This is a genomic window from Martelella sp. (assembly GCF_984369615.1).
In genome coordinates this window covers 1-46,065 of record NZ_CFHTCS010000004.1, presented here as the reverse complement: position 1 = coordinate 46,065, position 46,065 = coordinate 1, and the positions used below count along the sequence as shown (strand labels likewise).

Sequence of the window (46,065 nt, the reverse complement as noted above, 5' to 3'; positions counted from 1 at the left end):
CATGCCCGCCTACGGCCTGAACCGGATCTTCGCCGAGATTCCGATTTTCGGCCCGCTGCTCGGCAATGGCAACGACAAGGGCCTGTTCGGCATCACCTTCAAGCTGACGGGCAAGACGACGGACCCCGACCTGGTGGTCAACCCGCTGTCCGCCATCGCGCCCGGCGTCTTCCGCAAGATTTTCGAGTTTCAGTAGCGGCAGGCCTCACCGGGGCGGCGGGGAACGGCGCATGCCGACCCCTTTTTACGGGCTCAGCCGTTCTTCTTGCTGTTCAGCCGTTCGGCGGCGCGCTCGCTGGCGGAACGGCGGCTGGAAAGGAACATGTGCAGGCGGGCGCGTACGCTGTCGAGGATTTCCGGCGGCGCGGTCTTCGGCGTGCCGCAGCGATAGGGCGGCTCGGGGTCGTATTCCATCTGCAGCTGGATCTGCTGGGCCGTGGTCCTGTCCATCAGGTTTTCCACCACCCGCAGCGCGAAATCGATGCCCGAGGTCACGCCGGCGCCGGTGATCCGGTTGCGGTCCATGACGACGCGCTCCTCCACCGGTATCGCGCCGAACAGCGACAGTTGGTCGATCGACGACCAGTGCGAGGTGGCCCTGTAGCCCTTCAGAAGCCCGGCGGCTCCAAGCACCAGAGAGCCGGTGCAGACCGATGTGACCAGCTTGCAGCCGGGCGCGATGCGGCGCAGGAAGTTCAGCGTTTCGTCGTCATCCATCAGGGCGATCTGGCCGGGCCCGCCCGGAACGCAGATGATGTCGAGCTTCTGGCATTGCCCGAAGGTCGTGTTCGGCAGGATGCGCATGCCCCGGTCAACGATCACGGGATCGAGGTTCTTCCACAGGAACTTGATCTCGGTGCCCGGCATCCGGTTCAGGACGTCTGCGGGCCCGAAAAGATCAAGCTGCGTGAGGCCCGGAAACATGATGAAGCCCACGGTAAGCGAGTCGGAACTGGAAGGCATGTTGTCCTCGTTCAGTGGTGAAGCCGCAAGGCCAAATCGATTGAAATTTCAAACAAGAATAGGCCGTCCGGGTCGTTCGACAAGCGCTATCTTAAGGCCGGCTCATGTCTCTTTTATTGCCAGTCCTCGCGGGCGGAAAGATCGGCCGCGCGCGCCTCGACCCAGCCATTGTCGCCGCCGCCCTTCAGATGCTCCTTTTTCCAGAAGGGAGCGTCGGTCTTCAGGAAGTCCATGACGAAGGCGGCGCCGTCGAAGGCGGCCTGCCGGTGGGGGGCGGCCGCAATCACCAGCACGATGTTTTCCCCGGGGCTGATCCGGCCGTAGCGGTGGATCGCGGTCAGGCCGAGAAGTCCGAAGCGGGCGATGGCGGTCTTGGCGATGCGGGTGATCTCGCTTTCGGCCATGCCGGGATAATGCTCGAGTTCAAGCGCGTCCAGCCGTCCGTTCTCGTCGCGGCAAAGCCCGGTGAAGCTGACGAGCGCGCCGATATCCGCGCGGCCCCTGCCAAGCGCAGCCTGTTCGGCGGCGATGTCGAAATCTTCCGCCTGGATGCGGATATCGGGGGCGACGGCCATGGCCTCTGTCATGGCCTCAGCCCCCGGTCATCGGCGGGAAAAGGGCGATCTCGCGGACGCCTTCAAGCGGAGCGTCGTGCTCGGCATGCACCCGGTCGAGCGCCACGCGGATAACGTCGGGTTCCACAAGAGCGCTCTCGTAGCCTTCGCCGCGGCCCTTCAGAAAGGTCAGCAGGCCGGCGACGTCCGTGACCGCTTCCGGCAGGGAAATCTCTTCCTCAGCCACGCCGATCCGTTCGCGTACCCAGGCGAAATAGATGAGTCTTGTCATTTTTCAGCCTCTACAACATGTTTCAGCCCGGCCCGGAAATAGTCGTAGCCGGTGTACATCGTCAGAATCGCCGCGATCCACAACAGCACGATGCCGAGATTGGTGGTGTAGGGGAAGATCGTGTCACCGGCAGGGCCGGCAAGCAGAAGCCCGATCGCGATCATCTGGAAGGTCGTCTTCCATTTGGCGATCCGCGTCACCGGCACCGAAACCTTGAGGCCGGCCAGATATTCTCTGAGGCCGGAGACCAGCACCTCGCGGCACAGGATGATGATCGCCGCCCAGAGCGACCATCCGGCTATCGTCCGCTCGACATCGGCGGCGAGGAGAAGCAGGCAGGTGGAGACCAGAAGCTTGTCGGCGATCGGGTCCAGCATGCGCCCGATATTGGACTGCTGGTTCCAGGCCCGCGCCAGATAGCCGTCGAAGAAATCGGTGATCGAGGCAATGGCGAAGATTGTCAGCGCGGCCCAGCGGGCCGGATCCGAACTGGAGAGCTTGCCCTCCAGAAAGAAGCACAGGACGATCAGGGGCACTGCGAGAATGCGGCCATAGGTCAGGAGGTTGGGGATGTTATACGCTTTTGATGCCATGGCTTCATTCCGTGTACTCGGCCTGCCCGTGCCGGCAGTCCGCTCTATGTAGGCGCAAATTGCTTCCATTGCACGGTCAAGGTCAATGCCGGCCCGGATTAATCATGAGTCATATCGCCCTTGCCCGGCGAGGCGTCACCTATTTGCCGCCTCCGTCATGGAAGTGATCGTAGATCTGCCGGGCCATCGCTTCCGAAATGCCCTCGACGCCGCTGAGATCGGTCAGCCCCGCGCGCGAGACGGCCTTGGCCGAGCCGAAATGCTGGAGCAGCGCCCGCTTGCGAGACGGGCCGATGCCGGCGATCTCGTCGAGCGGGTTCTTCACCATTTCCTTCTTGCGCCGGGCGCGATGCGAGCCGATGGCGAAACGATGCGCCTCGTCGCGCAGGCGCTGGATGAAATAGAGCACCGGGTCGCGCGGCGGCAGCGAGAAGTCGGGCTTGCCCTCCATGAAGAAGCGCTCGCGCCCGGCCTCGCGATCCGCGCCCTTGGCCACGCCGATCGCGGTCACCGCCTCATTGACGCCGAGCTCTTCCAGAATGGCGCGCACCGCCGACATCTGTCCCTGGCCGCCATCGATGAGGATGACATCCGGCCAGGCCGGGAAGGGGGCATCCTCGTCGGTTTCGACAGGCTGGCTGCGGTCTGGAATGCCGTGCTCCTTCACCAGCCGGGAAAAGCGGCGGGTCATCACCTCGCGCATCATGCCGAAATCGTCGCCCGGGGTGATCTCCGTCGATTTGATGTTGAACTTGCGGTACTGCGCCTTCACGAAGCCTTCCGGTCCGGCGACGATCATGCCGCCGACCGCATTGGTGCCCATGATGTGGGAGTTGTCATAGACCTCGATCCGGCGCGGCGGCGCGGCGAGGCCGAAGGTCTCGGCAAAGCCCTGCAACAGGCGGGACTGGGTGGCGGTCTCGGAAAGCTTGCGGCCATGCGCCTCGCGCGCATTGGCAGTAACATGGTCGACGGTCTCGCGCTTTTCGCCGCGCTTGGGCACGGCGATATTCACCTTGCGGCCGGCGCGCTCGGAAAGCGCCAGTTCGAGCAGCGCCCGTTCCTCGATCTCCTCCGACAGGAAGATGTCGCGCGGGATCGGCTTGTCGTCGTAGAATTGCGCCAGAAAGGCATTGAGGATTTCTGCGGCGGGAAGCGAGGGATCGGTCTTGGGGAAATAGGCGCGGTTGCCCCAGTTCTGGCCGGTCCGGTAAAAGAACACCTGAATGCAGCAGAGCCCGCCTTCGTTATGAATGGCGAAGACATCGGCCTCTTCAATGCCTGCCGGATTGACGCCCTGATGGCCGAGCACATGGGAAAGCGCCGAGAGCCGGTCGCGATAGATCGCGGCGCGCTCGAAATCGAGCTCTTCGGAGGCCTGGTTCATGGCGTCGGCGAGTTCGGCGTGGACCTGCTTGCTCTTGCCCGAAAGAAAGGCCTTCGCCTCGTTGACCAGCGCGGCATAGTCCTCGGTGGATATCTCGCCGGTGCAGGGACCGGCGCAGCGCTTGATCTGGTAGAGCAGGCAGGGCCGGGTCCGGCTCTCATAGACGCTGTCGGTGCAGGAGCGGATCAGGAAGGCCCGCTGCATGGCGTTGATCGTGCGACCGACCGCGCCGGCGGAGGCGAAGGGCCCGAAATAGTCGCCCTTGCGGGCGCGCGCGCCGCGATGCTTGAACAGCGCCGGGGCCTCGTGGTCGCCGGTGATCAGGATATAGGGAAAGGACTTGTCGTCGCGCAGGAGAACGTTGAAGCGCGGCCTCAGCCGCTTGATCAGGTTCGCTTCCAAAAGCAGCGCCTCGGTCTCCGTCCGGGTGGTGACGAATTCCATATGCGCCGTCTGGGTGATCATCCGGGTGATGCGGTTCGAGTGTCCGCGCCCCTGGGCGTAATTGGTGACGCGCTTTTTCAGCGAGCGCGCCTTGCCGACATAGAGCACATCGCCCTTGGCGTTGAACATGCGGTAGACGCCGGGGCTGTTGGGCAGATGCTTGACGAACTCGCCGATCAGGGCGGCTCCCTTCAGCGCATGCTTTTCGCGCGCGGCGTCGTTCCAGACGATCTCGCTCGCTTCCAGCGAAGCGCCCGTCTCGGCCACGTCCGGCAGATCGCTGTCGTCTTCGTCGTAGATTATGCCGCCATCGGGCGGCGTCTGTCGCGTCATTCGTTGATCCCTGCTACGTCCGGCGTTTCCCAGGCCAGGTGCTGCCCGCCATCGAGCGCAATCATCTGACCCGTGATCGAGGGCGTTTCGAGGAGATAGCGAATCGTCCTTCCGAATTCGCCAAGCTCCGGCCCTTTCCCTAAGATAAGGGCCGCGACCTGGCTTTCAAAATCCTCATCGCTCTGCCGGCTGTTTTTCAGCGTCGGCCCCGGGCCGATGGCGTTCACGCGGATGCGCGGCGCAAGCGCCTGCGCCAGCATCTGCGTCGCCGCCCACAGGGCGCTCTTGGACAGCCCGTAGGTGAGGAAGTTCGGAACCGGCGCCCAGACCCGCTGGTCGATCATGTTGACGATCAGCCCGTTCTCTCCCTCGGGCAATTGCCGGGCGAAATGTTCCGCCAGTATGAGCGGCGCCTTTACGTGGATGGCAAAATGCTGGTCGAACTGCGCCTCGTCGAAGTGTGCGGCGCTGTCGGCGCGAAACAGCGAGGCATTGTTGACGAGCAGGGAAACCGGCCCCATCGCGGCATTGACCGCGCCGAAAAGCCTGCCGGTCGCGTTCGAATCGAGAAGATCGGCGCCGAAAGCTTCGACCCTAACGCCTGCCCGGCTGAGCGAATGCGCCAGTTCGCGGGCCTCGGGAAGGGAGGAGTGGGCATGGATTGCCACATTGATGCCGCAATTGGCCAGGTCCTCGACGATCGCGCGGCCAAGTCTTTTCGCACCGCCCGTTACGAGCGCGGTTTCTGTCGGCGTCTTCTGCTGCATCGTGATGTCCCCTCGTTCCGGCGGCAAGCTTATATCGCCCGACAGGCAGAACCGCCAAATGGAAATTGGCAGTTCTGCTCCCTCCTGGCGACGTTCTTGGTGAACCCTCTATAGTTTAAATACATATAAATTCCGATTAAATTGAATATTAACCTAAATATAAATGCCTTACTGGGGCGTAAATATATCGTTAACCAAGGAAAATACATGTATTTTTTGAGTATTGAAAAGGTGTGTTCCTCGTTCTAATTCATCTTTTAAGCGCATACGGCGCGGCGATCGCTCCTCGCGGGGCATCCGGCAGCCGGTATCGACTGAAGGAGAGACAAGATGCGGACCATGAACAAGACACTTGCTGCCGCAACCGCGGTATTGATGGGCGCCGGCGCGGCTCAGGCCGCCGATGCCATCGTTTCCCAGCCTTATGAACCGAGCCCGGCCACCTATGCGGCTCCGGCGCCGATCTCCAACTGGAGCGGCTTCTACCTCGGCGGCGCGGCCAACTGGGACTGGGGCACGTTCGATGAGGGCGACTTCAAGGCAGACGGCTGGGGCGGCACGCTGTTCGGCGGCTACAACATGCAGTCGGGCAATATCGTCTACGGTGTTGAAGGCGACCTCGCCACGTCCAACCAGAGCCAGAATATCAATCCCGGCCTGAAGATGGAGCAGGGCTTCAACGGCTCGCTGCGCGGTCGCGTCGGCTACGCCATGGATCCCGTCCTGCTTTACGGCACGGCCGGTCTCGCCGGGTCCAAGCTGGTCGCCAAGCAGGCCGGCGACAAGGACACGCAGATGGGCTGGGGCTGGACCGTCGGCGCCGGTGTGGAAGCCATGGTCACCGAGAATATCTCGGCGCGCGTGGAATACCGCTACACCGACTACGGCAAGCAGGACTTCAAGCTCAACGGCAACACCTATGAGCGTGGCTTCCAGGAAAACACCGTCAAGGTCGGTCTCGGCGTACACTTCTGATCGCCGGAACCCCGCAGTGACCTTGAAAACCCGCCCCTGTGGCGGGTTTTCGCGTTCGGCCGGCACCAGATGGCTCAGGCGTGTGACTTCAGCGTTCTGAATGCCGGAAATGCTTCCTCGAAAGCCGATGGCCAGCGGGCGAGCCGGACCCGGTGTTCTTCCCACTCCCCCGGAAATCTGAGCATCAGATAGCCGAGAAGCCCGCCAAGGGCGAAATGGCCCGCATTCAGCTTCTTCCTGAACTCCGGCGGGTTCTCGTCGAGATAGTCGAGGCCGCGGCGGATCCTGTCCCACTGGCGGTCGACCCAGGGCTGGTGCCAGGTTTCGGGCGTGCGATAGCGTTTCTCATAGACGACCAGCACCACGGCATCGCAGATGCCGTCGCAGAGCGCTTCCATGCGCTCGACCACGGCCCGCTTCTCCGGCTTGCGCGGATAAAGGCGCTTTTCCTCCGCGAGGCTGTCGAGATAGTGCATGATCGTGCGGCTGTCATAAAGCGTCAGTCCGTCATCAGTGAGAAGCGTCGGGATCTTGCCCAGCGGATTGGCGGCAAGCAGCGCCTCGGGCGGGGCGACCGTATCGACCGGCTCGAGTTCGAGGTCGATCTCGAGATAGCGAGCGGCCATGACCACCTTGGCGGAAAACGGCGAGGCAGGCGAATAGAGCAGTTTCACAAGTCACTCCCTCAAGCGCACGTCGCAGTCGGGCGGAGTGCCTGACATTCGCGACGATGCGTGCTGAGAGATCGATAACCCGGAACCGCGTTTTCGTGAAGCGTTGTTCCGTTTCGCCTCAGCCGTCGAAGCCCTGTTCGCCGGCGATCCAGAACGAGCGTTCTTTGGCGAAACGGTCCTGGGCCAGGCGATCCTTCAGAAAGGGGAGCATGATGGCGAGCTCCTCTTTCAGCGTGTAGGGCGGGTTGACGATGATGAGGCCCGAACCGGTCAGGCCGTCGGTCTCCCGGTCGCTTCTGACAACGAGTTCCGCGCACAGGATCTTTGGAATGGAGAGCCCCTCGAGCGCCGCGTGGAAGGCCTTGACGTTGGCGCCCTTCTTGATCGGGTACCAGAGGCAGTAGATCCCGGCGGCAAAGCGGCGGTGGGCCTTGGCAAGGCCGTCGACAAGCCGTTCGAACTCGCCCTCCTTCTCGAAGGGCGGATCGACCAGAACGAGCCCGCGCCGTTCCTTCGGCGGCAGATGGCCGGCGAGCGAGAGCCAGCCGTCGAGCTTCGTTGCCCGCACCTGGTGGTCGCCGGTGAAGCGCGCCTGCAGCGTGGCGAAGTCCGCCTCGTGCAGCTCCATCAGCGACAGCCGGTCCTGCCTGCGCATCAGCATGCGGGCAAGTTTCGGCGAGCCGGGATAGGTCGCAATCTCCGGCGTGGCATTGAGCGCGCGCACGGCATCGAGATAAGGGGCAAGCAGCGCCTCCGCATCTTCCGGAATTTCCGCGGAAAGAAGCCGGCCGATGCCCGTCTGCCACTCGCCGGTCTTCTGCGCTTCCTCGCTGGAAAGGTCGTATTGCCCGGTGCCGGCATGGGTGTCGAGAATGCGGAAGGCGGCGTCCTTCTTCTGCAGATAGGCGATCAGCCGCGCAAACACCGCATGCTTGAGCACATCCGCGAAATTTCCGGCGTGGTAGATGTGGCGATAGTTCATTGCGGCTCCGCATTGTGTTTGCCGGAGAAGTTATTATGAGTCTCGATCATGTTTTACAACTGGCCGCCTCGACGCAGGCCGGGATATTTCAAGGGATTTTCGATGACGAACGATCAGGGCGACCGCATTTCCAACCTCGCAAAGACCACGCTTCACGACGGCTGGAGCCGGCTGGTCGATTATTCCTTCGATTATCGGTTCAGCGACGGCACGGTGATCGAGCGCTCCTGGGAGGTCTGCGAGCGGCCGGCGGCGTCTTCGGTACTGGTGTTCGACCGCTCTGCCGGAAAATTCGTGCTCGTTCGCCAGTTCCGCGTGCCGGTCTACGCCATGGGCGAGGGGGACGGCTTTTTCGTGGAGGCGGCCGCCGGGCTGATCGACGAGGGCGAAACGCCGGAGGAGGCCGCCATCCGCGAGGCGCGCGAGGAAACCGGCTATCACGTCGAAGAGTTGCTGCCGTTGCGCTCCATCATCTCCGCCCCCGGCCTGATGACCGAAAAGGTCCACTGCTATGCCGCAATCGTCGACGAGACGATGCGCGTCGGCTCCGGCGGCGGGCTTGACGAGGAGCATGAGGATATCGAACTCGTCTTCCTCTCCTTCGACGAGGCCATGGCGATGGTCGAGAACGGCGCGCTGTCGGACGCCAAGACGGTGGTGATGCTGCAATGGGCGGCGCTGAACCGCCATGTATTCGGACTCTGAGCCGCGCAGGCCCTACGGCCTTTCATAGAGGAGGCGGTAGCGCGGGACCTGAAGCGTGTCAAAGCCGATGGCATCCAGTTTTCCGTGTTCCTGCAGGAGCGCGTCGAGGAAGGCTATGTCCTCGGCTTCGAGGACGACCGCATCCGGATTGACGGGCATTGCCGAAATCCGCGCCATGATGGCGTCGCGGCGACCCCAATTGCCCATGGTCTGCGTGGTTGCCTCGAGCCAAAGGCGCAGGCGGACCAGAAGATCGACCGTATCACGAACGACCGGCGCGCGGGGATAGTAGATTGCCAGCGGCGTGGCGGTGAAATCCTCGGTCGGCGCCTCGGCATAGAAGCGGATGGAGATGAGATCATCCGCTTTGCTCAACTTCGAGATCGCATTCTCGTCCAATGTCTCGGCCGCAAGAACACCGAGAGGCCGGATCGTCTCCTCCGGGGTTCCCCAGAGGGCCGCCTGCCGCTCCGCCGACAGTTCTCCCGCATAGTCGAGCATGCCGGCGGCCTCGCTGGTGCCGTCCAGATCGGCATGGGCGGCGTTCGGATAGAGCGAGAAAGCGCCTTCATCGGGCAGATAAAAGAGCGCGAAGCGTGTCGTGATGAAGTGCTCGAGCAGGCCCTGCACCGCCTCCCTTTCCGCCGGTGTCGCGTTCTTCCAGACATATTTCGTCAGGAAGCGAAAGCCGCGATCCTGATCGATGATCCAGCGATGCTGCCGGTCGGGGGCCTCCGGCATCGGCTTTGAGAGGCCGGCGATCACCGATGCGAAGATGCGGTCGGAATACCGCAGCGGCATGCCGGGGCGAATATTGTCGCCGTTGGCATCGACAAACATCTTGATGATCTTGCCGCTGTCGCCGATATCGCCGCCCTCCAGCATTTCGCCGGTTCTTCGGTCCCTCGGACCCCACAGGCCTGTCTCGGAATTCTGATTGTCATAGAACCACCGGTAGTAGGATTGTTTCCACTCTTCCGGGAACCCGTAAATTCCGAGTCGTTCGTCCTGTTCGATCAGGTCCTGCAGCTCGACGGCGCTGACGAAGGCCGGCTTGATCATGGTGCCGATCCAGCCGACGCGGGCGGCATCGTCCAGCATGGCCGTCAGTTCCTCCTCGGTGGCAATCCTGTCCAGAAAGGAAAGCGGGTAATCGAGCGCGAAAGGCTCCCCTGCCTCGGCGCTCAAGGCCTCGATCAGATTGATCATGTTGGCCGTCACCCCGATCTTGGTGACCACCGGATCGTCATCATTGGGGTAGAAGGCGCCTGTGTCCGGGTTCTGGAGGCTCTTGAAGAAGGCAAGCTCGTCATGCGCGTCGGAAAACTCGGGAATCCGGACCAGCCCTTCGCGCGTCGTCATCTGCTTGTGGATCTGGTTGAGGCGGGAGACGCCCGTCAGATATTGCCCGTGGTCGAGGTAATAGGAGACGCTCAGAAGTTCGAACTCGAAGGGCGAGAGGTAGTAACCTTCCTCCTTCAGCGCCGCATTGGCGGCAAAGATCTGTTTGACCCGGTTGGCCTCGAAGGCAACGAAGGCCGACGCGGCCAGAACGGCCGCGACGCCGACAAGGCCCAGCACAATGATCAGTTTCCTTCCTCTCGACATTCGTTCCTCCCGCACTTCATCTGCCATGATGCCGGGCTCGAATAGTGCCTGAATTCGAGGTTGTGTCCTTGATGTCCCGCAAACTTTGCGGGCATTCGCGGTTCAATCCGAAAACTGTTCGGCGAGGATCCGTTCAGACCAGGAGCGGTTCGGGTCCGACAGCACCTTGGCGCGGGCTTCCGGGTCCTGCTCGATGCGCACATGGAGCACGTGCTTGACCTCGGTGTGGTCCGCGAAGGCGTTGACGAGGCGCTTTTCCGGCTCCAGCACCTCGATATCGACAACCGAGCGGTTCGGCAAAAGCGCCCCGCGCCACCGGCGCGGGCGAAAGGCGCTGACCGGGGTGATGGCCAGAAGCGGGGCCTCGAGCGGAATGATCGGCCCGTGAACGGAGAGGTTATAGGCCGTGGAGCCTGCGGGCGTTGCCACCAGAATGCCGTCGCAGGCGAGTTCCGGCAGCCGGACCCGGTCATCGACGCGGACCTTCAGCTTTGCCGCCTGGTGCGACTGGCGCAGCATGGAGACTTCATTGATCGCGAGCGCGATGGACGACGTCCCGTCGGCATTGCGGGTCGTCATCCTGAGCGGCCTCAATTCGTTCATGTCGGCGGCCTGAAGGCGTTCATGCAGGTTCTCGGTCGAATATTCGTTCATCAGGAAGCCGACGGATCCGCGGTTCATGCCGTAGACCGGGGTTTCGGAATTCATCGTTTCGTGCAGGGTCTGCAGCATGAAGCCGTCGCCGCCAAGCGCGACGATATAGTCGGCGTCCCCGGCCGGCACGTTGCCGTAACGCCCGACCAGCTCCGCCTTGGCTTTCTTGGCATCGTCCGCTTCCGAGGACAGGAAGCAAAGTGAGGGCGCTTTCTCGGGCATTGCATAATTCCGTTTGCGGGACGAGGTCTTTCGCCGCGCCAGATCACCCGAGAGGGCCGTCATTTGCAAGCCCAAAGCCGCGATGAACGTGTGATAGCTTGCGAAAATACAGGCCATAGTGTTGATTTTTTCGTTTTACAGCGAGGGCAAATCTGCTAGTGGGCATGCCCAATGCCCTTGTAGCTCAGTTGGTAGAGCATCTGATTTGTAATCAGAGGGTCGCGGGTTCGAATCCTGCCGGGGGCACCAAGTCGCTTTCAGGGTAATCGCTGCCGGGCGTTTCGAGAACGTCTTTTCCGCACGCTTACCCTGGCGCCGTTTTGCTCAAGCCCTGAAAAGCTTGTCAAAATGCCGAGGATATTGCATGAAGTCGCGCCCGGCGATGCCGGCCTGTTGTGCGCATGAAACCCAACGGCTTTTAGAGCCGAGATGAAATGAAGGTATGGATATGCAGGTAACCGAAACGCTCGCCGAAGGGCTGAAGCGCGAAATCAAGATCACAGTTCCTGCGGACGATCTGAAGGCGCGGATGAACGAGCGCCTGGCTGAGGCCAAGGACAAGGTTCGCATCAATGGCTTCCGTCCCGGCAAGGTGCCGATCGCGCATCTGAAGAAGATGTACGGCAAGTCGATCATGGCCGAGCTGATCAACGAGACCCTGCAGGAAAAGCCGCAGGCCGTGATCGCCGAGCGCGGCGAGCGCGCAGCCGGCCAGCCGAAGATCGACATGACCGAGGATGAAGGCGAGGCGAACCGCGTCCTGAACGGCGAGATCGACTTCGAATTCACCGTCGCCTACGAAATCCTGCCGAAATTCGAACTGCAGCCGACCGACGGCCTGAAGGTCGAGCGTCCGGTGGTTTCGATTTCCGACGAGGAGGTCGAGGAACAGGTCAAGGCGGTTGCCGAGAACGCCCGCGAATACGAGACCAAGGACGGCGCCGCCGAAGACGGCGACCGCGTCACCATCGACTATGTCGGCAAGATCGACGGCGAAGCCTTCGACGGCGGAACCGATACCGATTCGCAGCTCGTGCTCGGCTCCGACCGCTTCATTCCCGGCTTCGAGGACCAGCTTGTCGGCGTCAAGGCCGGCGATGAAAAGCAGGTCAAGGTTACCTTCCCGGAAGACTATCCGGCTGAACATCTTGCCGGCAAGGAAGCCGTCTTCGAGGTCACCGTCAAGGAAGTCGCCAGCGCCGGCGAACTGGAGATCAACGACGAACTGGCAGAGAAGCTGGGTCTGGAATCGGCCGAGCGCCTGCGCGGTCTTGTCCGCGAGCAGATCGAGGGCCAGTACAACCAGTTCACCCGCCAGAAGGTCAAGCGCCAGATCCTTGACCAGCTCGACGAACAGTATTCCTTCGAAGCCCCGGCTTCGCTCGTCGATGCCGAGTTCGAGAACATTTGGCGTCAGGTGAATGCCGATCTGGAGCGCAGCGGCAAAACCTTCGAGGATGAGGAAACGACCGAGGAAGACGCGCGCGCGGAATACCGCAAGCTCGCCGAACGCCGCGTCCGCCTGGGCCTCGTTCTCTCCGAGATCGGCGAGAAGGCCGGCGTCGAGGTTGGCGAGGACGAGATGCAGCGCGCGCTCTACGACCAGATGCGTCAGTATCCCGGCCAGGAGCAGGAGATCCTCAAATTCTTCCGCGAAACCCCCGGCGCCGCCGCTTCGCTGCGCGCTCCGATCTTCGAGGAAAAGGTTGTCGACCACCTTCTGGAGCAGATCGACGTCACCGACGTTACCGTCTCCAAGGAAGAGCTGATGGCTGACGACGAGGACGAGGTCGCCGAAGCCACCAAGAAGGCCGAGGAAAAGTCCACGCCGAAGAAGAAGGCCGCGCCGAAGAAAAAGGCCGCTGCCAAGACCGAGGACAAGGCCGAAGACAAGGCTGAGGCCGCCGACGAAGCGCCTGCCGCCGAAGCCGCCGAGGAAAAGCCTGCTGCAAAGAAGGCCGCTCCGAAGAAGAAGGCTGCCCCGAAAAAGAAGGCGCCCGCCAAGGCCGCCGACGAGGCTGAAGGCAAGACCGAGGAGTAATTTCCGCGCAGCAGCCGAAGATCAAGGCCGTCCGGCTCATTGCCGGGCGGCCTTCTTCGTTTTTCAGGCTGCGAACGGACCTTGAAGGCGCGCAAGCGCAAGCTCCGCGATTTCCAGCGGTATCGCCGCGCGCGGGTCGGCTTCTTCCGTGAACCATGTGGCTGAAAGCCCGGCCCATGCGGCGATCCAGCGCAACAGGCGCTCCGGATCGAGCGCTGCACGCCCTGCGATCTGTCCGAGACGATGCTCGAATGTGGCGGCGTCGCGGGCAATCCGAAGGGCCGGGTCGGCAAGGTCGGGATTGCAGAAGATATTGGCGAAGTCGAAGGCGCGCTCGCCAGTCAGGCCCTTGGGATCGATGGCCAGAAAACCGCGGTCGCCGAAATCGAGCACGTTGTCGTGGTGGAGATCGCCGTGCAGTGGCCGGATATCCGTCGGGCTTTGAAGCAGGCTGCGGGCATGGCCGGCACAGGCCGGCAGGATTCCGCCGAAATCCGACGCCCTGGCGAACAGCGCCCGAAAGCGCGTTTGAAGCGGAATGAGATTGTCAGGCGGCGGATGAGGGCGCTTGCGGTGAAGCACGGCGGCAACGGTGCAGAGAATGTCCGTGGCCTCGTGATCTCTGCCGTCGGCGCTCATTTCGTTGAGAGAGCGGCGGCCTGTGGCCCGCTCCATCAGGATTGCGCCGCCATCGGCCTCGATGACGAAAGCGGCGCCATCGCCTGCCCACCAGCCAAGAAGCGTGGCGCCCGTTTCCTCCTCCTCGTCCAGGAAGAGCTTCAACATGGCGGGTGCTGCGTCCCGGCGCACGGGCAGCAGCGCGCCCGCCGCGGTCACGATCGGCGCGCCGTCCGGTTCGAGCCGCCAGCGGTCGATCCAGGGGACAAACTTAGCGCCTGCCGAAGCGTTCCCTCCGGCAGGCGGCGCGCCGCTCATCGCCTATTCGCCCTGATCGGCGCTTTCCAGCATCGCCATCCGGTTCGAGGCATCGAGACCTGCGATCTTGTAGGCTTCGGCCAGCGTCGGATAGTTGAAGGTGTTCTCGACGAAATATTCGACGGTGCCCTTCAGGTTCAGCACCGCCTGGCCGATGTGAATGAGCTCGGTCGCGCCTTCGCCAACGATGTGGACGCCGAGCAGGCGATGGGTCTTCAGCGAGAAGATCATCTTCAGGAGACCGTTCTGCAGGCCCATGATATGGCCGCGTGAGGTCTCGCGGAAGAAGGCGACGCCGCATTCGTAAGGGATGCCGCGCTCCTGGATTTCCTCTTCCGTCATGCCGCAGGTCGACATTTCCGGCACGGCATAGATGCCGTAGGGGAAAAACTGCGGCGGCTCCTGCGCTTCCGCGCCGACGGCATGGCGGGCGGCGATGCGGCCCTGTTCCATCGAGGTCGAGGCAAGGGCCGGGAAGCCGATCACGTCGCCGGCGGCATAGATGTGGGGCACGTCCGTCTGGAAGGTGATCGGGTCGACCTTCAGCCGGCCGCGATGGTCGGCCTTCAAGCCGACGGCTTCGAGGTTGAGCGTATCGGTCGCGCCCTGGCGGCCGGCGGCGAACAGCACCGATTCGGCCATCAGAACGCGGCCGTTGGAGAGCGTCACGCGCGCCTTGCCGTTGGAGGCCTTTTCCACCTTGTCGGCGCCCGCGCCGAAGAGGAGCTTCACATTGCGGTCGCGCAGCTGGGCGGCGAAATTGTCACGGATTTCGCGGTCGATGAAATCGAGCATGCTGTCGCGCGGCTCGACGACGATCACCTGGGTGTCGAGCGCGGAGAAGATCGTCGCGTATTCGATGCCGATGACGCCGGCGCCGACGACGATCATCGAGCGCGGGATTTCCTTGATGTTGAGCAGTTCGTCGCTGTCCATCACCGTCTGGCCGTCGAAGGGCACCTCGGGCGGACGGTAGGGACGGGTGCCGACGGAAACGAGAACGGCCTTGGCGTGGACGCGCTGGATCTCGCCCGTATCCTTCTCGATCTCGATCGTGTGCGGGTCGACGAAATGGGCAAAGCCGCGCACCTGGTCCACCCGGTTGCGCTCGAACTGCCATTCGAGAACGTCGATCTCGTAGTCGAGCGTCTTGATCAGGCGGGCGCGCAGGTCATCGGCGGTGATCTTGTGTTTCACCCGGTAGGAGCGGCCGTAAAAGCCGCGCTCGCGCCAGCCGGTGAGGTTCAGGACCGTTTCGCGCAGCGTTTTCGAGGGGATGGTGCCCGTGTGGACGGAAACGCCGCCCACCTGCGAGCCCTTGTCGATGACCAGCGCGGTCTTGCCGAGCTTGGCGGCCTGAACCGCGGCGCGACGGCCAGCGGGACCGCTGCCAATCACGACCAGATCGTAAGAATCCATAAAACTACCCCGATTTGGTTATTGAAATTCCGGATGTGAAAACCCTGAGCGCTCTCGACAGTCATAAAGCGTTTGCGCTCGCGTGAAAACAGTTCGTCGGCGCCCGGCTGAACGCAACTGCGAAATCCACCTCTAGACGCCCAATGTGATGGTTTCACTAAATACAGCCACAGGCTGTGCGCGATGTCCATCCCGGTCTCAGATGAGTTTCAGACCCTTGAAGCTGACATAGCCGTCCTTGCCGATGATGATGTGGTCGTGCACCGTGATGCCAAGCGGCTTGGCGCTGGAGATGATCATATGGGTCATGTCGATGTCGGCGCGCGAGGGCGTCGGGTCGCCGGAGGGGTGATTGTGCACGAGGATGATCGCGGTTGCCGAGAGTTCGAGCGCCCGCTTGACCACCTCGCGCGGATAGACCGGCGTGTGGTCGACCGTGCCGATCCCCTGGATCTCGTCGGCGATCAGCTTGTTGCGTTTGTCGAGGAACAGGATGCGGAACTGTTCGCGCGTCTCGTGCGCCATGGCGGCATTGCAATAGTCTATGACCGACGACCATGAGCCAAGCACCGGGCGTTCCATCAGCGTGGCCTTGAGGCTGCGCTGGGCAAGCGCCGAAATCAGTTTCAGGTCGAAGGCGACGCTCTCGCCGATGCCGGAGACCTCCTGCAAGAGGTCCGGCGGCGCGCCGAATACGCCGCCGAGCGAGCCGAACCGGTCGATCAGCGCCTTGGCGATCGGCTTGGTGTCGCGGCGCGGAATGAGGCGGAACAGCAGGAGTTCCAGGATTTCATAATCGGCGAGCGCGTTGGCGCCGTTTTCGCGGAACCGCGTGCGCAGGCGGTCGCGGTGGCCGTGGACGTGGCGCGCATCCTTGTCGCCCGCTGCATTCTGGCGCTTGCCGCGCAAGTGCCGTTCCGGCGGCTGGTCGGCAAAGAAGGAGCGCTCGTCGGCGCCTTCATCCTGCATGCCGGCGGGCTCTTGCCTTTCGCTCTGGTCTTTGCGGGGCGGTCGGGTCATGGCGTTCCGTCAGCCGGCAAGGTCCGGCAGGCCCGGCCTGTCGCGTCCGCCGGGCGAGAGCGTGAAGACTTCGCAGCCGTCCTTCGTCACGCCGACGCAGTGCTCGTACTGGGCCGAGAGCGAGCGGTCGCGGGTCACCGCCGTCCAGCCGTCGTTCAGGACCTTCACATGCGGCTTTCCGAGGTTGAGCATCGGCTCGATGGTGAAGATCATCCCCTCCTTCATGATCGGCCCCTCATTGGCGTGGCCATAGTGGAGGATGTTCGGCGTGTCGTGAAAGAGGCGGCCGACGCCGTGGCCGCAGAAATCGCGCACCACCGCGCATCGCTCGCCCTCCGCAAAGGTCTGGATCGCCTCGCCGATAGCCCCGGTGCGCGCGCCGGGCTTGACCGCCGCGATGCCGCGCAGGAGCGACTCGTAAGTCACTTCCAGAAGCCGTTCGGCGGCGCGCTTGATTGCGCCGACGGGATACATGCGGCTCGAATCGCCGTGCCAGCCGTCGCGGACGAAGGTGACGTCGACATTGACGATGTCGCCTTCCTTCAGCGGCTTCGCGTTGGGCATGCCGTGGCAGACCACGTGATTGACCGAGGTGCAGCTTGAATATTTGTAGCCGCGGTAGCCGAGCGTTGCCGGCACGACGCCGTGATCGAGGCCGAATTCGAGCACGTAACGGTCGATTGCCTCCGTCGTGACGCCGGGCTCGATGATATCGGCAAGCCCGTCGAGGCAGGCTGCCGTAACCTGGCAGATTTCGCGCATCCGCTCGAAGGCCTCCGCGTCATAGAGGCGGATCGAACCGTCATTCTTCAGCGGCGCGCTGGCCGCATCAACATAAGTCACCATGATATCTTCACCGTCTGCGCGTCATCCGTGTGCCGCGCTTAACTGTCTTCAATCGGCACTGTAGCATCTGGCGTGATGCTGTCACAGGCCACCCGGCATTTTATCGCGTAAGCCTCGACGCCGGCGGCCCGCGCGGCCCTGAAGGCGCGGCGATAGGCCGGGTCGAGGTCGCCCGCGATCTGCAGGCGGTCACAGTCGTGGCGCTGGATGATGTAGACCATGGCCGCGCGATGTCCCGCGGCGACCATGTCGGCCAGTTCCGCGAGATGACGTGCGCCGCGCTCTGTGACCGAATCGGGGAATTCGGCAAGGCCCGGCGTGCGGATGAAATGGACATTCTTGACCTCGACATAAAGGTCCGGCCGGCGGTCATCGCGCAAAAGCAGGTCGATTCGGCTCCGGCGACCGTATTTCTGTTCCCGCCGTATGTCCGGGTAACCGGCGAAATCGGCGATCAGCCCGGCGCGGATCGCTTCCTCGGCGAGCCGGTTGGGTAGCCCGGTATTGACCCCGACCGTCGTTCCATCGGCCTCGATCAGCTCGAAGCGGTGCGGATATTTGCGCTTGCCGTCGTCATTGCGCGACAACCAGATCACCGATCCGGGCGTCGTCAGCCCGCGCATGGAGCCGGTATTGGGGCAGGAACCGGTGATCGCGGAGCCATCTTCCAGCACCGCGTCGAACAGAAACCGCTTGTAGCGTTTGACGAGACGGGCGGGCTGCAGTGGCGGGTCGAACTTCATGGCTTTTCTTTTAGGGCCTCGGAACGGGGGTGCAACCGTCCCGCTGCGAATTTGGCGGCGCGCGCCGAATCTTTCCAATAATTAATTAGCATTCGTAACTACGAATATTAGAATAGTTTGGGAGCGACAAGCCGTGTCGGCCGGTTGCCGGGAACTCTGAACGGGAGGATGGACAATGAAAATTCCGACGACAATTCTGGCGGGCATCGCGCTTGCCGCAGGCATGGGCAGCGTCTCCGCGGCAATGGCCGCGCCGGCCCTGCCGGATGATGTTCAGGCGGCATTGACGCGCGCGCTTGAGGATGAATACCACGCCGAGGCCTTCTATACGGCTGTCATCGACGCCTACGGCCCGGTTCGTCCCTTCGTCAACATCGTGGCGGCGGAACAGCAGCATGCGCGCGCTGTCGCCGCGCTGATGGAGGCTTATGGCATGGCGGTTCCGGAGAACGGCATGCTCGGCTCGGCGGAAATCGCGGCGGCCGTCCCCGGCAGCCTTGCCGAAGCCTGTCAGATCGGCGTGGATGCCGAGCTTGAGAACCGCTCGCTTTATGACGGGCAACTGATTCCCGTTTCCAGCGCCTATCCGGATATCGTCAATGTCATGCAGGCGCTGCGCGATGCCTCCGAGAACAATCACCTTCCGGCCTTTGCCCGCTGCGCCGACCGCTGAGAGGGTGACCGGCAAAAGGCTTGCGCATCCGGCGCAAAGCGGGCAGATTTCGGGCCGAAACAAAGGGTTCCGGGGTCAGTTCGATGGCGGCGGACCGAAATCGGGGGTCTGAAACCGTGAGAAAATTCCGCGTCGCTCTGTCCGTTCTGTTTGCCGCTGTCGCCGCGCTCGGGCTGTCGTCCTGTTCCACCACCTGCGGCGATCCCGATGTCTGCACAGAGATCAGCCCGGCCTATCAGCAACTGAGCGACGAAGACGTTTCCGCGATGCGGGAAAGGATGGACGGGCTTGCCGGCATCCCGGCCGGGCAATAGGGCGGCGCAGCCGCCGGCGATCTGCGCCCTGTGGCAATGATGAAACAGAGTATTAGCTTTTCTGCCCCAAAATTGACGCAAGTGCAGATGATTCTTGCGTTGGGGCGCGTTATGCTGCTCTCGTTTCGATGATCCTGCGAAAAGCGCGGATCCTTGCGTCTAGAATTCCAAGAGGAAGAAAATGGAAGAGTTCCACAAGGTCAGGCGACTGCCGCCATACGTTTTCGAACAGGTCAACCGTTTGAAGGCGAGCGCGCGAGCGGCGGGCGCCGATATCATCGACCTTGGCATGGGCAATCCCGATCTTCCGACCCCGCAATCCATCGTCGACAAGCTGTGCGAGGTCGTGCGCGACCCGCGCACCCACCGCTACTCGTCGTCGAAGGGTATTCCGGGCCTGAGGCGCGCCCAGGCCGGCTATTATGCCCGCCGTTTCGGCGTCAAGCTCAATCCCGAGACAGAGGTGGTGGCGACGCTCGGCTCCAAGGAGGGCTTCGCCAATATGGCCCAGGCGATCACCGCGCCGGGCGATGTGATCCTCTGCCCCAACCCGACCTATCCGATCCATGCCTTCGGCTTCCTGATGGCGGGTGGCGTCATCCGATCTCTCTCGGTCGAGCCGGACGACAGCTTCTTTCCGCCGCTGGAGCGCGCGATCAAGCACTCGATCCCGAAGCCGCTGGCGCTGGTGATCAACTACCCGTCGAACCCGACGGCGCATGTGGCGACGCTGGATTTCTACAAGGAGGTCATCGCCTTTGCCCGCAGGCACGAGATCATCGTGCTGTCCGATCTGGCCTATTCGGAGATCTATTTCGACGGCGCGCCGCCGCCTTCCGTTCTGCAGGTGCCGGGCGCCAAGGATGTTGCCGTCGAGTTTACCTCCATGTCGAAGACCTTCTCCATGCCCGGCTGGCGCATGGGCTTTGCCGTCGGCAACGAACGGCTGATCTCGGCTCTGGCGCGGGTGAAGTCCTATCTCGACTACGGCGCCTTCACGCCGATCCAGGTGGCCGCCACCCATGCGCTCAACGGCGACGGCAAGGATATCGAGGAAGTGCGCTCGATCTATCACAAGCGCCGCGACGTGATGGTGGAGAGCTTCGGCAAGGCCGGCTGGGACGTTGCCCCGCCGGCGGCGACCATGTTTGCCTGGGCAAAGATCCCCGAACCCTTCCAGGCGCTCGGCTCGCTCGAATTTTCCAAGCTTCTGGTGGAAAAGGCCGACGTCGCCGTCGCGCCCGGTATCGGCTTCGGCGAGCATGGCGACCAGCATGTTCGCATCGCGCTTGTCGAAAACGAGCACCGCATCCGCCAGGCCGCGCGCAACCTGAAGCGCTTCTTCGCGTCCGCCGATGTGGCGCCGGACAATATCGTGGCGCTCAACGCCCATCGTTGAGGCCTGGAGGCTGCCGTCCGCTTCGCCAAAATTCCGCTGCCCGATGTTTCATTTCGCGATGAAACGATCTAAATGAAGCGCGGGCGCCGGAAATGGCGCCCGACATTGAAATCCGGGCCACTAGGAATACCCCCATGGCAGATGCCTTGAAAATCGGCGTCGCCGGTCTCGGGACCGTCGGCGCCTCGCTTGTGCGTATCATTCACGACCGGCAGGAAAGCCTCGCGGTTTCCTGCGGGCGCGCCATCGACATCACAGCCGTATCGGCGCGCAGCCGCGACAAGGACCGCGGCATCGACCTTTCCGGCGCGACATGGTTCGATGATCCGGTTGAGATGGCGAAGAGCGGCGATATCGAGGTTCTGGTCGAACTGATCGGCGGAGCAGACGGCGCGGCGCGCGCGGCCGTCGAGGCCGCGCTTGCCCGCGGCGTCCATGTGGTCACCGCCAACAAGGCGCTTCTGGCCGAAAGCGGCGTGGCGCTTGCTGCAGCCGCCGAGGAGAAGGGCCTGTTGCTGAATTTCGAGGCAGCGGTTGCCGGCGGCATCCCGGTGATCAAGGCGATGCGCGAATCGCTGACCGGCAACACGATTTCGCGCGTCTATGGCATCATGAACGGTACCTGTAACTACATCCTGACGCGGATGGAGAAGGAGGGGCTTTCCTTCGAGGACTGCCTGCAGGAGGCGCAGCGTCTCGGCTATGCCGAGGCCGATCCGACCTTCGACATCGAAGGCAACGACACTGCCCACAAGCTTGCCATCATGACCGCGCTTGCCTTCGGCTGCGAGATTTCCTGCGATGACATCTATCTCGAGGGGATTTCCAATATCACCCAGGAGGATATCCGGGCAGCCTCCGAGCTTGGCTACCGGATCAAGCTTCTGGGCGTTGCGCAGCGCACCGAGGGCGGCATCGAGCAGCGGGTTCATCCGACCATGGTGCCGCATGATACCGTGATCGCCCAGGTCGACGGCGTCACCAATGCGGTCGCGATCGAGAGCGATATTCTCGGCGACCTGCTGATGGTCGGCCCCGGCGCCGGCGGCGATGCGACGGCTTCCGCCGTGCTCGGCGATATCGCCGATATCGCCAAGTCGCGTCCCGGCATCCAGACGGTTGCGGCCCTCGGCCGTCCGGCAAAATCGCTGGCGCCCTACAGGAAGGCGCGCATGCGCAGCCATGAGGGCGGCTATTTCATCCGCCTGCGCGTTGTCGACCGCATCGGCGTCATCGCCGCGATTGCCCGCCGCATGGCCGACAACCAGATCTCGCTCGAATCGATCGTCCAGCACTCGGCCAATGGCGGCGGCGATGCCCCCACCAAGACGATCATCATGGTCACCCATGCGACGACCGAACTTTCCGTCCGCAATGCGGTCTCGGCGATGGAAAGCGACGGCTACATCGTCGGCAAGCCGCAGGTGATCCGCATCGAAAAGCCGTAAGGCCTTTTGCTGCGGGTCGTTCCCTCGCATGCGGTTGCGTGCTCCATCCGGCGGACGGGGTTTGCGCCCGTCCGTCGGCAATTTTCACGATTTTCTCTCCTGATCTTCCCTCTCCGGTTGAAGTATGCAATCATGCGCGCCGCGTGGTCTCGTTCATGACGGGTTCACCCGACGTGAACTACACGTCTGGCTGGTGTTTCGGAAGACCATCGCAAGGAACGGGCAGTCGGGAGATTGGAATTTGAGATTTGATAGCGCTATCAGAGCCTATGGAGAGCCGGGCAGGCGGGACGACGGAAAGAAGGCAAAGCGCTGGGCCCGCCTGCGCCGCAGGCGCAGCCCCGGGCTTGCCCTGATCGTGCTGGCGGGGTTCGTCTTCTGGGGCGGGCTGGTTGCCCTTCTTGTAGGGGTTCTTTGAAGGCAGCCGGTCCGCCCGGGGCGCGGAACGGCAAGCGCTCGTGGCGTGCGCGCGCCGCTTGCAAGGGCATCCAAGTTATTTCATGACATTGCGGTCTGATTGGCGCTAAACAGGGGCGAGTGCAATCCTTGGAAGAGCGAGGCCAGATGACTGACAATCCCGCCAGCCGCAAAGCAAGACAGCGCGCCTTTCTCGGCGTCGAGCGGTCCGCGCGCGGCCTGCGCTGGGTTCCGCGGCTGGGGGCGGCCGGCGAGAACCGGGCTCTTGCCATGGCGCAGGGTCACGGCATGTCGGAACTGGTTGCGCGGGTGCTGGCAGGCCGCGATGTTCCGGTTGCGGAAGCTGCGGAATTCCTCGATCCGACGCTGCGCCAGCTGATGCCGGACCCTTTCGCGCTGACCGATTGCGAGGCAGCCGCCGCGCGGCTTGTCGAAGCCATCCGGCGGGGCGAGAAGGTCGCGATTTTCGGCGACTATGACGTCGACGGCGCCTGTTCCTCGGCGCTCGTCTACAAGTTTCTCGGCGCCTTCGGCATCGATGCCGAAATCTACATTCCCGACCGCATCTTCGAAGGCTATGGTCCCAATCCGCAGGCGATCGGCGCGCTGATCGATGGCGGAGCGCAACTCATCGTCACCGTCGACTGCGGCTCGACCAGCCATGAGTCCCTTGCCGTCGCGCGCGCGCGCGGCATCGATGTCGTGGTCATCGACCACCACCAGATCGGCGTCGACCTTCCCGAATGCGCCGCGTTGGTCAACCCGAACCGCGAGGATGATCTTTCCGGCCAGGGGCATCTGTGCGCGGCAGGCGTCGTCTTTCTCGTGCTCGTCGCCGCCTTGCGGGCGCTGCGCCAGGCGGGCGACATGCGGGCGGGCCGCGTCGACCTGCTCGCATGGCTCGACATCGTCGCCCTTGCGACCGTGTGCGACGTTGTCCCGCTCAAGGGGCTGAACCGGGCCTATGTGGTCAAGGGTCTGGTCGTGGCGCGGGCGCTGTCCAATCCCGGCCTTGCGGCGCTCTTCCGGCGGGCGGGGCTTGCGGGCCCGGTCACGCCCTATCATTTCGGCTTCCTGATCGGCCCGCGGATCAATGCCGGCGGCCGCATCGGCGATGCCGCGCTCGGCAGCCGGCTGCTGACCGTCGCCGATCCGGACGAGGCTGAAGCGATCGCCGAACGGCTCGACCAGCTCAACCGCGAGCGCCAGGCGATCGAGGCGGCGATGCTGGAAGAGGCGGAGGCGGACGCCATCGCCGAATTCGGGACCGGCGAAGGCGTCGGCGTCATCGTGACCGCGCGGGAAGGCTGGCATCCGGGCATTGTCGGCCTGCTCGCCTCGCGGCTGAAGGACCGCTTCGCGCGTCCGGCCTTCGCCATCGCCTTTGATGCAAACGGCAAGGGTACGGGTTCCGGCCGCTCCATCGCGGGCTTCGATCTCGGCCGCATGGTGCGCGCGGCGGTGGAAGAGGGGCTTCTGGTCAAGGGCGGCGGGCACGCCATGGCCGCCGGCCTCACGGTGCGCCGCGAGCGTCTGTCGGCGCTCAGGGCGTTTTTCGAGGAGCGCGCGCGTGATGCCGTGGAGGCGCTGACGGCTGATGCCGAACTGAAGATCGACGGCGCGCTCAATGCCTCCGGCGCCACGCTCGATCTGATCGACCGGCTGGAGGCCGCCGGACCATATGGCTCCGGCCATCCCCAGCCGATCTTCGCCGTGCCCGACCACAAGCTGCGCGATGCGCGCGTAATCGGCGCCGGCGGCCATGTGAAGGTGACGCTGGAAAGCGCCGAGGGCGCCCATCTTGACGGGATCGCCTTCCGCGCCGCCGACAAGCCGCTCGGCGAGGCGCTTCTTTCGGCGCGGGGACGCCGGCTCAGCATTGCCGGCGCGCTGTCGGGCGACTATTTCCAGGGGCGGCGGCGGGTCCAGATCCGCATCGTCGATTCGTCCCTGCCTGTCTGAGAACTGGAAAGCCGCAGAGCAGTTCCGCCTGTCAGGAAACGCGAAAGCGCACTCTCTCTTTGTCTTGACGCATTTTCGCGGGCGTCAGATGTTTCCATCTGGCCGCGAAATCCTCTGTCGGCGGCTGCGGATCAGCGTCACCATGAAACGCCAGCTGACCTCGACCGCGCCGGCCTCGACAGCGATCGCGCGGCGCGTCATCGGCACATCGTAGTGTTCCTTGGCCGTTCCCGGATACTGAACCCAGCGGCGCTCCATGCCGATCAGTTCGGCCATGGCGTGCAGTTCCTCGCTGGTGTCGGCCAGCATGTGGCACATCATCATGCCCTTGAAGGGCCATTTCATATCGTCGACATAGACGGCCATGGCGGCTTTCGGGTGGCGTTGGCATTGAGCCGGTCGTGATAGCCGAAATCCGCCGCTTGTCAAACCAGGCGCTCGGATCAGGCCTGCCCTTCTTCTTCGTCCCTTGCCGGATTGAAGCTCTGCCGGACGTGCAGATGGCGGTGGGGTTCGGCCTGGCCTTCATGGGCGTGCATCGCGCCCCCGGTCGCCACCGGCACCACGGAGAGCGCGCCGTGGGCGATGCCGCGCTCGAGGAACAGTTTCTGCGCGGCAGCGCCCACCTCGCCGAGCTTGCCTCGCGTCACCTCGATCTCGAGCGCGGTCGAATGGTCGAGCGGGACGGAAACCGCGGCCACATGGCGGTCATGGGCGTCGAGCCGGCGTTTCGCGAGCCGGGTCGCGAGACTGCGCGCGGTCTGGTCCACCGTATAGGAGACGACGCCGATGCAATCGGCATCGTCCGGTCCGTTCTTGAGGTCCAGCATGGCGCGGCGGACGAGATCGCGAATGGCCTCGGAACGGTTCTGCGCGCCGCTTTCGTTCATATAGTGGTCCAGCGCGTCGGCGATGTCATCGGACAGGGTGATCGTGATGCGCTTCATGGGCCGCCTCCGTTTCCGTCTAGGGCGCTTCCGCTCTTCTTCGAATCGCGAAAGCTCTCTATCCCTTTGTTTTTGCGCGTTTCCGAACGGAAAACCGGTATCCGCTTTTCCTGGAACCGCTTTATTCAAGCCAATAGCAGCAACAGGCGCAAATCAAAAAGAAACGGCGTCGATCGGTGGCGTGAGGACCGTCCGCACCCGAAGGACTTCAAAAGGCCGGAAACATGTCCTGCCCGAGGCCGGGCCTTGCCGGCCGTGGTCGGGAAACGGCGTGCCGGGGCCGTCGGCAACCCGGAAGGGGCCTGCAGGGCAGACCCCTCCATATGCGCCGACGCGATCAGGCCTTGTCGACGGCGAAGCCGCTCAGCATGCGCCAGTCGGCGGGCAGCATCCGGCGTTCGCCGGTGACTTCGACGCGGGCCTTCAGCTTGATATCGCCGCTGGAGGCGCCGACCATCAGCGTGAAGAAGCCGGGTTCGACGATGCGGCAGCCCTCGTAGCCGGTGAAGTTCAGCATGTCCGTCGGCACCTCGAAGGTCACGCGGGCGCTTGCACCGGGCTTGAGCGCAAGCTTGCCGAAGGCCTTCAGCTCCTTGACCGGACGCACCAGCGTGGCGATCTCGTCGCGGACGTAGAGCTGCGGCACGGCGACGCCGTCACGCTCGCCGACATTCTTGACCATAAACGACAGATGCACGGTGCCCGTCTCGATATCGACGGTTTCGCTCTCCAGCCTCAAATCGGAAAATTCGAAATCGGTGTAGGAGAGGCCGTGGCCGAAGGGGTAACGGCTGCCGAAATGACGGGCGATCGGCGTGCCCGAGCTCTTGAAGCTGTGATTGTAGAAATAGGGCGCCGCGCCGACATTGTGCGGGATCGACAGCGTCAGGCGTCCCGACGGTTCCACCGCGCCGGTCAACACGCTTGCCAGCGCCGTGCCGCCTTCCTGGCCGGAGAAGAAGGTCATTACCTGCGCCGCGATCTTCTCTTCCGCGCCGCCGAGATTGTAGGGCCGGCCGGAGGAGATGACGACGATGACCGGCTTGCCGGTCTCGATCACGGCATAAAGGAGCTTCTGCTGCACGCCGGGCAGTTCCAGCGTGTCGGCATCGGAGCCTTCGCCGACAGTGCCGGTCTGGAAGATGCCGGACAGGTCGCCGACGCAGACGATGGCGACATCGGCGTTCTTCGCCGCTTCCACCGCGCTCGGGATCATGTCCAGCCGGGAGGAGAGCGAGGAGGCCTGTTCCAGCGAGGTGCTGTCGTCAACATCGCCGGGGAAGACCGGGGCGCCCGCCTTGCGCTCGTCGAGAATGTTGCAGCCGCGGGCATAGATGACGTTTTCCGCGCCGAGCTTCGCCCTCAGACCGGCAAGCGGCGTGACGACGCTTTCGACCTCTTCCTGGGCCTCGTTGTGGATCAGATGAACCGGGAAGGCATAATCGCCGAGAAGAGCGAGCGGGTCGTCCGCCGTCGGGCCGATGACGGCGACCTTCTTGCCGGGGCTAAGCGGCAGGATGCCGTTATTGTCGAGAATGGTGACGGATTCCTCCGCCGTCTGCCGCGCGACGTCGACGGCCTCCCTGCGCTGGAGCACGATCCTGCCATCGTCCGCATAGGGGTTTTCGAACAGTCCGAGACGGAATTTCTCGCGCAATACCCGGGCGGCGATTTCGTCGATCTTTGCTGGCGTGATCAGCCCGCGCGAAAGCGCCTCCTTCAGGTCCTTGGCGCAGTCGTCGCCGGGAAGCTCGACATCCAGACCGGCGTTGAAGGAGAGGGCGGCCGCTTCCGCGCGGTTCTCGGCAATGCCGTGATGCTGGTAGAGCAGGCTGACGCCGACATAATCTGCGACGACAAGGCCGTCAAAGCCCCAGTCCTCGCGCAGCACCCTGGTCATCAGGTGGTGCGAGGCATGCACCGGCTCGCCGTCGATATCATGGTAGGCGGGCATGACGGAGCCGGCATTGGCAAGCTTCACCGCCATTTCGAACGGCAGCATGAACATGTCGTTGAGTTCGCGCCAGCCCATATGCACGGGGGCGTGGTTGCGGCCGCCCTCGCTGGCGGAATGGCCGGCGTAATGCTTCAGCGTCGCCAGAACGCCGCGATCCTCGCCCTGCAGGCCTTTGACATAGGCCGTGGCGATGACGCCGGTGAGGTAGGGGTCTTCGCCGATGCTTTCCTCCGTGCGGCCCCAGCGGGCGTCGCGGGCGACATCGAGCACGGGGGCGAGCCCCTGGTGACAACCGATGGCGCGGGCTTCCCGGCCGATTTCCGCGCCCACCTTCTCGATCAGGCCCGGGTTGAACGTCGCACCGAAGGAGAGCGAGGAGGGAAACAGCGTCGCGCCCTTGATCATCAGCCCGGAGAGGCATTCCTCATGCGACATGACCGGGATGCCGAGCCGTGTTTCCTCGACCATGAACTTCTGCAGCGCGTTCAGCGCCCGCACGCCCTCCGCAGCATCGATGCTGCGGGTGCCGAGAGGCCGGGTGACCTGTCCGAGACCGGAGGACAGCATGCTTTTGAGCGTCTCGGGATCGGAGGAACCGGTGAACTGGTCGGAGCGCGTCCGGTGGTTGCCGTCTTCTTCAAGGAAGAGCCAGACGGCATGCATCTGGCCGATTTTCTCCTCGATCGTCATGCGGGCGAGGAGATCCGCGACACGTGCCTCGATCGGCTGCGAGGGGTCTTTGTACAGGCAATTGCTTGCGACGGTGTTCATCATTCAAATTCCGTATTTCGTGTTCAGACAGCGTCGGTCGAGCCCAGTTCATGCGGGCCGGGCACGCTTGGCAGGTAGGCAAGCGCCTCGCCCTCGGCATCGAAAAGATGGCAGGCCGCCGGCTTGACGAAGAAGGCCATCGGCTTTTCCGGAACCTTCAGCACATCCTCGGCGACCTTGGCGATCATCGGCTTTTCCGTGCTCTCGTTGAGATAGAGATGGCTGTACTCGCCGAAATTCTCGACGGCGCGCACCTTGCGGCGGATCACCTGATCGCCGGCGTCGTCCTCGGCCGGATGCATGTGCTCGGGGCGGATGCCGAGCGTCAGTTCGGCGCCTTTCGAAAGGCCTTCTGTCGACACCGGCACGCGCAAGGTCTCGCCGGTCTCGAGCTTCACCCTGGCGCCGTCTTCATCGGCGCCTTCGAGCCTCACCTTGAGGAAATTCATCGACGGCGAGCCGAGAAAGCCTGCCGCAAAGAGATTGGCCGGGCGATGGTAGAGCTCGAGCGGCGCCCCGACCTGGGCGATGCTGCCTTTCCTGGCAACGTCCGGACCGGCGCGCAAGAGCACGATCCTGTCGGCAAGCGCCATGGCTTCCGTCTGGTCGTGGGTCACGTAGATCATGCTGGCTTCGGGATAGTCGCGGTGCAGATTGGCGATTTCGGAACGCATATGAACGCGCAGCGCCGCATCGAGGTTCGACAGCGGTTCGTCGAACAGGAAGACGGCGGGCTGGCGGACGATGGCGCGGCCGATGGCGACGCGCTGGCGCTGGCCGCCGGAGAGCTGCTTGGGGCGGCGGTCGAGCAGCGGCTCGATCTGCAGCATGCGGGCAGCCTCGTTGACGCGCCTTTCGATGTCGGCCTTCGGCGTCTTCGCCTGTTTCAGCCCGAAGGCCATGTTCTCATAAACGCTCATATGCGGGTAGAGCGCGTAATTCTGGAACACCATCGCCACGCGGCGTTCCGCCGGCGGCACGTCGTTCATGATCTCGCCGCCGATTGCAAGATCGCCTTCGGTGATCTCCTCGATACCGGCGATCATGCGCAAAAGCGTGGACTTGCCGCAGCCTGACGGCCCGAGGAAGACGCAGAACTGGCCGTCTTCGATGTTGAGGTTGATGTCGTGCAGGACGGTGAGCTTGCCGAAGCGCTTTTCGACGTTTTCGAGAAGGATCTGTGTCATTGTTGGTACTCCGGTTCCATCAGCCCTTGAGCGAGCCGGCCATCATGCCGTTGACGATCTTTTCCTGGCCGATGGCGTAGACGATGATCAAGGGCAGGGCGGAAAGGGTGACGACGGCCATGATGGCGGGGACATTCGATGCGTACTGGCCCTGGAAGTCCCAGACCGCCAGCGGCAGCGTGCGTTTGTCGGTCGAGGACGTCAGCACATAGGCGAAGACGAACTCGTTCCACAGCATGATCCCGTTATAGATCGCGACCGTGGAAATGCCGGGACCGGCGAGCGGCAGGAAAATCTTCCAGTAGATCTTGAACGGGCCGCAGCCGTCGAGCATGGCGGCTTCCTCGAGCTCCTTCGGCACCTGGCGCATGAATTCCGTCAGGATGAACACGGAGATCGGCAGGCTGATGGCCACATAGGGGCCGATCAGGCCGGCCGGCGTGTCGTAGAGCCCCATGGAGCGGGTCATCAGGTAGACCGGCACCAGCGTGACGTGCAGCGGAACGATCATGCCGGCGACGATGAGGGCGAACAGGCTGTCGGAAAACTTGAATTTCAGCCGCGCCAGCGCATAGGCCGCCATCGAGGACAGCAGGATGATGATGACGACCGAGGTCGAGATCACGAACAGGCTGTTCCTCAGATAGATCAGGAAGGAACCCTCGAGCACCTCGATATAGTTGGAAAGGTTGAAGCTCTCCGGCAGCGCCCAGACCGGGTTGACGAAGGTTTCCTGCTGCGTCTTCAGGCTCATGAAGGCGACGAAGATGAAGGGGAGCGTGGTGACGGCCAGCCAGAAGGTGCCGAGCACCGGAATGGCGACGCGTCCGACCTTGAAGCCTTGTTTCTTTTTCATCGGATCAGACCTCCGTCTCGAACCGTTTGGACAGGCGGAAGGCGACTGCCGCGATCACGGTGATGATGATGAACATGGCGGCGGCGACCGTGGTGCCGTAACCGAGCTCGAAGGAGGCGAAGACCTGCTTGTACATATAGCTTGCCATCACCTGCGAGGCGTTTTCCGGCCCGCCCTCGGTCATGACGTAGATGAGGTCGAAATAGCGCATCGAGCCGATGGTCGCGAGCAGCACGGCGGTGCGGAACGTGCCCTGAAGATGCGGCAGTTTCAGACGCCAGAAGATGGTGGTCTGCGACGCGCCGTCGAGCCTTGCGGCCTCGGTGATCTCGCGCGGGAAGGAGGCGAGGCCGGCCAGGAACAGCACCATGTAGAAAGGAATGTTCTGCCACAAGACGACGGCGATGACGGAGCCCAGCGCATAGCGCGGATCGCCGAGCCAGTCATGCGCCCAGCCGTAAAGCCCCATGGCGTCGAGAATGGAATTGATCGGGCCGAAATTCGGGTCGTAGATGTTCTTGAACAACACGCCGAGCGCGACCGAGGACATCAGGAGCGGAATGAAATAGAGGATCTTGAGGATCCGCGAGCCCTTGCTGGCCTCGTCCAGAACGACCGCCAGAACCAGGGCGATCGGCAACTGGATGACGATCGAGAACAGCGCCAGCAGGATGTTGTTCCAGGCCGAATGCCAGAACACGCCGTCATGGAGAAGGCGGACCCAGTTGTCGAGGCCGACGAAAACGGCCGTATCGCCGAGCCCGTTCCAGTTGACGAAGGACAGCCGGAAGCTGGAGACGAGGGGGTAGAGCAGGTAGACGGCCAGAAAGATGACCGCCGGCGTCATGAAGACGAAGGGTGCCGCGCGCTGGGCCAGCACCCATTTCTTCCGCTGCCTTTGCCGGTCGGCAGCCGTCCGCGTTAGGGCCGTGGACATGTCTTATCCTTTCTCTCGCACGTTTCCCGGTCAATGCGGAAAATCGGCACAAGCAGCATGACGGCCGCCGCCGGTAGGGGCGGCGGCCGATGCGGGGCGCGTGCGGATCACGAACGCCTCGGGAGGTTTGGGAGATGGGCGCCGCGCAGGCCTTACTGCCGGGCCTCGGCCTGGGCCGCCTGTTCCATTTCGGCGGCTGCCTCTTCCGGCGTGATCGACAGGCCGAAGAGCTGCTGGACCGTGTCCTTGTGGACTTCGCCAAGGGCCGGCGGCAGTTCCTGATCGTACCAAAGCTGAACGCTGCCGGCCTCGCCGACGACTTCCAGGACCTTGTTCAGGAAGGGGTCCTCGGTGGTGATGCCCTTCAGCGGCATCACGCGCTGGTCGGCAAGGCGGGCGGCGGCCGCATCGTCATTGGTGAGGTAGGTCAGAAGTTCGAAGGCCTTGTCCTTATAGGGGCAGGCGGAGGCGATGCTGACATAATTGTCGCCGAGCGTGCCGATCACGTTGGACGGATCGCCCTTACCATCGGGCACCGAGGGGAAGGTGAAGAAGTCGACCTTTTCGGCGAATTCCGGATTCTCGTTGCGGATGGTGGCCATTTCCCAGCTGCCCATCAGCTCCATGGCGGCGCGATCGGCGTAAAGCAGGCGACGCGAACCGCCGACGTCATAGTCGAGACCGTTGTAGCCGCGGGCAAACGCGTCGGCCTCGACGAGCTCCTGAAGCCGCTCGCCGGCCTCGATGAAGACCGGATCCTCGAAGGAACCGCCTTCTTCACGCGCTGCCGCCTTGCGGAAGGCTTCCGGGCCGCCGACGCGGTCTGCGAGCAGCACGAAGTACATGGACCCCGGCCACTTGTTCTTGTTGGCAAGCGCGAAGGGGGCGATGTTGTTCTCGTTCAGGACGTTGATGACGTTCATCAGTTCGTCCCAGGTCTCCGGCGGCGTCAGGTCGAGCTCGTCGAAAATCTCGGTATTGTAGAAGATCACGGCCACGGCGGTGTTTTCAGCCGGCAGGCCGTAGATATTGTCGTTGAAGGTCACCGGGCCGAAGCTTGCCGGCACGAAGCGGTCCTTGAATTCCGGGTTGGCGTCGAGATAGGGCGTCAGGTCGACGACCTGATCGGAATCGACATATTCCTTCAGCGGGCCGCCGCCCCAGGAGGCGAAGATGCAAGGGGGCTCGTTGGCGCCGAAAGCGATCTTCAGCTTGGTCTTGTAGGCGTCGTTGGCAAAGTGCGAATCCTCGACGACATAGCCGGGGTTGGCCTCCTCGAAACGGTCCATCGCGTCACGGACGATGCCGGCCGTGGTTGTGTCCGAACGCAGGTCCCAGGACGTGATCGTCTTGGTTTCCTGGGCCTGGGCCGCAAGCGGAACCAGAGCGGCAACGGCGGCAGACCCCAGAAGACGGGTGAAGGTTCTGGACGGTTTGAATTGCATTGTGTCCTCCCATGCAAGACAAGTTGTAAATCTTACGATATGAGGTACGTTACCGGTAACGATACGATGTGTCAATCAGGTTTCGCTATCTGTAAACAAGCGACGGTTTTCCGATGTGGAATCAGCCGCGCGAGCGAGCAGAGCGAAGGGCCGATGGCACGGCTCGTGCGTTCGTGTCGCTATTGTGACGGAACTGTGCTAATCGAAACCTTTGCCCGGCCGAGCGCCGGGGAAAGCTGCAAGGGGAATAAGGCGTTGATCGTTCAGGTATCTTCAGCCGATGCCGCGCGCGCGACGCCGTTGAGGCGCGACTGAGGGCGCGACGGGGGATCGCATTTTGGCGGTGAAGAAGCGGGCGGCCACGCTGGCCGAAATTGCAAAAGTCGCGGGCGTCTCGCGGATGACGGCGTCGCGCGCGCTCAACAACCAGCCGGGCGTTTCGGCCGAGACGCGCGAGGATATCCTGCGCATCGCCGACGAGATGGGCTATTCGGTCAATCCCTTTGCCCAGAAGCTTTCCAATGGCCGCTCGCGAATCATCGGGGTGATGGCCGAACTCCATGCGCCCTTTACCAGCGACATCGTGCTCGGCATCAGCGGCGCGGCGAAAAGCGCCGGCTACGAGGCGCTCGTCTATTCGCTGCCCGACCGCGACAGCACCGCGCCGAGCAGCGTGGCAAGCCTCTTGCAGCAGATTGCCGGCGGCATCATCGCCATCCTGCCTTACGAGGCGAGCTATCTGGAGCAGATCGCCAGCGAAGCATTACCGGTGGTGACGATCGATACGCTTTATGACGATCCGCCCTTTCCCTCGGTCGACGGCGACAGCTATCAGGGCGCGCGGCTTGCCGTGCGCCACCTCGCCGATCTCGGCCATCGGCGCATCGGCTTCATTTCCGGCGACAACCGCCTGCGTTCCGCGCGCGAGCGTCTGGCGGGTTATCGCGATGCCGTTGCCCAGTTCGGCCTCGACCGCGATCCGGACCTCGTCGTCGATGGCGACTTCCTGCAAAAGAGCGGCTTCGATGCGGCAAAGCGGCTTCTGGCGTTGAAACACCGGCCGACGGCGATTTTCGCCGCCAACGACATCAGCGCGCTCGGCGCCAGCCAGGCGCTCAGGGAGAAGGGGTTGCGGATTCCCGAAGACATATCGCTGATCGGCTTCGATGATATCGCCATCGCCCAGCAGATGCATCCGCCGCTGACGACGATCCGCCAGCCGCTGCGCCAGATCGGCCGCTCGGCGATGAACACGCTTCTGGCTCGGATCGGCGGGCTCGATGCGCCGAGCAACCGGATCACGCTGCCGACCGAACTGATCGTCCGCCAGTCGACCGCCGCGCCGCGCCGGTAAGGCGCGGGCCGCTCCGGGGCTCGTCTTCGCTGCCTGAACGCGCGCCGTCCCGGACTGTGCAAATTGCCGCCGCCAAGCCGCCACACTATTGGTTTTTATTGAGAAAATCGCAGGAACAAATTGCCGGTTTTTTGGTTCTTGAGTGACAGATGTCGGCTTTTGCCGGCAATGGCGGAAAACGAGACGAGGAAAAAAACATGTCCAAGCTTGCCACATATTGGAGCATCCCCGTGCATGTGCTGACGGCGAATGGCGATGCCGTCACGATCGAAGGTCCCGAGGAGGCCGCGGATTTCCTGCGGGATCATTGCCACAAGAAGGAAGGCCGGCATTATCTGAGCGCCTCCGGCCTCTGCGCCGAAGCCGCCGCCCACAACGGCAAGCTGGAAGTTTCCCGCGAGGCCTTTATCTCGGCCATGCTGGAGGCGGGTCTCATGCAGCCGGCTCCGCGCGGCGGTGATGCGAAAGCGATGCGAACGACCGCGCCATCCGCCGGCAGTTTTGCCTGATTCTTCAGCGTCGAAGCCTTCATCGAACGCCCGCCGTCCAATGTTCAGGAGGGCGGGCCTCATTTTGCCTGTCCGGTCGCGGCCCGGAGTGCCGGAAACGGTTCCGCCTACCGCAGGATCTGGAAGAAGATCGCGGAAACGGCGGCAATACCTGTTGCCGTGACGAATACATTGCTGACGCGCCCCTTGTACCTGGCCATGGCGGGAACCCGGTGGATGGCGTACATGGGCAGCAAGAACAAGATCGCCGCAATCAGGGGCCCGATGAGCGTCTCGATAAGTCCGAGAATTGAGGGATTGACGATCGCAACGATCCAGACGCTCAGTATGAAGAACAGGACTATGAAAATATTGAGCTTCCTCGAATTTGTTTCGAAACCCATATTGCGGGCCTGCTGGTTTATGATGCCGCGCATTCCTTCCCGCGCGCCGAGATAGTGGCCGAAAAACGAGCTCACGATTGCGGCGAAAGACACGACCGGCCCCAGAAACGAAATGACCGGATTGTCGAACGCGTTCGCGAAGAAGGAGAGGATCGAAATATTCTGTCTTTTCGCCTCGATGAACTGTTCCGGCGTCAGGCACATGATGCATGAAAAGACAAAGAACATGACGAACACCAGAAGCATGGACGCCGTGACCCTGAGAATGGCATCGCTTTTCCTGACGGCGTTCGAACCATGATCGCGCCGCTGCAGCTGGGCAAAGCTGGATATTGCCGGGCTGTGATTGAAGGAAAAAACGAGCACCGGAAGCGTAAGCCAGATCGTAACGAGAAAGTCCTTCGCTGACGGAACTTCAAACACAACGGCATAATTCCACCTCGGAATAAGGTAGATGGAGAGGCCGAAGAGAATGACGATCAGCGGGTAGACAAGAAACTCCGTGACCTTGAGCATGACATTTTCGCCAGCCATCATCACGCTCATCATCAACAGAATAAGCGACAGGGACAGAAGCCAGCGGGGCGGGGGCTGAAGCTGCATCTGGTTGACGATGAAACTGTCAACCGTATTCGTGATGCCGACGCCGTAGATAAGCACGATCGGATATATCGCGAAGAAGTAGAGGACCGTTATCAGGTTGCCGGCAACCAGGCCGAAGTGCTCCTCGACAACATCCGTAATGTCGGACGTCGCGACGCGCGATGAAAGGACAAACCTGGCAAGGGCGCGGTGCGAAAGATAGACCATCGGTCCGATCAGGATCGTCACGGCGAGCAATGGCCAGAAACCCGATTGCCCGGCGGTGATCGGCAGGAACAGAATGCCTGCGCCCACCGCCGTTCCGAAAAGGCTGATACACCAGAGCGTGTCCTTGTGTTCCCAAGAGACAGCTCCCGAGGGTGTGATCGGCTTTTCTTCCGTGCTCGGTTCGGCTTCGATGGTCATGGTCCGGGTCTCCTTTCGTCCGCGGCCTCTTCGACAGGTTGAATGAACCCGTGCGATCGGCCCTCTTCTGGTGGTTGACCCTGGTCGTTGCCCTCGGCTGTCGAAGATGATCCATGAGGTTCGCGACGGCCGAGAAAGGCGTCGTCACCAGAACAACAGCAGCCGGCGGTATCGGGCTGGCTCACGTGAGATATTTCCGGCCAGCTCCTGTTTTTTTTCGATCCGCCGGAGCCGCTTCTTCTCCAGATATGCGGCAAATCGAAGGCAACCGCGCAAGCCGGCCGAACGACGCAGCGCTCAGGCTTTCCGGTTCGTGCTTGTGGCGGACTGGATCGGGTCCGGCATTTCAGGCTTCTGCGTGCAGACGTCGCAAATGCATTCATAGTTGCGGCCCCCGAGCCTGTTGAGACGTCGGGGCGAGCGCCGATGGCGGGGATGAACAGACCCTGGACCCGTCATCGCAGCAAGCCGCAGGCGCCCGCCCTCGACGCGTTCGAAGGGCGGGCTTTTTCATGAGCGGTCAGGTCACGAGGCTCTGGCCGCCATCAACCCAGATCGGGGTTCCGGTAACATGGCTCGCCTTGTCTGAGGCGAGAAACGAGACGACGGCGGCAATATCCTCGGCCGAGCCGGCTTTGTCGTTCGTCAGCGGTATGTGTGCTTCTGCGCCGATGCCGCTTTTCTCGGCGTTGCGAATTTCGGTGTTGTCACCGATCTCCGTATCGATTGCGCCCGGACAGATGGCGTTGATGCGGATTCTCGCCTGGCCGAGTTCCGGCGCGAGTTGCTGAACCATTGCCAGTTGCGCGGCCTTGGTCGCCGAGTAGGCGGTGGCGCCGGGAGAGGTGAACTTGCGCGTGCCGTTGATCGAGGAAATGACGGTGATGGAGCCGCCGCCCGCCTTTTTGAGATAGGGAACCGTTGCCCTGATGGTCAGGAAGGTGCCCCGCAGGTTGACGGCGATCGTCTTGTCGAAATCGGCCGGGTCAAGCTCGTCGACGGGAGCCCAGACGCCGTTGATGCCGGCATTGGCGACCACCGCGTCGAGCCGGCCATGGGCGGAGACCAGCTCATCGAGCGCCGCGCTCAATTCTTCGGCGCTGGTCACGTCCGCCGAAAGCGAAAGCGCGGTGCCGCCTTCCGCCCTGATTGCGTCGACGGTTTCCTGGTTCTCCTCGGGCGTGTGCCCGAGAACGCCAACGGCCATGCGATCGGCCGCTAGGGCGAGTGCCGAAGCGCGGCCGATGCCGGACCCCGCGCCCGTCACGAGTGCCACCTTCTGTGTCATGTCTGTAACTCCGGATGATTGGACCGATGCCCGATCAACTGCCGGAGTGATGTTTTGGTTCCCGCCTGCGGGTCAGGATGCCGCGAGGCGGAGAAGCCTTTCAGCCCGTGCCGCGATGGCTTCGCCGTCGAGCGCGCGGCGGCGGTATTCGTAGTTGTCCTGTTCCTTGCCCATGAAGACACGGGGATTTCGGAACTGCATCGGACTTTCGCGGTAACCGGTCGCGCCGAAATGGAAGTCGATGGCGTCGGGTCTGACCGGTCCGTCAAACAGCAGGTGCGGGTCCGGATCGCCGCAGACCATGACGATGATGCGTCCGTCTGCGTGGCCGATCATGGCTTTGAGGACGCCAAGACCATCCTGCGCATTGCTGCACTGGCCGGAGGACAGTACCCGGTCGACGCCGGCCGCGATCAGGTCGTCGATCGCTTCCTCTGGATCGCGGGTCATGTCGAAGGCGCGGTGGCAGGTGACGCCCATGGGACGGGCGGCCGCGACGGCCTTTTTCATGCGCGCGATATCGATGCGGCCATCCTCAGTGAGGAAGCCGATGACCACGCCATCGGCGCCTTCTGTCTTCGCCGCCGCGATATCCTCCAGGATCGCCTCGAATTCAGCCTCGGTGTAGAGAAAATCGCCGCCGCGCGGGCGGATGATGACAAAGACCGGAATGGCGCATCGCGCCTTGGCCAGGCGGATCTGGGCAATGCTCGGGGTGATCCCGCCCTCCGAAAGCGCTGCGCAAAGCTCCACCCGGTCAGCGCCTGCCTGCTCCGCCGCAAGCGCTTCCTCAAACCCTTCGACGCAGATCTCGATCATGGCCATCGTCCGGGCCCCTCAGCAACAGCCGCAACGCGTGAGGAAGGGTTCCTCGAAGGGACGTCGCCCCACCTCCATTGCCGTGCCGCCGAGATAGCAGGCAACCGGCTGGAGGATGCGTTTGCCCGGCCGTTTCTCGCCGCGCACGTCGGAGAAGATGAAATCCGCCTCGCAATCATCGAGCACGGAGATATCGGCGGGCGCGCCGACGCCGAGATGGCCAAGGTCGGGCCGGCGGATCGAAAGAGCAGGGCGGCTCGTCGACATGCCGATCACGTCGGGGAGGGATAGGCCGCAATTATAGAGCTTGCTCATGACGTGAAGCAGATCATAGCCCGGTCCCTCGACGGCGACGACATGGACATCGGAGGAAATGATGTCCGGCAGAAAGTTCTGCCGGATCGCCGGTTCCGCCGTTTCGTAGGAAAATGCGCCCATGCCGTGGGCGATATCGAAGAGCACGCCGCGTTTGCGCGCGGCGGTGATTTCGGGGAGGATTTCGCCGTCTTCCGTGAGCGCCGAATTGGGCGAGGGGCGGTAGCAATGGGTGAGAATATCGCCGGGCCGGAGCATCGAGACGACAGCGGCATAGCTTGGCGGCGGACCGCCGATATGGGTCATCAGCGGCAGGCCGACCTTGTCGGCGGCTTCCAGCGCCAGTTCCAGCGCGCCGAGCGCCAGTTCGCCGGTGGCCGGTCCGCCGATACGCACCTTGACGCCGATGATCCTGTCGCGGTTTGCCTCGATCTTCGCCACGCAGCGATCGACGGGCAGCATTTCGCGCAGCGTTGCCTCGCCGATGAACAGCCCCTTGTCGAAGCCGAAAATGCCGGGAAAGGAAATGTTGAGAAAGGCTAGGATGCGATAGGGGGATTTGGCCATCACATAGTCGCGGAAGCCGTCATAATTGCCGGCGCCCGCGCTGCCGGCATCCACCAGTGTGGTGATTGCCGAGCGGCGCGCGATCATGTCCGGATCGACGCTGAGCGAGGTTGCCTTGTGATAGACATGGGTGTGGAGATCGATCAGGCCGGGAGCGACGATCCTGCCTTTGACATCGTGAACCGATCTTGCGCCGGCGACGGGTATACCCGCTGCGACGGCGGCGATCTTGCCGTCGCTGACGGCCACGTCAAAAAAGCCGTCAAGGCCGTTTCGCTCATCGATCACGCGCCCGCCTTTCAGGATAAGGTCATAGGCGGCAGGCGCTGCGGATGCTGTCATTTCATGGGACTCCATATCGTGCCCGCCAATTGCTGGTGGCGGATCGTTCTTGTTCGTTCGTGCTGCTCGGATCCTATAGCGGCTTGTAGGCGACGGCCTCGATCTCGACGAGAATGTTGATCATCAGCTTCGCCTCGCTTGTGGTGCGCGCCGGGAACTTGCCGGGCGTGAAGAAGGCCGAATAGGCCTTGTTGAAGCGGCCAAAATGGCGGGCGTCATGCAGCCATGCGGTGGTCTTGCAGATATCGGACATTGCGCAGCCGGCAAGCCGCAGCGCCTTTTCGATGTTCTTCATCACCTGCGTCGTTTGCGCCTCGATGTCATGGGCAGCGATGGAGCCGTCATCCATGACCGGCACCTGGCCGGAGACGAACACGAAATCGCCGGCGCGGACGGCGGGGCTCAGGGGGGCGGCGCTCGGCGAGGTCTCGGTTGCGTGAAAATGTTCGATTGTGGACATCTTGTGTTTTCCTTTGTCTTTTGGGTCTCAACCCTTCACCGCGCCGCCGGAAAGCCCGGTGATCATATGGCGCTGCAGCCACATGAAGACGATGGCGACGGGAATGGTGGCAACGAAGGTGGCCGCCATCACATGATGCCATTCGACCTGGTAACGGCCGGAGGAGAGCGCCGCGATCTTGAGCGGCAGGGTGTAATGTTCGGATGAGCGCAGGATGGCGAGCGCAAGCGCGTATTCGTTCCAGGCGCCGATGAAGGTGAAGATCGCCGTGACCGCAACGGCGGGGGCTGCCATGGGCACGAAGACCGTGCGGATGGCGTGGAAGGCGGACGCGCCCTCGAGCCAGGCGGCGTGTTCCAGTTCCGCCGGGATGGAGGCGAAATAGGAGCGCAGCATCCAGACGGCGAACGCGATGTGGAAGCAGCAGTAAAGGACGGAGAGCGCGACCAGCGAATCGAGTGCGCCGATGCCGACCACAAGCCGGAATAGCCCGATCACCAGCACGACCGGAGAAAACATCTGGGTGATCAGCAGGAAGGTCTGGAAGGCCGTCTTGCCCTTGAAGTCGAGCCTCACCATGGCATAGGCGGCGGGAACCGAAACGACGATCGTCAGCACGGTCGTCACGACGCCGACCACCAGCGAGTTCATCAGGGCCGTGCCGAAATCGACCGTCTGCCACATGTCCACAAAGTTTTCCCAGGCAAAACGGCTGGGGATCCATTGCGTGTCGCCGGACACCACCTCGTCGGCCGGCGTCAGAGCGGTGGAAATCATCACCGCAAAGGGGAAGAGATTGATCAGCAGCAGCGGCGAAAGGACGATCCAGTAGATCAGCGAGCGTCGTCTGTCAGGCATTGGCCGGATCCTTTGAAACAAGCCGCAGGTAAAGCGCCGCGAAAGCCAGAAGGAAGACGAACATCAGGAGCGATACGACGGAAGCCTCGCCGAGCTTTCCGTATTTGAAGGCGATCTTGTAGAGATAGGTCACCAGAATGTCGGTGGAGTTCGCCGGCCCGCCCTCGGTCAGGATCCAGATGATCGGGAAAGAGTTGAAGACGTAGATCACGTTGAGCACGATCGCGATGTTCACGTAAGGCTGCATCATCGGCACGGTGATGGTCCTGAAGCAGTGCCAGTGGGAGGCGCCTTCCATGCGCGCGGCCTCGTAGAGGTCGCCCGGAAGCGAGGAGAGACCGCCGAGGAAGATCGTCGTCGTGAACGGGATCGAGACGATGATACCGATCAGGATCATGACGGTGAAGGCCGTCGAGCCGCTGGCAAGCCAGACGACGGGACCGTCGATGATGCCGAGCTGTTCCAGCAGGTGGTTGAGGTAGCCGGTCTCGCCGTTGAGCGCCCAGCGCCAGACCACGGTCAGCAGCGACAGCGATACCGACCAGGGCAGCATGATGATGACGCGGGCAATGGCGCGACCGTGGAACTTCTCGTTCAGGATCAGCGCGATGCCGGCGGCGCAGATCAGCGTTCCGCCGACAACCAGCAGCGTCCACCAGACCGAGCGGATGGCTGCCTCCTGAAACAGGGTGTCCGAGAAAACCGCTTCGAAATTGGCGAAGTCATTGAGGCCGGTCACCTTGCCGAAGCGGGTGACCTTGCGCAGCGATGTCTGGATCAGTTCCCAGACCGGATAGATGATGATGAAGGCGGAGAGGACGAGGCCGGGCAGGATGAACAGCACCGGCACCATCCTTTTCCGCCAGGCCGCGAAAGGCCCGGCTTCATATTCGGCGGTGGCCGCAATGCCAGCGCCGTTCACCCTGTCCGGATTGGGGGCGGAGCGTTGTGAAGAACCTGGCATTGCGGGCCGCCTTACTCGAGAATGTCGTTGACCCGGGTTTCGATATCGGCGAGCGCCGCATCCGGTTCCATCTGGCCGAGATAGGTTGCCTGAAGGTCGGTGATCGTGCTGTCGGCGATTTCTTCCCAGCCTGCGACGAGGGGCGCGAAATGGGCGCCGGCGAGAAGATCGGTGAAGACCTTCAGATCTTCATTGTCGGCAAACATCGGCATGGCTGCCTCTTTCTTGTTCACCGGCAGGAAGCCTTCGGCCTCGTCGAACTTGACGCGCTGGTCGGTGGTGAACAGGAAGTCGAGGAAGGCCCAGGCCTCGTCCTTCACGTCGGAGTTCTCGAACATCACGATCGAGTCGGTGACGCCATAGGTGGCCGATGTCGTGCCGGCGGGAACCTTGGCGAGGCCGTAATCGAGATCCGGCGCCTGCTCCTTGAGCTGGTTGGAAAGGAACGGACCGGTGATAACCATGCCGAGCTTGCCCTGCTTGAACAGGTTCTCGATGTCGGCGCGCTGGTAATCGGTGACCCCCGGCTGGGTAAGCCCCTCGTTGATGAGCGTCATGTAGATGTCCATGGCCTTGGCACCGGCCTCGGTGTTGACGCCGGAAAGACCGTCCTCGGTCAGGATCGTGCCGCCATAGCTCCACATCGGGTAGTAGAAATAGACGTCCGTCTCCGTGCTCTTGCCCTGGATGCCGTAGGCAAAGACGCCATCCTTGCCGAGCGCCTTGATCGCTCTCGAGGCTTCGATTAGCTCGTCCCAGGTAGCCGGCGGCTCGGCGTAGCCGGCCTCTTCGAGCAGGCCCTTGTTGTAGAACATGGCGCGGGCGGAGGCGGCGATCGGCAGGCCGAACGTGGTGCCGTCGACGACCGAGGGCGTCAGGAAGGTTTCGAAGAACCGGCCCTTGAAGGCGTCGTCCATATAGTCGTCGAGCGGTTCGATCACCTCCTGCTCGGCATAATCGAGGATCCAGCGCGTGCCGATGACGGCGAGGTCGGCGTTCACGCCGCCGGAAATGTCGGTCACCAGTTTCTGCTGCAGGTTTGCCCAGGGCACCATTTCGAGTTCGATCGTGGTGTCGGGATTTTCCGCCATGAACGCGTCGGCCGCCTGCTGGAAATAGGGCATGGTCTTCGACGAATATTCCGGAATGGTGACCCGCACCGTATCGGCGGAAGCCGCGCCGGCGGAGATCATGGCAAGCGAGGATGCGGCAAGCGCAAGGCGCACTGCGCGCGGCAGTGCCTTTCTGGTCTGATGCATAATTGTTCTCCAGTTGGTCCCGGCTTTGCTGCCGGTGTTCCCCTACGATCGGAAGCGTATGCCGAAGTTTCCAAATGCGTCAATGCAAAAAATACAAATAAGTGCAAATTCCCATATTGCGCAAACTGAAGTGCCGTGTAAGCTTTTCTAAAAACAATTGACCGACCAGACGGGACAATAATGAAGAGACTGAAGACGGGAACAGAAAGACCGGACTATCGTGCCTTGTTTGCCTATACATGGGACGTTGCGGACTGGAGCGACGACGCGTTTGTCGAGGAAATGCATCGGCTTGGCATGAATACGCTGACGCTCGCGGCCGCCTATCACGCAGGCAAGTTCACACGCCCCAAAGGCAAGGGATCGAAGATATTCTTTCCGCAGGACGGGCATGTCCATTTTCGCGCGCGGCGCGGGAGTTACGGCCGCATCGCCCCGGATACAGGCGATCTGGCGCGCGAGAATGACATATTCGAGCGGTTTTCGGCGCGTGGCGACATCGCGCTCAATGCCTGGACGGTGCTCCTGCACAACAGTCATCTCGGCATGAAATTCCCCGATTGCACGGTCGAGAATGCCTTTGGCGACCGCTATCCCTATGCGCTGTGTCCGTCTCATCCGGATGTCCGGGAATATGCCGTCAATCTGTGCCGCGAGATTGCCGAAGATCCGGGCGTCAGCGGGCTGTCGCTGGAGACGCCCGGCTTTCTGCCGTTCCGCCACGGCTATCATCACGAATTTGCATTGCTCGGGTCAATGCCGGGCACAGAAAACTACCTGGGGCTTTGTTTTTGCGCAAAATGCGCAAAAAATGCGCAAAGTGCTGATGTTGATTTCGACGGGCTTAAGGATCGTGTTCAAAGCCGTATCCGCCTTGCTCTGGAGGCGGATTACGAACCGGACCCGGATGCCAACCGGGCGCGTTTTGAGGGCGATCTCGTCACTGACCCGGATCTGTCAAACTTTCTGAAGATGCGCTGCGATGTCGTCACCGCGCTGGTGGAAGAGGTTCGCGCCGCCGTGCGCGGTGATGCCGCCGTCTACATCATCCCCTCGGTCAACCAGCCGCTCGGTCTATCCTATCTGGAAGGGTCTGACCTTGCCGCGCTCTCGAAGGCGGCCGACGGGCTGGAGGTCTGTTTCTATCGACCGCCCCGGCAAACGGCGCTGACCGAATATGATGAGATCCGTCTGCGCTGCGGGCCTGAGGCTTCGATCCGCGCCGTGTTGCGCCCCGCCGCCCCCGATTATCTTGAGGAGGGCGGGTTTGCCGCAACCGTTGCCGCGCTGGCTGACGCCGGCGTCGATGGCTTTGGTTTCTACAATTACGGACATGTGCGCCGGAGCGGTCTCGAATGGGCCGGGCGTGCCATGAATGCCTATAAAAACGGGGAACTGACATGAAGAGACTGGAAGGGCGCGTCGCGCTCGTCACCGGCGGCGTCGGCGGTATCGGCACGGCCGTCGTCAAGGATTTTCTGGCCGAGGGCGCCAAGGTCATCATTGCCGATATCAAGCAGGATGCCGTCGATGAAGCTGTGGCGACCTATAAGGCCGAGGGCTTTTCCGTCGCCGGTGCCGCCGCCAGCATCACCGATATCGATGCGCTGCAGGCCGCCGTCGATGCCGGCGTGGCCGAACTCGGTCCGGTCGATATCGTGGTCGCCAATGCCAATACCGGCGGCGCCACGACCACGCTCGACAAGACCTCGCCCGAGCGTTTCCGCCAGGACGTCGCCGATAATCTCGCCGGCCAGTACAACACGGTGCGGGTCGTGATCGAGGGTATGAAGGCGAAGAAGCACGGCGCGATCGTCATCGTCGGCTCGGTCAACGGTCTCGCAACCTTCGGCCAGCCGGCCTACAGCGCCGCCAAGGCGGGCCTCGTCTCGCTTGCGCGGACGATGGCAACGGAATATGGCGCGCATAATATCCGCGCCAATATCGTCTGCCCCGGCACGGTGCAGACGCCCGCCTGGGACCATCGCATCGCCCGCAAGCCCGATGTGCTGGACGGCCTGAAGAAGTGGTATCCGCTGCTGCGCGTTGCCCAGCCCGTCGACGTCGCCAAGGCGATCACCTTTCTGGCGTCCGACGATGCGGGATTCATCTCCGGCGTCACGCTGCCCGTCGATGGCGGGCTGATGGCCGGCAATCTTGCGATGTCGCGCGAACTGACCCTGGAGGACCAATAGGATGGCCGATCTCGTCCTCAACCAGATCAACAAGCAGTATGGCGACAACCAGGTCCTGTTCGACATCGACCTCAGAATTCCCGATGGCGAGTTCGTCGTCCTCGTCGGGCCGTCCGGCTGCGGAAAGTCGACGCTTCTGCGCATGATCGCGGGGCTTGAGGACATCTCCTATGGCGATCTCCTGATCGGCGGGCACCGGTCCAATGCCGTGCCGCCGCAGCGGCGCAACATTGCCATGGTGTTCCAGTCCTATGCGCTATTCCCGCACATGACTGTGCGTGACAACATTGCCTACGGTCCGAAACTGCGCGGCGAAAAGCCGGACGAGATCGCCGCCAAGATCGAACGCGCCGCCGAGATCCTGAACCTTGAACCCTATCTGGAACGCTATCCGCGCCAGCTTTCCGGCGGTCAGCGCCAGCGCGTCGCCATGGGCCGCGCCGTGGTGCGCGAACCCTCGCTGTTTCTCTTCGACGAGCCGCTCTCCAACCTCGATGCCCAGTTGCGCGTGCAGATGCGCACAGAGATCAAGGCGCTGCACAAGAAGGTCGGCCGGACCTCGATCTATGTGACCCACGACCAGATCGAGGCGATGACGCTCGCCGACCGGATCGTGGTGATGAATGGCGGCCATATCGAGCAGATCGGCACGCCGCTTGAGCTTTACGACCGGCCGGAAACCCTGTTTGTCGCCAGCTTCATCGGTTCGCCGTCGATGAACCTGCTGGAGGCCACCGTGGCCTCGTCCGATGGCGGACCCGTGGCTGTCCTCGACGACACGGTCTCCCTGCCGTTGCCGGAAACCGTCAATGCCGAGGTTGGCGAGACGATAAAGGTCGGTATCCGTCCGGAAAATGTCGAGCTTGCCGATTTTGGCGCGGGCCTGCCGCTGGTTGTCGACCTGATCGAGCAGACAGGGGCTGATACTTACGTCTACGGAAAGATCGCCGGTCAGGCGGTCGTTGCGCTTTTCCGCTGGCGTCTGGAGGCCGAATCCGGTTCAACGCTCTATGTCAAGCCGCAGGCTGGCAAGGAGCATTGTTTCGATTTGACCACCGGAAAGCGTATCTGATGGGCATGTGGCCCCAATGGCCGAAAAAGGACTGAACCATTGAAGACCGAAGACCTCGATACGCCCGTTCCCCTCGTTGATCTTGCAATCGTCGATGCCAATCTGAAGCGGATGCAGGACTACTGCGACGAACACGGCATTGCGCTTCGCCCGCATATCAAGACCCACAAGAGCGTCAAGCTGACCGAGCGCCAGCTTGCG

The 46,065-nt window shown here is 62.7% G+C and carries 45 protein-coding genes and 1 tRNA gene; 16 read left to right on the top strand and 30 right to left on the bottom strand.

All coding sequences use genetic code 11. From position 1 onward, the window contains the following. Nucleotides 1-196: hypothetical protein (locus AC5DC2_RS01000; RefSeq protein WP_491697170.1), on the top strand; the 196-nt coding region annotated here is incomplete at its 5' end. A gap of 56 nt (nt 197-252) precedes the next feature. Here AC5DC2_RS01000 and AC5DC2_RS00995 read toward each other — a convergent pair. The 6 genes from AC5DC2_RS00995 to AC5DC2_RS00970 all read right to left on the bottom strand — a co-directional run bounded on the left by AC5DC2_RS00995 (nt 253) and on the right by AC5DC2_RS00970 (nt 5,333). Further along, nucleotides 253-963, bottom strand: coding sequence for a DJ-1/PfpI family protein (locus AC5DC2_RS00995; RefSeq protein WP_491697169.1), 711 nt, complete (start codon nt 961-963; stop codon nt 253-255). 113 nt (nt 964-1,076) lie between these two features. Beyond that, nucleotides 1,077-1,538, bottom strand: coding sequence for a molybdenum cofactor biosynthesis protein MoaE (locus AC5DC2_RS00990; RefSeq protein WP_491697172.1), 462 nt, complete (start codon nt 1,536-1,538; stop codon nt 1,077-1,079). 16 nt (nt 1,539-1,554) lie between these two features. Then, nucleotides 1,555-1,809, bottom strand: a complete 255-nt coding sequence (moaD, locus tag AC5DC2_RS00985) for a molybdopterin converting factor subunit 1 (protein WP_491697168.1) — start codon at nt 1,807-1,809, stop codon at nt 1,555-1,557. Then, nucleotides 1,806-2,402 (bottom strand): CDP-diacylglycerol--glycerol-3-phosphate 3-phosphatidyltransferase, encoded by a 597-nt coding sequence (gene pgsA, locus AC5DC2_RS00980; protein ID WP_200333903.1) that lies wholly within the window; start codon nt 2,400-2,402, stop codon nt 1,806-1,808. Before pgsA ends, moaD begins: the two co-directional genes overlap by 4 nt. Nucleotides 2,403-2,541: 139 nt before the next feature. Further along, nucleotides 2,542-4,566, bottom strand: a complete 2,025-nt coding sequence (gene uvrC, locus AC5DC2_RS00975) for an excinuclease ABC subunit UvrC (protein WP_491697167.1) — start codon at nt 4,564-4,566, stop codon at nt 2,542-2,544. Continuing rightward, nucleotides 4,563-5,333, bottom strand: a complete 771-nt coding sequence (locus AC5DC2_RS00970) for an SDR family oxidoreductase (protein ID WP_491697166.1) — start codon at nt 5,331-5,333, stop codon at nt 4,563-4,565. The genes uvrC and AC5DC2_RS00970 overlap by 4 nt, the downstream gene beginning before the upstream one ends. A 339-nt stretch (nt 5,334-5,672) precedes the next feature. Between AC5DC2_RS00970 and AC5DC2_RS00965 the strand changes: the two genes are divergently transcribed. Continuing rightward, the gene (locus tag AC5DC2_RS00965) at nt 5,673-6,308 is read left to right on the top strand and encodes an outer membrane protein (protein WP_491697165.1); all 636 of its coding nucleotides are present in this window, start codon (nt 5,673-5,675) and stop codon (nt 6,306-6,308) included. A 74-nt stretch (nt 6,309-6,382) separates the two neighbouring features. Here the strand turns inward: AC5DC2_RS00965 and AC5DC2_RS00960 are convergent, their stop codons facing one another. Both AC5DC2_RS00960 and AC5DC2_RS00955 read right to left on the bottom strand, forming a co-directional pair. Continuing rightward, nucleotides 6,383-6,982 carry a glutathione S-transferase gene (locus AC5DC2_RS00960; protein ID WP_024707427.1) on the bottom strand — a complete coding sequence of 200 codons (600 nt, stop codon included), beginning with the start codon at nt 6,980-6,982 and terminating at the stop codon, nt 6,383-6,385. A gap of 118 nt (nt 6,983-7,100) precedes the next feature. Then, on the bottom strand, nt 7,101-7,964 hold the full coding sequence (locus AC5DC2_RS00955) for a 23S rRNA (adenine(2030)-N(6))-methyltransferase RlmJ (RefSeq protein WP_491697164.1): 864 nt from the start codon (nt 7,962-7,964) through the stop codon (nt 7,101-7,103). 102 nt (nt 7,965-8,066) lie between these two features. On the opposite strand from AC5DC2_RS00955, the gene AC5DC2_RS00950 reads away from it, so the two are divergent. After that, nucleotides 8,067-8,669 carry an NUDIX domain-containing protein gene (locus AC5DC2_RS00950; protein ID WP_491697163.1) on the top strand — a complete coding sequence of 201 codons (603 nt, stop codon included), beginning with the start codon at nt 8,067-8,069 and terminating at the stop codon, nt 8,667-8,669. 12 nt (nt 8,670-8,681) lie between these two features. Here the strand turns inward: AC5DC2_RS00950 and AC5DC2_RS00945 are convergent, their stop codons facing one another. Both AC5DC2_RS00945 and AC5DC2_RS00940 read right to left on the bottom strand, forming a co-directional pair. Then, entirely contained in the window at nt 8,682-10,277 is a 1,596-nt protein-coding gene (locus tag AC5DC2_RS00945) for a hypothetical protein (protein WP_491697162.1), read from the bottom strand. Nucleotides 10,278-10,379: 102 nt separating this feature from the next. Then, entirely contained in the window at nt 10,380-11,153 is a 774-nt protein-coding gene (locus AC5DC2_RS00940) for an NAD kinase (RefSeq protein ID WP_024707423.1), read from the bottom strand. Between the two features lie 173 nt (nt 11,154-11,326). Here AC5DC2_RS00940 and AC5DC2_RS00935 point away from each other — a divergent pair. Together AC5DC2_RS00935 and tig are read left to right on the top strand one after the other, a co-directional pair. After that, a tRNA-Thr gene (locus AC5DC2_RS00935) sits at nt 11,327-11,402 on the top strand. 199 nt (nt 11,403-11,601) lie between these two features. Then, the gene (tig, locus tag AC5DC2_RS00930) at nt 11,602-13,194 is read left to right on the top strand and encodes a trigger factor (RefSeq protein ID WP_491697171.1); all 1,593 of its coding nucleotides are present in this window, start codon (nt 11,602-11,604) and stop codon (nt 13,192-13,194) included. 63 nt (nt 13,195-13,257) lie between these two features. Here the strand turns inward: tig and AC5DC2_RS00925 are convergent, their stop codons facing one another. From AC5DC2_RS00925 to sfsA, 5 genes are all read right to left on the bottom strand, one after another. Beyond that, nucleotides 13,258-14,130 (bottom strand): aminoglycoside phosphotransferase family protein, encoded by an 873-nt coding sequence (locus AC5DC2_RS00925; RefSeq protein ID WP_491697161.1) that lies wholly within the window; start codon nt 14,128-14,130, stop codon nt 13,258-13,260. A 3-nt stretch (nt 14,131-14,133) separates the two neighbouring features. After that, nucleotides 14,134-15,549: a Si-specific NAD(P)(+) transhydrogenase gene (sthA, locus tag AC5DC2_RS00920; protein WP_024707549.1), complete on the bottom strand. Its 1,416-nt coding sequence runs from the start codon at nt 15,547-15,549 to the stop codon at nt 14,134-14,136. A gap of 198 nt (nt 15,550-15,747) precedes the next feature. Continuing rightward, nucleotides 15,748-16,518, bottom strand: coding sequence for a RadC family protein (radC, locus tag AC5DC2_RS00915; protein ID WP_491697160.1), 771 nt, complete (start codon nt 16,516-16,518; stop codon nt 15,748-15,750). A 60-nt stretch (nt 16,519-16,578) separates the two neighbouring features. Beyond that, nucleotides 16,579-17,415, bottom strand: coding sequence for a type I methionyl aminopeptidase (map, locus tag AC5DC2_RS00910; RefSeq protein WP_491697159.1), 837 nt, complete (start codon nt 17,413-17,415; stop codon nt 16,579-16,581). Between the two features lie 38 nt (nt 17,416-17,453). Continuing rightward, nucleotides 17,454-18,158 (bottom strand): DNA/RNA nuclease SfsA, encoded by a 705-nt coding sequence (sfsA, locus tag AC5DC2_RS00905; protein WP_491697158.1) that lies wholly within the window; start codon nt 18,156-18,158, stop codon nt 17,454-17,456. 175 nt (nt 18,159-18,333) lie between these two features. On the opposite strand from sfsA, the gene AC5DC2_RS00900 reads away from it, so the two are divergent. The 6 genes from AC5DC2_RS00900 (at nt 18,334) to recJ (ending at nt 24,371) form a co-directional block, all read left to right on the top strand. Next, on the top strand, nt 18,334-18,831 hold the full coding sequence (locus AC5DC2_RS00900; RefSeq protein ID WP_491697157.1) for a ferritin-like domain-containing protein: 498 nt from the start codon (nt 18,334-18,336) through the stop codon (nt 18,829-18,831). Nucleotides 18,832-18,947: 116 nt separating this feature from the next. After that, entirely contained in the window at nt 18,948-19,145 is a 198-nt protein-coding gene (locus AC5DC2_RS00895; RefSeq protein WP_491697156.1) for a hypothetical protein, read from the top strand. A 181-nt stretch (nt 19,146-19,326) separates the two neighbouring features. After that, nucleotides 19,327-20,544, top strand: a complete 1,218-nt coding sequence (locus AC5DC2_RS00890) for an LL-diaminopimelate aminotransferase (RefSeq protein WP_491697155.1) — start codon at nt 19,327-19,329, stop codon at nt 20,542-20,544. 134 nt (nt 20,545-20,678) lie between these two features. Further along, nucleotides 20,679-21,992, top strand: coding sequence for a homoserine dehydrogenase (locus AC5DC2_RS00885; RefSeq protein WP_491697154.1), 1,314 nt, complete (start codon nt 20,679-20,681; stop codon nt 21,990-21,992). A 241-nt stretch (nt 21,993-22,233) separates the two neighbouring features. Continuing rightward, nucleotides 22,234-22,410 (top strand): hypothetical protein, encoded by a 177-nt coding sequence (locus tag AC5DC2_RS00880; protein WP_491697153.1) that lies wholly within the window; start codon nt 22,234-22,236, stop codon nt 22,408-22,410. A 146-nt stretch (nt 22,411-22,556) separates the two neighbouring features. Beyond that, nucleotides 22,557-24,371, top strand: a complete 1,815-nt coding sequence (recJ, locus tag AC5DC2_RS00875) for a single-stranded-DNA-specific exonuclease RecJ (RefSeq protein ID WP_491697152.1) — start codon at nt 22,557-22,559, stop codon at nt 24,369-24,371. Between the two features lie 84 nt (nt 24,372-24,455). Here recJ and AC5DC2_RS00870 read toward each other — a convergent pair whose 3' ends face one another. The 7 genes from AC5DC2_RS00870 to AC5DC2_RS00840 form a co-directional block, all read right to left on the bottom strand. Next, entirely contained in the window at nt 24,456-24,737 is a 282-nt protein-coding gene (locus tag AC5DC2_RS00870; protein WP_491697151.1) for a DUF4031 domain-containing protein, read from the bottom strand. Nucleotides 24,738-24,814: 77 nt separating this feature from the next. Further along, on the bottom strand, nt 24,815-25,318 hold the full coding sequence (gene nikR / locus AC5DC2_RS00865; protein ID WP_024707538.1) for a nickel-responsive transcriptional regulator NikR: 504 nt from the start codon (nt 25,316-25,318) through the stop codon (nt 24,815-24,817). Nucleotides 25,319-25,655: 337 nt separating this feature from the next. Further along, a complete protein-coding gene (locus tag AC5DC2_RS00860; protein WP_491697150.1) occupies nt 25,656-28,049 on the bottom strand; it encodes a glycoside hydrolase family 3 N-terminal domain-containing protein in 2,394 nt (797 codons plus the stop codon). Nucleotides 28,050-28,069: 20 nt separating this feature from the next. After that, entirely contained in the window at nt 28,070-29,233 is a 1,164-nt protein-coding gene (locus tag AC5DC2_RS00855) for an ABC transporter ATP-binding protein (RefSeq protein WP_024707536.1), read from the bottom strand. Between the two features lie 19 nt (nt 29,234-29,252). Further along, nucleotides 29,253-30,089, bottom strand: a complete 837-nt coding sequence (locus AC5DC2_RS00850) for a carbohydrate ABC transporter permease (RefSeq protein ID WP_024707535.1) — start codon at nt 30,087-30,089, stop codon at nt 29,253-29,255. A 4-nt stretch (nt 30,090-30,093) separates the two neighbouring features. After that, nucleotides 30,094-31,026 (bottom strand): carbohydrate ABC transporter permease, encoded by a 933-nt coding sequence (locus AC5DC2_RS00845; protein WP_024707534.1) that lies wholly within the window; start codon nt 31,024-31,026, stop codon nt 30,094-30,096. Nucleotides 31,027-31,178: 152 nt separating this feature from the next. Then, entirely contained in the window at nt 31,179-32,471 is a 1,293-nt protein-coding gene (locus tag AC5DC2_RS00840) for an extracellular solute-binding protein (RefSeq protein WP_491697149.1), read from the bottom strand. A 343-nt stretch (nt 32,472-32,814) separates the two neighbouring features. Here AC5DC2_RS00840 and AC5DC2_RS00835 point away from each other — a divergent pair, with 343 nt between their 5' ends. Together AC5DC2_RS00835 and AC5DC2_RS00830 are read left to right on the top strand one after the other, a co-directional pair. Further along, complete coding sequence (locus AC5DC2_RS00835; RefSeq protein WP_082781094.1) at nt 32,815-33,825, top strand: LacI family DNA-binding transcriptional regulator; 1,011 nt, start codon at nt 32,815-32,817, stop codon at nt 33,823-33,825. A gap of 197 nt (nt 33,826-34,022) precedes the next feature. Next, nucleotides 34,023-34,334 carry a DUF982 domain-containing protein gene (locus AC5DC2_RS00830; protein WP_491697148.1) on the top strand — a complete coding sequence of 104 codons (312 nt, stop codon included), beginning with the start codon at nt 34,023-34,025 and terminating at the stop codon, nt 34,332-34,334. A gap of 107 nt (nt 34,335-34,441) precedes the next feature. On the opposite strand, the gene AC5DC2_RS00825 is transcribed toward AC5DC2_RS00830, so the two are convergent. The 8 genes from AC5DC2_RS00825 to AC5DC2_RS00790 all read right to left on the bottom strand — a co-directional run bounded on the left by AC5DC2_RS00825 (nt 34,442) and on the right by AC5DC2_RS00790 (nt 42,597). After that, nucleotides 34,442-35,725 (bottom strand): aromatic amino acid transport family protein, encoded by a 1,284-nt coding sequence (locus tag AC5DC2_RS00825; protein ID WP_491697147.1) that lies wholly within the window; start codon nt 35,723-35,725, stop codon nt 34,442-34,444. A 520-nt stretch (nt 35,726-36,245) separates the two neighbouring features. Then, on the bottom strand, nt 36,246-37,013 hold the full coding sequence (locus tag AC5DC2_RS00820; protein ID WP_491697146.1) for an SDR family oxidoreductase: 768 nt from the start codon (nt 37,011-37,013) through the stop codon (nt 36,246-36,248). A 72-nt stretch (nt 37,014-37,085) separates the two neighbouring features. Further along, nucleotides 37,086-37,832: a copper homeostasis protein CutC gene (locus AC5DC2_RS00815; RefSeq protein ID WP_491697145.1), complete on the bottom strand. Its 747-nt coding sequence runs from the start codon at nt 37,830-37,832 to the stop codon at nt 37,086-37,088. A gap of 18 nt (nt 37,833-37,850) precedes the next feature. Beyond that, entirely contained in the window at nt 37,851-39,056 is a 1,206-nt protein-coding gene (locus tag AC5DC2_RS00810) for an amidohydrolase/deacetylase family metallohydrolase (RefSeq protein WP_491697144.1), read from the bottom strand. Nucleotides 39,057-39,129: 73 nt separating this feature from the next. Then, nucleotides 39,130-39,516 (bottom strand): RidA family protein, encoded by a 387-nt coding sequence (locus AC5DC2_RS00805; RefSeq protein ID WP_491697143.1) that lies wholly within the window; start codon nt 39,514-39,516, stop codon nt 39,130-39,132. A 27-nt stretch (nt 39,517-39,543) separates the two neighbouring features. Further along, the gene (locus AC5DC2_RS00800; RefSeq protein ID WP_491697142.1) at nt 39,544-40,374 is read right to left on the bottom strand and encodes a carbohydrate ABC transporter permease; all 831 of its coding nucleotides are present in this window, start codon (nt 40,372-40,374) and stop codon (nt 39,544-39,546) included. Continuing rightward, complete coding sequence (locus AC5DC2_RS00795; protein WP_036238529.1) at nt 40,367-41,227, bottom strand: carbohydrate ABC transporter permease; 861 nt, start codon at nt 41,225-41,227, stop codon at nt 40,367-40,369. The genes AC5DC2_RS00800 and AC5DC2_RS00795 overlap by 8 nt, the downstream gene beginning before the upstream one ends. A gap of 122 nt (nt 41,228-41,349) precedes the next feature. Next, complete coding sequence (locus tag AC5DC2_RS00790; RefSeq protein ID WP_491697141.1) at nt 41,350-42,597, bottom strand: ABC transporter substrate-binding protein; 1,248 nt, start codon at nt 42,595-42,597, stop codon at nt 41,350-41,352. Between the two features lie 180 nt (nt 42,598-42,777). Between AC5DC2_RS00790 and AC5DC2_RS00785 the strand changes: the two genes are divergently transcribed. Genes AC5DC2_RS00785 through AC5DC2_RS00775 form a run of 3 tightly spaced genes read left to right on the top strand, consistent with a single transcriptional unit; the run spans nt 42,778 to nt 45,864 of the window. Further along, nucleotides 42,778-44,001 carry a hypothetical protein gene (locus tag AC5DC2_RS00785; protein WP_491697140.1) on the top strand — a complete coding sequence of 408 codons (1,224 nt, stop codon included), beginning with the start codon at nt 42,778-42,780 and terminating at the stop codon, nt 43,999-44,001. Next, entirely contained in the window at nt 43,998-44,792 is a 795-nt protein-coding gene (locus tag AC5DC2_RS00780; RefSeq protein ID WP_491697139.1) for an SDR family oxidoreductase, read from the top strand. Before AC5DC2_RS00785 ends, AC5DC2_RS00780 begins: the two co-directional genes overlap by 4 nt. Before the next feature lies 1 nt (nt 44,793). Then, nucleotides 44,794-45,864 carry an ABC transporter ATP-binding protein gene (locus tag AC5DC2_RS00775; RefSeq protein WP_491697138.1) on the top strand — a complete coding sequence of 357 codons (1,071 nt, stop codon included), beginning with the start codon at nt 44,794-44,796 and terminating at the stop codon, nt 45,862-45,864. Nucleotides 45,865-46,065: the final 201 nt, after the last annotated feature.

Excerpts from the sequence above, each read along its gene's own strand:
- AC5DC2_RS00900 (WP_491697157.1), top strand. The coding sequence starts at position 18,334 with ATGAAAATTCCGACGACAATTCTGGCGGGCATCGCGCTTGCCGCAGGC.
- tig (WP_491697171.1), top strand. The coding sequence starts at position 11,602 with ATGCAGGTAACCGAAACGCTCGCCGAAGGGCTGAAGCGCGAAATCAAG.
- AC5DC2_RS00780 (WP_491697139.1), top strand. The coding sequence starts at position 43,998 with ATGAAGAGACTGGAAGGGCGCGTCGCGCTCGTCACCGGCGGCGTCGGC.
- pgsA (WP_200333903.1), bottom strand. The coding sequence starts at position 2,402 with ATGGCATCAAAAGCGTATAACATCCCCAACCTCCTGACCTATGGCCGC.
- AC5DC2_RS00790 (WP_491697141.1), bottom strand. The coding sequence starts at position 42,597 with ATGCATCAGACCAGAAAGGCACTGCCGCGCGCAGTGCGCCTTGCGCTT.
- AC5DC2_RS00810 (WP_491697144.1), bottom strand. The coding sequence starts at position 39,056 with ATGACAGCATCCGCAGCGCCTGCCGCCTATGACCTTATCCTGAAAGGC.
- AC5DC2_RS00950 (WP_491697163.1), top strand. The coding sequence starts at position 8,067 with ATGACGAACGATCAGGGCGACCGCATTTCCAACCTCGCAAAGACCACG.
- AC5DC2_RS00995 (WP_491697169.1), bottom strand. The coding sequence starts at position 963 with ATGCCTTCCAGTTCCGACTCGCTTACCGTGGGCTTCATCATGTTTCCG.
- AC5DC2_RS00940 (WP_024707423.1), bottom strand. The coding sequence starts at position 11,153 with ATGCCCGAGAAAGCGCCCTCACTTTGCTTCCTGTCCTCGGAAGCGGAC.
- AC5DC2_RS00885 (WP_491697154.1), top strand. The coding sequence starts at position 20,679 with ATGGCAGATGCCTTGAAAATCGGCGTCGCCGGTCTCGGGACCGTCGGC.
- AC5DC2_RS00775 (WP_491697138.1), top strand. The coding sequence starts at position 44,794 with ATGGCCGATCTCGTCCTCAACCAGATCAACAAGCAGTATGGCGACAAC.
- map (WP_491697159.1), bottom strand. The coding sequence starts at position 17,415 with ATGGTGACTTATGTTGATGCGGCCAGCGCGCCGCTGAAGAATGACGGT.
- AC5DC2_RS00860 (WP_491697150.1), bottom strand. The coding sequence starts at position 28,049 with ATGATGAACACCGTCGCAAGCAATTGCCTGTACAAAGACCCCTCGCAG.
- uvrC (WP_491697167.1), bottom strand. The coding sequence starts at position 4,566 with ATGACGCGACAGACGCCGCCCGATGGCGGCATAATCTACGACGAAGAC.
- sthA (WP_024707549.1), bottom strand. The coding sequence starts at position 15,549 with ATGGATTCTTACGATCTGGTCGTGATTGGCAGCGGTCCCGCTGGCCGT.
- moaD (WP_491697168.1), bottom strand. The coding sequence starts at position 1,809 with ATGACAAGACTCATCTATTTCGCCTGGGTACGCGAACGGATCGGCGTG.
- AC5DC2_RS00800 (WP_491697142.1), bottom strand. The coding sequence starts at position 40,374 with ATGCCTGACAGACGACGCTCGCTGATCTACTGGATCGTCCTTTCGCCG.
- AC5DC2_RS00805 (WP_491697143.1), bottom strand. The coding sequence starts at position 39,516 with ATGTCCACAATCGAACATTTTCACGCAACCGAGACCTCGCCGAGCGCC.
- AC5DC2_RS00870 (WP_491697151.1), bottom strand. The coding sequence starts at position 24,737 with ATGGCCGTCTATGTCGACGATATGAAATGGCCCTTCAAGGGCATGATG.
- AC5DC2_RS00840 (WP_491697149.1), bottom strand. The coding sequence starts at position 32,471 with ATGCAATTCAAACCGTCCAGAACCTTCACCCGTCTTCTGGGGTCTGCC.
- AC5DC2_RS00820 (WP_491697146.1), bottom strand. The coding sequence starts at position 37,013 with ATGACACAGAAGGTGGCACTCGTGACGGGCGCGGGGTCCGGCATCGGC.
- AC5DC2_RS00845 (WP_024707534.1), bottom strand. The coding sequence starts at position 31,026 with ATGTCCACGGCCCTAACGCGGACGGCTGCCGACCGGCAAAGGCAGCGG.
- AC5DC2_RS00825 (WP_491697147.1), bottom strand. The coding sequence starts at position 35,725 with ATGACCATCGAAGCCGAACCGAGCACGGAAGAAAAGCCGATCACACCC.
- AC5DC2_RS00785 (WP_491697140.1), top strand. The coding sequence starts at position 42,778 with ATGAAGAGACTGAAGACGGGAACAGAAAGACCGGACTATCGTGCCTTG.
- AC5DC2_RS00970 (WP_491697166.1), bottom strand. The coding sequence starts at position 5,333 with ATGCAGCAGAAGACGCCGACAGAAACCGCGCTCGTAACGGGCGGTGCG.
- AC5DC2_RS00815 (WP_491697145.1), bottom strand. The coding sequence starts at position 37,832 with ATGATCGAGATCTGCGTCGAAGGGTTTGAGGAAGCGCTTGCGGCGGAG.
- radC (WP_491697160.1), bottom strand. The coding sequence starts at position 16,518 with ATGCAGGATGAAGGCGCCGACGAGCGCTCCTTCTTTGCCGACCAGCCG.
- AC5DC2_RS00830 (WP_491697148.1), top strand. The coding sequence starts at position 34,023 with ATGTCCAAGCTTGCCACATATTGGAGCATCCCCGTGCATGTGCTGACG.
- AC5DC2_RS00890 (WP_491697155.1), top strand. The coding sequence starts at position 19,327 with ATGGAAGAGTTCCACAAGGTCAGGCGACTGCCGCCATACGTTTTCGAA.
- AC5DC2_RS00955 (WP_491697164.1), bottom strand. The coding sequence starts at position 7,964 with ATGAACTATCGCCACATCTACCACGCCGGAAATTTCGCGGATGTGCTC.
- AC5DC2_RS00855 (WP_024707536.1), bottom strand. The coding sequence starts at position 29,233 with ATGACACAGATCCTTCTCGAAAACGTCGAAAAGCGCTTCGGCAAGCTC.
- AC5DC2_RS00945 (WP_491697162.1), bottom strand. The coding sequence starts at position 10,277 with ATGTCGAGAGGAAGGAAACTGATCATTGTGCTGGGCCTTGTCGGCGTC.
- AC5DC2_RS00795 (WP_036238529.1), bottom strand. The coding sequence starts at position 41,227 with ATGGTGCCGGTGCTGTTCATCCTGCCCGGCCTCGTCCTCTCCGCCTTC.
- recJ (WP_491697152.1), top strand. The coding sequence starts at position 22,557 with ATGACTGACAATCCCGCCAGCCGCAAAGCAAGACAGCGCGCCTTTCTC.
- AC5DC2_RS00990 (WP_491697172.1), bottom strand. The coding sequence starts at position 1,538 with ATGGCCGTCGCCCCCGATATCCGCATCCAGGCGGAAGATTTCGACATC.
- nikR (WP_024707538.1), bottom strand. The coding sequence starts at position 25,318 with ATGAAGCGCATCACGATCACCCTGTCCGATGACATCGCCGACGCGCTG.
- AC5DC2_RS00965 (WP_491697165.1), top strand. The coding sequence starts at position 5,673 with ATGAACAAGACACTTGCTGCCGCAACCGCGGTATTGATGGGCGCCGGC.
- AC5DC2_RS00925 (WP_491697161.1), bottom strand. The coding sequence starts at position 14,130 with ATGAGCGGCGCGCCGCCTGCCGGAGGGAACGCTTCGGCAGGCGCTAAG.
- AC5DC2_RS00850 (WP_024707535.1), bottom strand. The coding sequence starts at position 30,089 with ATGAAAAAGAAACAAGGCTTCAAGGTCGGACGCGTCGCCATTCCGGTG.
- sfsA (WP_491697158.1), bottom strand. The coding sequence starts at position 18,158 with ATGAAGTTCGACCCGCCACTGCAGCCCGCCCGTCTCGTCAAACGCTAC.